This window comes from Candidatus Endoriftia persephonae (assembly GCF_023733635.1).
Taxonomy (GTDB): Bacteria; Pseudomonadota; Gammaproteobacteria; order Chromatiales; family Chromatiaceae; genus Endoriftia; species Endoriftia persephonae.
In genome coordinates this window covers 229899-284782 of record NZ_CP090569.1, presented here as the reverse complement: position 1 = coordinate 284782, position 54884 = coordinate 229899, and the positions used below count along the sequence as shown (strand labels likewise).

Here is a 54884-nt window from a genome sequence, read left to right as displayed (position 1 = left end):
TTTCTGCTTACACCGGAGGAATCGCCCCCCCAGGAGAGCAGTCCGCAACAAGCCCGACTTGCGCCTCTACCTGAGCCGACGCAGAAGAGTCAAACAAAGCGCGCTGATATCGAGCTGTTTTAATCCTGCTACAAAGCGTTCAGCCCCGCTCACCACGCAGCAGCTTGATCACCAGTAACAGCGCAGGCGTCCCATGCATACAGAGATCGAAGATATCGATGGGGCGGGTCAGGCTGCCCGCCGCCAACATCTTGAGCTTTTCCCACAGGTGGGGCTCGGGCACAAAAGGTGCGAAACCGAGCAGCAACGCTGGCAGGACGATCATGTGCAGGGGAATCCGGTCAAGCCAGGCAAACATCACTCTTTCTCCACTTCACATTCCGAGCAGAGCCGGACATAGCGGCCTACGTCAGAGCTACTAAAACAACAGGCGATGATTCGCTCGAAATCGTTCACCCCTCCTCTCATCGCCTCCAGTGCGATTTTGGTCGCTGCCTGTTTCGGGTAACCGTAGACGCCGGTGCTGATGGCCGGAAAGGCAATCGTCCGCACCTCATACTCGCGAGCAAGTTGCAGAGAATTTTGGTAGCAGGCCTGCAGGCGCTCCGGCTCGCCCTGATCTCCGCCACGCCATACCGGGCCGACGGTGTGTATCACCCACCTGGCCGGCAGCTGAAACCCTGGGGTGATGCGTGCCTCGCCGGTAGGACAGCCGCCCAAAGGCCGGCAGGCGGCCAACAACTCGGGACCCGCGGCACGATGTATCGCTCCGTCCACTCCACCACCGCCCAACAGCGAACTATTTGCCGCATTCACGATGGCATCCACTTCAAGCTGGGTGATGTCACCCTGTACAATCTGGATCCGACCCACAACAAGGCTCCCCGATGTCTTTTACCACCCTGAATCTGCTGCTACTGATCCTGCTGCTAATCTGGTTCTGGCGCGACAGCCTGCAGGTGCGGGAGATCGCCACTCGGATCAGCAAGCGTGCCTGCGAATCACACGACGTGCAGTTCCTCGACCAGACCGTGGCCCTGCGTCGACTCCGCCTGCGCTGGCTGCGCAGCGGCCTCAAGTTCCGTCGCCTCTACGAATTCGACTACAGCCTGGAGGGCAGCGGGCGCCTCACCGGCTATATCATCATGCTTGGCAGCCACACCGAACTGCTGCAGATCGAGATACCCGAGACGCCCCATTCCGAACCATTGCATTGACCGCTGATGACCAGCTAAAAGCAATAATCCGCAAACAACGCGACTATTGTGCAAATCCAGTTACGTCACTTCAGCCCGTTGCCAACGGGCTTTTATTTGCGTTCATCTGCGTTTTTTGCGGACTGAACCCCTGCCTTTATCGATATCTATGCTCACTCGGACTTTTTCCATGATAAGCACGCTTCAACGACAGAACTTTGCCGAATCGCCCTCCCCTGAGGAGGTGGTCCACACAAATTGAATTAACGACGGTTCTAAACAGGCGCTATTTGATAACCTTCAAAGCAGGCCGTTTGCCCGGCTTGGGAGGCTCCGGCTTATCATCCGCATTCGCCTTCTGCTCCTGCTCCTGCTCCAGTTCTTCTGGAAACAGCATGCCCTGGCCATTCTCCTTGGCATAGATACCCAGCACCGCAGCCGGCGGCACAAGAATCGCTTGCGGATGACCGGCGAAACGGGCGCTGAAGCTGATCCACTCGTTGCCCAGCTCTAGGCCCACCACCGCATCTGGAGCGATGTTGAGCACGATCCGGCCTTCGCTGACAAACTGCTGTGGCACCTCCACCGCCTCATGATCGGCATCTACCAGCAGATAGGGGGTCAGAGCATTGTCCACCAGCCACTCGTAGAGGGCACGTATCAGATAGGGACGGTTCGAGGTCATCAGTAACTTGTCAGCCCCGCATCTCGCGTTCCGCCTCAGAGAGGCTCTGGGTGAACGACTCACGCGCAAACAGGCGCGAGGCATACTCATGCAGGCCCTTGGCCGAAGCAGGGATATCGACACCAAGCACCGGCAAACGCCACAGTAGTGGAGCGATCAAGCAATCCACCAGAGTGAAATCGTCACTCATGAAGAACGCCTTGGCGGCAAACACCTGAGAGGTGGCGATCAGGCTCTCACGCAGCTCTTTGCGAGCCTTGGCCGCGTCTTTCTTGCCGGCCAGGATCACATCCATCAACCGGTACCAGTCGTAATCGACCCGATACATCAGCAAACGCGAGGTGGAGCGCGAAACCGGATCCACCGGCAGCAGCGGCGGGTGAGGAAAGCGCTCGTCCAGGTACTCCATGATGATACGTGACTCATACAGCCGCAGATCCCGGTCCACCAGCGTCGGCAGGGTGCCGTATGGATTCAGTTCCATCAACTGTTCGGGCATGTTGAGCGGATCAATGTCATTGATCTCAAAGGTGATATTCTTCTCCGCCAGCACCATCCGCACACGGTGACAATAGGGGTTCTGGGGATCCGAGTAGAGGGTCATTACTGAACGTTTGTTCGCAACCGCCGCCATTGATTCCTCTCCAAAATAACCGCGAGAGAAACCGCTTCAGCAATTCCACCCGCCAGCAAAAACTAAACGAAAAAAGGCGCACAGTATACAACAACTGCGCGCCCCTTTTCAGAATTACCGTATCAACGGTTTCAGTGGACGTCCTTCCAGTACTCCTTCTTGAGCATATAAGCGAGCCCGAAGAAGGCCGCAATAAACAGCAGCACCCAGATGCCCATGCTCTTACGCTTCATCTGGATCGGCTCACCGACATAGCTCAGGAAAGCGGTCAGATCACGCGCCACATCGTCATACTCGCCCGGGCTCAGTTTGCCAGGGGCGATCTGCTCGAACTTATCGAAGACATGGGTCTCGTTGCCCGCCGCATCCTGCTCGGTGCGGAACACCGCTTTCTGCGGACCTTGCAGTTCCCACAGCACGTGAGGCATGCCCACATCGGGAAAGACGATGTTGTTGACACCGAAAGGCCGCGACTCATCCACATAGAAGCTACGGAAATAAGTGTAGAGCCAATCCACACCACGCGCCCGGGCGATCACGCTCAGATCAGGCGGAGCGGTGCCGAACCACGCTTCCGCCTGCTCCTGCGGCATCGCGATGGTCATGGTGTTACCGATCTTGTCGGTAGTGAACATCAGGTTCTGCTTGACCTCCTCTTCGGTCAACCCCAGATCCCTCGCCATGCGATTGTAGCGCTGGAACTTGGCCGAGTGGCAACTCAGGCAGTAGTTGACGAAGTATTTCGCACCACGCTGCAGCGAAGCCTCGTCGCTCAGGTCGATATCGGCGTCATCCAAGTGTACGCCACCGCCACTGGCAAACCCCATGAGAGGCGCCGCAGCCAACAGAAATGCAAAAAACAGCTTTTTCATTGGGTCACCCTCTCAGGAACAGGCTTGGTCTTGTCCATCTTGGAGTAGATGGGCATCAGCAGGAAGAAAGCGAAGTAGTAGATGGTGCCGATCTGTGCCATCAGCTTGTACAGGTCGGTGGTCGGCTGAGTCCCAAGGTAGCCAAGCACAATGAAGTCCACCACGAACAGTCCGAGCACCACCTTGTAGAGGCCACCCTTGTAACGGATCGACTTAACCGGGCTGCGGTCGAGCCAGGGCAGGAAGAACATCACCAGGATCGAACCGAACATGGCAACAACACCCGGGAAGGCAGAACCTGCAATCGAAGGTACTGCACGCAGGATTGCGTAGAACGGCGTGAAGTACCAGACCGGCGCGATGTGGGCAGGGGTCTTCAGCGGGTTGGCCGGTTCAAAGTTGGGGTGCTCGAGGAAGTAGCCACCCATCTCCGGCGCGAAGAAGATCACCGCCGCGAACAGGAACAAGAAACCTGCCACACCAGCGATATCCTTCACCGAATAGTAGGGATGGAAGGGGATACCATCAGCCGGTGCTGTATCGCTCCACTTGTTGCCCTTTGGACCCTTCTTGATCTCGATGCCGTCGGGGTTGTTGGAACCCACCTTGTGCAAGGCGACGATGTGAATGAAGACCAACGCAGCCAATACGAACGGCAGCAGGAAGTGCAGTGCGAAGAATCGGTTCAGTGTGGCGTCGGAGATGACATAGTCACCACGGATCCAGACCCCCAGGTCGGGACCGATCACCGGCACCGCCGAGAACAGGTTGACGATAACCTGCGCACCCCAGTAAGACATCTGACCCCAGGGCAGCAGGTAGCCCATGAAGGCGGTGGCCATCATCGCCAGGTAGACAATCACACCGATGACCCACAACAGCTCACGCGGCTTCCGATAGGAACCGTACATCAGCCCGCGAAACATGTGCAGGTAGATGACGATGAAGAACGCCGATGCGCCGGTGGAGTGCATATAGCGGATCAACCAGCCCCACTCCACATCACGCATGATGTATTCGACGGAGGCAAAGGCCAACCCCGCGTCGGGCTTGTAGCTCATCGCCAGCCAGACACCGGTGAGGATCTGGTTCACCAGCATCAGCATCGCCAGGGAGCCCATGAAGTACCAGAAGTTGAAGTTCTTCGGTGCGTAGTATTGCGCCAGGTGCTCGTTCCACACCTTGGTCATCGGAAAACGATCGTCGATCCAGCCGACGAAGTTCTGCATCATGCTCATCAGGAAGCACCTCCATCAGCACCGATCTGAATCCTGGTATCGGAAAGGTATTGGTAAGGGGGAATCTCCAGATTCTTCGGAGCCGGCACGCCCGCGTAGACGCGGCCAGCCAGATCGAAGCGGGAACCGTGGCAGGGGCAGAAGAAGCCACCTTTCCACTCGGCACCCAGATCCGCCGGCGCCACATCGGGGCGGTAGGTCGGGGAACAACCCAGATGGGTACAGATACCGACCGCCACCAGATATTTCTCCTTGATGGAGCGGGCGGGGTTCTTACAGTAGTCGGGTTGCTGGCCGGTATCATCGGAGGCGGGATCCAGCAACGCAGCATCCAGAGTCGGCAGGTCCTTCAGATTCTGTTCCGTGCGATACACGACCCAGACCGGCTTACCGCGCCATTTGACGCGCATCATCTGGCCGGGCTCCAGCTTGCCGATATCGGCCTCTACCGGCGCACCAGCCGCCTTCGCCTTCTCGCTGGGGGACCAGGCCGCCAGAAAAGGATAAACCACGAAGCCGGCGCCAACCGCCCCGACTGCACTTGTCGCGAGCGTAAGTGTACGCCGCTTTCCCAAATCCACGCCATCTGCGCTCATTTTTTACTCCCCGAGTTTCTGGACGAACCACCAATACCTTGTGCCACAAGGCAGCTCGGCAGCCCCGCCGTTCAGGACATTAGAATATGCTGAATAAACCCCAAAAATTGACCGCGCATTCTCCAACATGCACCGCGACAGGTCAAGGCTGGACGCAGGTAAATCCGAGTAACTTCTGTTCTGTATCAACGACATGCCACTCCACCCAGGCCTGCTGCCAGGCGGGCACACCTATCCCCATTCCGCCGCAAGAGGCCAAGAATCAGTATGTTAGGACTCTTTAAAGTACCAACCAACACCCTCAGCAAGAGCTCACGCTGGGCTATCGATATCGATAAAACTCAACTCCAGCGCAAATCGTTCTGCCAGGCGCTCGCCCAACGCCTGCACGCCATAACGCTCAGTGGCATGATGCCCAGCGGCAAAATAGTGGATCCCCCGCTCCCTCGCCAGATGCACTGTCGACTCAGATATCTCACCGGAAATGTAGGCATCCAGACCGAGATCCGCCACCTCCTCGATAAAGCCCTGGGCTGCGCCACTGCACCAACCAATCCTCCCAATCATCCTCTCCGCCGCATCAATATGCAGCGGAGTTCGCCCCAACGCCTGAGCGATCTGCCGCTCCAGCGTCACCCCACTTATCGGCCGGGACAATTCCGCCTGCCACACCAGCCCCCGGCCGGCGGGGGTACTCTGGGCCGACTCCAACCCTAGCACCCGCGCCAACTGGCGGTTGTTGCCCCACTCCGGATGGGCATCCAGCGGCAGATGATAGGCCAGCAGGCTGACATTATTTTTTATCAGACTGGCAATACGCCGCCCTTTGATGCCTCGCAGCGGCGCGGCCTCCCCCTTCCAGAAGAAGCCGTGATGCACCAGCAACGCATCCGCCCTCCATTCCACCGCCGCATCGATCAGCGCCTGGCAGGCGGTTACCCCGACCATCAGGCGCCGGACCTGCTGTGCCGCCTCCACCTGCACGCCGTTGGGACAGTAGTCATCAAATTCATTCGCTCCGAGTTGTGCATTGCAGTATGATTCCAGCTCATTCAGATCGACCATGCGCACGCCCCTGTTCCCGATTAAAGGGCTGCTAGATTACCTCCCCGATGAAGATCCGCAAACTCGCCTCATTTTTAATGACATCGCTCACCGCCGGCCTCGCCGCGGCGATCGTGGTTCTGTTCCTACTGCCTGGACTGCGAGAGCCGAGCCCGCAGGCGCCACACCTCAACCAGCCCAAAGCATCGGCAGAACCACCAGCCAAGCCCCCCATCGCCAGCGGCCCCTTCTCCTATGCGGATGCGGTTGCCACCGCAGCCCCCGCGGTGGTCAACATCTACACCGCCAAGATCACCACCGAGACTCAGTCGCTACGGTTTCGCGACCCCTTGCTACAACACTTCTTTGGCAGACTGCTACCCGATCAGACCCGCAAGCGCCGCGAGACCAGTCTCGGCTCTGGCGTCATCATCACACCGGATGGCTATCTGCTGACCAATCACCACGTGATCGAGGAGGCGGACGAGATCAAAGTGGTGCTGCGCAACGGCCACAACGTGGCAGTGCGCATCATCGGCAGCGACGCGGAATCAGACGTGGCGCTGCTGAAGATCGACGGCGAACCCGACCTACCGGCGATCCCCATCAGCGATCCGGAAAAGCGCCGCATCGGCGACGTGGTGCTCGCCATCGGCAACCCGTTTGGCGTCGGTCAGACCGTCACCATGGGTATAGTCAGCGCCACCGGTCGCCACCACCTGGGGATTAACGCCTTCGAGAACTTCATCCAGACCGACGCCGCCATCAACCCCGGAAACTCCGGCGGCGCACTGGTCAACGCCCGGGGCGAGCTGGTCGGCATCAATACCGCCATCTTTTCCCGCAGCGGCGGCTCTCACGGCATCGGCTTCGCCATCCCGTTTGAGCTGGCGGAAGGCATCATGCGCCAACTAATCGCTACTGGCGAGGTGGTGCGTGGTTGGCTCGGCATCCAGGGCCAGGATGTCACCGAAGAGCTAGCCGAAGCATTTGGACTGCGCTCGGTGGAAGGGGTATTGGTCACCGGCGTACTGGAGGACGGCCCCGGCGATCAGGCCGGACTCACCCCGGGCGATGTCATCACAAGCATCAACGGCATCGCCCCGAAAAACTCCCACGAGCTGCTGCAGCTGATCGCCGGCACAGCGCCAGGTAAACAGCTGCATATCGGCGGCTGGCGCGGCAACACCCCCATTGAGGCCACAGCCATCTCACAGCCGCGTCCCACCACCTCCCCCGCCAGGGAATAAAGCACCTAACCACAGCATCGCCTACAATCCAGGGAGGGCCTCAATCCACAAGGAACATCCGTATGAACGGAACCACCGGATTGGTCGATGAGCTCATCGACTCAGTACAGTGCAGCTGCAACAACCAGCTCGACGACAGCCACGAGAGCAAGCTGCGACAACACTTCACAAGGCTGCTGCAGAAACAGCCAGGCCCCGCCCAACCCAAAAGCTGCCAGATCACCATCCTAATCTCGGACCTGCACAGCTTCAGTTCAATCTCCGCCCAGATGCCCGCGCGGCAGGTGATTGAGATGCTCAACCTCTACTTCTCTCAGATGTGTGAGATCATCTACCGGCATGGCGGCACCATCGATAAGTTCATGGGCGACACAATCATGGTGTTGTTCGGCCTGCAGCAACCCCACCCTGACGACCTGCAACAGGCCATCGCCTGCGCGGTGGAGATGCAGCAGGCGATGGATCGCATCAACCGGGACAACAGGCTGCTGGGCTTTCCGCGTCTCTACATGGGGATCGGCATCAACAGCGGAAAGGTGATGGCAGGCAATCTCGGCTCCGAGCTCTACAGCGAGTACACCGTGATCGGCGACGCCATCAACCTGGCCTCGCGCATCGAAGCCTACAGCCTGCGCGGCCAGATTCTGCTCAGCCAGGCGTCACAGCGCCAGGCCGCCGACTATATTGAGACTGGCGAGGTCAACCGGGTCCACGTCAAGGGCAAACGCGAACCCGTCACCCTCTACGAACTACTCGCCACCAGCCGTCCGAAGCCACTGCAGGTGCCACGGGTAGAAGCACGCCGCACCCCGCGCATCCCCTCAGACTTACCACTGAGCTTCCGCCGCCTGCAAGGCAAGTGGCTGGAGGAGCACAGTCACCAGGGACGGGTGGTAGATCTAAGTTACAACGGCATGCTCGCCAGTACGCCGATACAGCTGGAGAGACTCTCCGAGATCAAGATCAATCTCTCACTGTCGCTGATGAGCCGCGAGACTGGCACCATCTACGCCAAGGTGCTGCGCTCCGAACAACGCGGCAAGGCGTGGCACAGCCGCATGGAGTTCAGCTACATAGATGACGACGGCCAGGCAGCGCTGAAGAACCACATCGACCAGTCGATCAATCAGCGTTGAGGGCGTCGAGCCAGGCGGGAAAGGTGGTGAAAGCAATCCCCTCCCCGCTGGCCCACTCAAGGTACTCTGCCAGCGCCTGCTCAGAGGCGGCGGAAAAATTTTTGGTATGGCCAATCGCCACCAGCGGCAGCGGTACATCTGTCACCCCGTCAAACTGCTTGAGCCACTTGCGGCTGACATCGATCAGCACCCGCGAAGGCATGCTGGAAAAATCGAGCATCACCTGCCCCAGCTTGGAGAGTTTTGCGAGCCGCCCCACCACCCCCGAGACTGTCCCGCCAGGCCCCCGATAGGAGCCCTCGCAGCCAGATGCAAAGCCGGCATCCGGCCGGCCCTTTACCGCCACCAAGGCGCGCATGTGGCGCACCGGATCGATCCGCGCCGTTGCGATCGGCATCTCATAGAGCCCCTTTTTTTCTGGCGTGCAGACGTCACCCCTGGTCATCCAGTAGGGCAACTTCGGGGCCTTGGTAAAGTCGAGCCACTCCCCCTTGGTGGTATTGCGCATCCCCGGAGCGACACTCGAATCGATCAGAAAGTCGAGCTTGCGCAGCGCCCTGACCACCCGCTCAGATGGCTGGATGCACCAACCACCGGCACGGAAGGCGATACAGCGGTAGTCAGGCTGACGCGAGCGCGCCAGATCCTCCAGCCAGGTACGCCCCTCCTTGAGCAGCACGCGAATCTCGCCGTCACTCAGATCGGCGATTCGCCAGCGTGAGAGATCTAGCTGCCACTCACCTTCGGCATCCATCCGCCCCCCCTCCCACTGGGGATGCAGATGCAGCTGCAGATCATGACCCCGCTCCAGCGCTGCCGCCAGCTGCGCCTTGATCGCCGCCACTGAGCAGACGCTGCGCAGCTCCGACTCCATCATCGCAAAGCCTGCGGCATCGACGAACAGAGTGACAGGAGCGTCAAATCCCTCGGCAACCTGCATGATGCGCCGCGCCGGATCCTGCACACAGCGGCGCGGCTCGCCACTTCCGTCGCCAAATACCTCGTAGTCAACGCTGAGTATCAGCTGCGCGGCAGCCATTCCCTCTCCACTCCCAGGTTGGTTGCGGCAGCAATGGCTACCAGCTGAATTCGCAGTTGATGGTACAGCCCGAAGCAGCCTGCAGAGTGCCGACCAAGACATCGATCGGCACCTTCTGACCTAGCCGCTCCGAGTACCAACCCAGATGGGGATTCTCTTCGCCGTGCCGCACTTCCCACTGCAGGGCTTCATCGGCACAGATCTCCAAACGGTGCGGCTCACCTTCGATCTCGGCATAGAAATGGTGCTTCAGCTCACCCGGGTAGAGGCGTACATTCGGATGGAACTGAAACAGCAGCCGCAGCGCTGCCGCCCCCCCTTCGATCCGGTCTGTCACCCGTAGCTTGCGCTGCCGAGCATCGAGAGTGATCTCCCGGTGGTGGCGAATCTGCGGGTCGGCATATCCACTGACGCTACCCGAGATACTCTGTTGCTCACCATCGGCCGATTGCTGCAACTCACCGATCTGCTGTTTCGAACGCTGCAACCAGAGGAAGGCACCACCGATCAGCGACTGGTCGTGGCCATTGACCTCCAGGGCATTGTGGGCAGCGGTACTACGGAAGTAATCACGCCAGTCGGGCTGGGTGTGGTAGCAATAGGTGCCCGGATCGACCAACCACCACTGGCCATCCAGCGCCATGCAGAAGCTCAGCGCATCGGCATGGCCGTGGGCGGCAATCGAGGGATATCCCAGTGGCCCCGCATCAAAGATCAGATGGGCACCGCCACCTCGCAGCACCGCATAGCCGCCCTTCGGGAAGAGTTGCCCAGCCGGCTGATCATCCGCCTCTGGACCCGCATCGATCTGCGCCGAGCGGCCTGCGATCAGGCTGTACCAGAAGACCTTCTGGCTGAGGTACTGCGCCTCACAACCATCCTCCAGCACCGCCTGGATCGCACTGCAGACCTCCCGGTAGGGGTCTGGTGAATCGGCCGGCTCGAAGCGAGCCACCACGCCGTCGTCAGAGTCACCGATCTGCGGCACCACACCACCCGGCGGACGCAGCGCAGAGATGAAACGCTGCATGCCGATGATGCGCTCACGGAAGGTATCGCTAAAGGGCTCAGCGTAGCGTTCCCCCACCAGCCAGTTGAGGTAGAGATACTCCATCACCCACAGATGGTAGTAGTTGGCCTGCTCCTTGTTGACGCCATCCTCGAACACCTGCTTGACCGCCTCGGCCTCCAGTTCGCGCTTCGCCAGCGCCGCCCAGACTTCCCCCTCCGCACCAAGATCAAATACCCTGCAGCCAAGCCACAGACCGGTCAGCTCGCCGATCAGGTGGTTGTTGGCGGATGAGTGGCGAGAGAGATAGTGGCGGATAAAGTGGGCATGCTGATAGATCGCATTGCCCAGCGCCTCGCTGTCGCTGACCCGGCTGAACAGCCCCTGCTCATCGCGCAGACAGAACAGGCTGTGCACCAAGGCCCAAGCCACCAACCGCAATGCCACCTCCAGGGTGCTGCACCAGTGAACCCCCAGACCAAATGGGTTCTGTGCAATCCAGCTGTCGATCTGGCTAGTCACCAGCCGCACATAACGTTCATCGCCGGTGACCGCATAGGCCACCGCCAGCGGCACCAGATGGGGGTGACGCGCCACCTCCCAGAGGGTTTTGCAGTTACCCACCTGGTGGTTGTCACGGTAGTCGATGCCCTTACCGTAGAGCAGCGGCGCAACGATCCCCGACTCGGGATCCCGGTGCCAGTTGAAGCCGTCGAGCAGATTGACCTTGAGGTGGCCGAAGATATCTACATCGCCATCGAGCAGCGGCTCGTAGCCGGCCAGCTGCCCGGCATAGGCGGCACGCCACTGACTGACGATCTGTTCAGACTCCCCCTGAAACAAGCCGCCACGACTACCCACCGACCCCTTCGGCTTCGGCCTCCAACCAGCGCTGAGACGCTGCTTCTCGACCTTGCCCTGCACCACCCGGCCAACCCGGAACAGCAGCTCCGCCGGGCTCATTGCCTTGATCCGGTTGATCTTCCATGCCAGTGAACTCATGCGCTCATCCCATATTCCCGGTGCCAGATCTCCAGGTTGAGCAGGCCCCAGAGCAACTTCTCGTGGTTCTGAGTGCCGTTCACATGCTCGTTGACATAGCGCTCCAGCACCGGCCGGTTGAAATAGGCGGCGGTTTTTGAATCGCTGCTGAGGATATGGTCGCAGAGGTAGTCACGCATCGGCCCCTGGAACCACTCATTGACCGGCACCCGGAAACCAACCTTGGGGCGATTGAGGATGGTCTCGGGCAGGATCTGCTTCATCCCCTCACGCAGCATCCATTTGCTGATGCCATCCTTGATCCGGCAATCGTCGGGCAGCGAGGAGATGTAGGCCGCCAACTGATGGTCCATGAAGGGCATACGCGCCTCCAGGGAGGCCGCCATGGTCATGCGGTCGCCGCGCTCCAGCAGATTATCGGGCAGCCAGCTAGTCTGATCGAAGTAGAGGATCTTGCGCAGGTTGCTGTTGTCCCGATTGACATCGAAGGGCGGGCCGTCGAACTGCTGATAGTCGTCGGGACGAAACGCCGCCAGCGCCTCGCGCTCCTTCCAGGTCAGCGCGCCAAACCAGCGCGGCATGCGCTCGTCCCAGTTGCGCAGCCCTAGGTTGTTGATGGCGGTCTTGGCGCGGCGGTATTTGTAGGGCAGCGCGTTGACCAGGCCGCGGATCGGCGCCTGCAGCAGATCCGGGATATAACGATAATAGTCGGCGTAGCGGTCGAAGCTGTGTTTCGGATAGCCACCGAGAAACTCATCACTACCCTCGCCGGTGAGCACCATCTTCACCGTCTTGCGCGCCTCCAAAGAGAGCAGATAGATCGGGATATCCGACGGCTCAGCCACCGGCGCGTCGCGCAGACGCACCAGCTTCGGCAGCTCCTCCATCAGGTGCGCCTGGGAGACGGTCAGTTCGTGGTGGTCGGTATGGAACTGCTCTGCGATGGTCTTGGCGTAGCCCAGCTCGCTGTACTGGGCCTCAGAGAAACCCACCGAGAAGGTCTTGATCGGTTCGTTGCTGTGGCGCGTCATCAGGCCGACGATGGCGGAGGAATCGATACCACCGGAGAGGAAAGCGCCAAACGGCACGTCCGCCACCATGCGGCTCTCCACCGCATGATCGAGCTGTTCCATAAAGCCGGCCACCGGGTCGGCCACCGGAGCCTGGTCGACACGCGGCTCACGATCCGGCGGGATGTAGTAACGGCGCACAGAAAACTCGCCGTTGCGCCACACCCCGCAGGAACCGGGAGGCAGTTTCTCGACCCCCTCAAACAAGGTGCGCGGCCAAGGCACATAACGAAAGGCGAGATAGTCCCAGACTGCGGCCTGGTCGATCTGCCGCTGCACCCGCGGATGCACCAGGATGCTCTTGATCTCGGAACCAAAGATCAGCTCGTCGCCGCGTTGCCAAAAGTAAAAGGGTTTCTTGCCGAAGCGGTCGCGGGCGACGAAGAGCTGCTGCTTTTCGCTGTCCCAGAGGGCGAAGGCGAACATGCCATGCAACTTCTCGACGCAGGCTTCGCCCCACTCGTCGTAGGCGGCGAGCAATGATTCAGTGTCGGAGTTGCTGTTGAAACTGTAGCCCTTCGACTCCAGCTCGGCGCGCAGCTCACGATAGTTGTAGATCTCACCATTGAACACCACCTGGGTGGTGGCGCGCTGGTTGGCCATCGGCTGATGGCCCCCGCCCAGATCAATGATCGAGAGGCGGCGATGGGCTAGGCCAATCTGCTGGCGCCCGGCGTTGGCCTCGGTAGTATAGAAGCCTTCGTCGTCTGGCCCGCGGTAGACGATCTCGTCTGCCATGCGCTTGAGCAGGGGCTGGGGGCTGTCGACAGGGTTATTCAGGACAAAACCGGCAATACCGCACATAGTCGTTCTAGCTTCTTTTTAGATATTTCCGTATTGGTGCAGGGGGGCTTTGGAGGCGACTGCACCATCCAGTGAACGCCTCGGATTATAACCACAGATCCCCGTAAAATGTCCTAGCACCTCCTTTCAAACAGTGCGTTTGTCGACAGTTCCGTAAAGCCGCAACACTTACCCCTGACAGCAGCATGGGCGAATGCGCCATGCCACTGCGCTCAGCGGACAAACAGGCTCAAAAACGCATCGCCCAGCCGATCTCGACCTCCCACTGGTCCATCCAGAGATCGCCGGTCTGCGGCCCAGTATTGGGGTTAGTGCCAGTGACCTGCTCTTCAGGTGCATACATGAAAGCCGCGTTAAGCTCGTGCCCACCCCCCAGTTTCAGTCCGAAACCACCGGTAAAATGCTCCTTGATCACCGCCGGCGCGAGGATGTTGAACAGCGCCTGACTGTTCTCGAAGGTATCAGTGGCGTAGGAGTAGCCGGCACGCAGGGTCAAATCGTCGCTGTATTGCCACTGCACGCCGAACTTGTAGACATTCTGGTCGTTCCAGCCGAAGCCCAGCCCATCATCGGTGCCCAGCAGGGTGGAGCCAGGTATAAATACCAGATCGGCCGGGTTGCCCACCGCATTCACCTCGGAGTATTGAATGCGCTGGTAGTCGAAGGCGAAGGTCCACTCCGGCGTAAAGCGGTAAGAGAAACCCAAGTCGAAGTTGGGCGGAATATCAAAGTCACCCGCCTCTGCAAACAACCCCTTGTAGCTGTCAAACTTCTGCATCCACAGACGCGTCTGATAGGAGGCGCCGAGCTTCAGCTGCTGATTCACGCGCCACAACCACCCAAACCGCACACCGCCACCAACGCTGACATCGGTACCGTTATTGGTCACTGAATCGGGGTACTTGGAGAACATCCGGAACGGCTCCAGGCCGGTGACAGAGATCGACTGCACCGCCAGGATCGGAGTGATACCGATCGAGTGCTCCTCGCTCAGCAGGCGCGAATAGCTGATGCCGACAAACATCTGCTTGAGGTCCACCCCAACCGGCGCTGAGGCCTGATACTCCAGCACCCCCGGCGGACTGAAGCGGGCGAAGACAGCACTATCATATTCGGTGTTCATACCGCCGTTGGCACCGATCGCCACACCAATCGAGCTCTGCTCATCGAGCATGTAGTTGCTAGCAAAGTGGGGCAACAGAAACAGATCATTGGCACTCTTATATTCACCGGGAGGGATCGAGGCATAGGGCGGGGTCTGCGCGTCATCGTTGGCGGTAAAGCCTCGCGTCGGCGCAAACAGTGACGCCCCCGCCTCGATACGGTTACCCACCCGCACCAGCGAGGCCGGATTGCTGGCGGCACACATGGCGCCAAACGACATCGCCACACAGGCCCCGGCAATCGACTTCGACTTGGGGCCATAACCGTAGGACCAGTAGCCATTGGTAGCCATAGCTGGCAGGGAGAGGAACAGCCCAGAGATCAGGGCCAACAAAAGGATTCTTTTTCTCATCGCACACTCCAAAACCACATACAACAGGAGCCGCTGCGCATCACATCCAACACGGGGGATAGAAGAGACAGATCAGCGAATTAGCCGGCCAGACAGAGGCAAGACACCAACTGGCATCGACCGACACTGCTCGCCGGCGCTAGTATCGGCCAGACGCGCCTAAGGAACGTTGATCTGGATCAGGACAACCCATCCGCAATGAGTTGCCTGGACCGGTCACCCCTGGAGAAGGGCAGTGAAATGCTCAAGAAAGGTTTCACTCTCCTGCGGCGTACCCACCGTCACCCGCAGGCAGTCGCTGAGCAGCGGGTGGGCACCGTGCAGACACTTTACCAGCACACCTCGCTCCTTCAGCCCTTCGAAGAGTTCCAGCGCACGCCCCTCGGGCACCCGCAGCAGGATAAAGTTGGCCTGCGACGCGTAGGGCGCCACGCCGTCGATCGCCCGCAGGACGGAGAAAAGCCTGCCGCGCTCCTCTAGAATCGCGCTGGTTTGGGCATCAAACACCGCCTGGTGGCGCAGCGCAAACTCCGCACTCAGTTGGCTCAGCACACTGATGTTATAGGGCAGGCGGGTCTTGTCGATCTGCTCCAGCCAGGCGGCGGGCCCAACCAGCAAACCGAGACGCAGCCCGGCCAATCCCATCTTGGAGACAGTACGCATCACCAGCAGGTTGTCGAACTCACCGAGGCGTGGCATGAAGCTCTCATCGGTGAAGGGGGCGTAGGCCTCGTCCACCACCACGATACCAGGGGCCACCTCGATCACCCGCTCGATCTCCGCCGCATCGAACAGGTTGCCGGTCGGATTGTTGGGGTAGGCGAGAAACAGCAGTGCCGGCTGATGCCGCTCGATAGCCGCCAGCAGGGCATCGATATCGAGACTGAAATCGTCGCTCCTGAGCGGCACACCGACATACTCCATGCCGCAGAAGGTAGCGATCATCCGGTACATGACAAAACCGGGATCCACTGACATCACCACCCGGCCCGGGCCGGAGACCGCCATCGCCAGCATCTGGATCAGCTCATCAGAGCCGTTGCCGAGGATCAGCTCCGCCCCCGCCGGCACTCCCATCGCGTCACGCAGGCGTGCCTTCAGCGCTGCCGCCTGGGGGTCGGGATAGCGGTTCACATCGACCCCGGCGAGCAGATCCAGCCACTCCCGGCGCAGCTCATCCGGCCAGGTGTAGGGGTTCTCCATGGCATCGAGCTTGATCATCTCGCCCGGATCCGGCACATGGTAGGCGGAGAGCGCCCGGATCTCAGGGCGCACCCATTGGTCGATGAGCTGTTTCATTGGAATATCAGTCCGCAAATTACCGCAAATATTTCGATTCAGTTTTGCATACGAAAAATACGCGAAGCACACAAAAAACCTTGGCGCTATTTGCGTCTTTTACGAACAAAAAATTCACCTCAACTCTCCTGCCGGGGCATTCTACAGTGGGGACAGCTAATCACCGAACGGGTGACCACCTCCGCCATCACGACTTACCACGATACTCGGCAGAACGGGCGTGGGCAGTGAGCCCCTCACCGCGCGCCAGCACCGAAGCGGTCTCCGCCATGCTGGCCGCACCCTGCGGCGAGGCCATGATCAGACTGGAGCGCTTCTGGAAGTCGTAGACCCCCAGCGGAGAGGAGAAGCGCGCGGTGCGCGAGGTCGGCAACACATGGTTGGGACCGGCACAATAGTCGCCCATCGCCTCGGCGGTGTAGCGACCCATGAAGATCGCACCGGCGTGGCGAATCTGTTTTGCCATCGCCTCGGGGTTCTCCAGCGACAGCTCCAGGTGCTCGGGAGCGATGAAGTTGGCCACATCCACCGCCTCCTGCATATCCTTCACCGTGATCAGCGCGCCGCGCACCCTGAGCGCTGTGGCAATGATCTCGCGCCGCTCCATGCTCGGCAGCAGCCTATCGATGCTTGCTTGCACCTGTTCAATGAAGCCGGCGTCGGGGCAGATCAGGATCGACTGGGCATCCTCATCGTGCTCCGCCTGGGAGAAGAGGTCCATGGCGATCCAGTCGGGATCCGTGTTGCCGTCGCAGATAATCAGGATCTCCGAAGGGCCGGCCACCATGTCGATGCCGACCTGACCGAATACTGCGCGCTTGGCGGTAGCCACGTAGATGTTGCCGGGGCCGACCACCTTGTCCACCGGCGGCACGCTCTCGGTGCCGTAAGCGAGCGCGGCCACCGCCTGGGCGCCGCCCACCAGGAAGACTCGATCAACGCCGGAGACATGGGCCGCCGCCAGTACCAACTCGTTGAGTTCACCGCCAGGGGTAGGCACCACCATGATCAACTCGGACACCCCGGCCACCTTGGCGGGAATCGCGTTCATCAACACTGATGAGGGATATGCCGCCTTGCCGCCGGGTACGTAAAGGCCGGCGCGATCCAGCGGCGTCACCTGCTGACCCAGCAGGGTGCCGTCCGGCTCGGTATAGGACCAGGAGTCGGTGATCTGGTGCTCAGCGTAGGCGCGGACGCGATTGGCTGCGATCTCCAGCGCTTGGCGCTGTTCGGCAGGGATGGTGTTCCAGGCCTGCTCGAGTCGGCTCAGCGGCAACTCTAGATCGGCAGCGCTGGCCGCCTGCCAGCCGTCGAAACGGCTGGTAAACTCGACCAACGCGGCGTCACCGCGGCTACGGATCTCAGCGATGATGTTGTTAACCGTATCGTTGACCGCCCGATCAGAGACCGATTCCCAGGCCAGCAGCGCATCCAGCCGTGATTGAAAATCGGCATCGCTGCTGGACAGTTGGCGTATCTCGCTCATCTCTCTAACTCCCGCACAGAACACAGATCAGGATTGATTCTTCTCCACCGCCTCGGCCACCGCCGCCTTCAGGGCCATGATCGTGGCGTGCTTCATCTTCCAGGCGGCCTTGTTGACCACCAATCGCGAGCTGATGTCGGTGATATGCTCCAACGGTACCAGGCCGTTGGCCTTCAGGGTGCTACCGCTCTCCACCAGATCGACGATCAGGTCAGCGAGCCCCACGATCGGCGCCAGCTCCATCGAACCATAGAGCTTGATGATCTCCACCTGCTGACCCTTGGCGGCGAAGTGTTTCTGTGCGCTCTTCACATACTTGGTGGCGATGCGCAGGCGGTTGCCATCAAGGGAGGCACCGGCGTGACCGGCCACCATCAGGCGGCACTTGGCGATCTGCAGATCGAGTGGCTCGTAGAGCCCCTCGCCGCCGTGCTCCAGCAACACATCCTTGCCCGCCACGCCGATGTCAGCGGCGCCGTACTGCACATAGGTGGGTACGTCGGTGGCGCGGATGATCACCAGCTTCACCTGCTCGTGATTGGTATCGAGGATCAGCTTACGGCTGGTCTCCGGGTCGTCGATCGGCTCGATGCCGGCATGGGCCAATAGCGGCAGGCTCTGTTTGAAGATGCGCCCTTTCGAGAGGGCGATGGTGATCGGTGTAGAAAATTTCATGACGATGCGCGTTCGCGGCTCAATCAGTAGTATTCAAAACAGGCTTGCCTGACGCCAGGCTGACAGCCAGATGAGATCAATCAGGCACCCGACGGATCTGCCCGCCGAGGCCGGCCAACTTCTCCTCGATGTTCTGATAACCCCGGTCGATATGGTAGATGCGATCCACCAGGGTCTCCCCTTCGGCCACCAACCCGGCCAGCACAAGGCTGGCGGAGGCACGCAGGTCGGTAGCCATCACCGGCGCGCCAGTCAGATGTTCGCTGCCGGTACAGATCGCCGTGTTGCCCTCGAGGCGGATCTTCGCCCCCATCCGCACCAGCTCCTGCACATGCATGAAACGATTCTCGAAGATCGTCTCGGTGATCGTGCCGACCCCCTCCGCCACCGAGTTGAGGGCGGTGAACTGCGCCTGCATATCGGTCGGAAAGGCGGGATAGGGGGCGGTGTGCACATCCACCGCCTTGGGGCGGCGTCCCTCCATATCGAGGCTAATCCAGTCCTCACCAAACTCCATTTTTGCGCCCGCCTCGATCAGCTTCTGCGACACCGCATCGAGCAGATCGGGGCGAGTGTCACGCACCTTGACCCGGCCGCGAGTGATCGCCGCGGCAACCAAAAAGGTGCCGGTCTCGATCCGGTCTGGCAACACCTCATAGTTGGTGCCGAGCAACCGTCCAACCCCATTGACGGTGATGGTCGAAGTCCCCGCGCCAGAGATGTTGCCACCCATCTTGTTGATACAGTCGGCGAGGTCCACCACTTCTGGTTCACGCGCAGCATTCTCGATAATGCTAGTGCCATCGGCCAGCGCCGCCGCCATCATCAGGTTCTCTGTGCCGGTCACCGAGACCAGATCCATGACGATGCGCGCCCCCCGCAGCCGCTTGGCGCGCGCACGAATGTAGCCGTTCTCGACAGAAATATCTGCGCCCATAGCGCGCAGTCCGTCGATGTGCAGATTGACCGGGCGGGAGCCGATCGCGCAGCCTCCGGGCAGCGATACCTCCGCCTCGCCGAAACGGCTCAACATCGGCCCGAGCACCAGGATCGAGGCACGCATGGTCTTGACCAGCTCATACGGGGCGTGGAATCGGGTGATCGAAGCAGTATCCGCCTCGATGCCCATCTTCTCATCCACCACCAGGGTGGCGCCCATCCCGCCAAGCAGCCCCATGGTGGTGGTAATGTCCTGCAGATGCGGCACATTGCCCACCCGCATCGGACTGTCAGCCAGCAGGGTCGCCGCGAGGATCGGCAGCGCCGCATTTTTCGCCCCGGCAATCCGCACCTCGCCCTGCAGGGGAATTCCACCTTTGATGATCAGTTTATCCATCGTTGGGATCCGCTCAGTCGGCGCCAACCTGCCAGCGCTTGGAAAAACCGGGGATCATAGCGAAAATACGGCAAGAACGGGAGCTTTTTTCGACAGTTGGCAGCCAAAGCGGGGGTATAACCGTATTTTCCCAGCCCGCCCACGCAGCCACATCAATCCCGCCGCAGCCGATCGGAGATAGCGATCGGCGTGTAGAAGCGCATCACCACCAGGTAGGTGGAGACCAGGAAGGTGAACAGGGTTGTTAGCTGGATCAGGTAGGAGGCGCGGTCGCCAATCTGCCCCAGGTCGAGTGCCAGCACCGCGATCAGCAGAGAGAATTCGCTCAGCTGGCCGAGCCGCCAGCCGATCTCACCGCTGCGCTCACGATCCTCGCCGGTGCGCTCGAGCAGGCGACGGAAGGCCCAGGGCTTGACCAGCATCAGAATCGTCGCCAGCAGCAACGCCGGCAGCAGCAGATCGGGTAGCTTCTCCAGATTCACCCCAGCTCCCAGGGAGAAAAAGAAGAGGATCAGGAAGAAATCGCGCAGCGGCCTCAAGCTCTCGGCGATATAGAGGGCGATCGGACTGGTGGCCAGCGCGACGCCAGCACTGAAGGCGCCGATCTCGCGGGAAAGCCCTACCCCACCGGCCAGCTCGGCCATCCCCAGGCACCAGCCGATAGCGAGCAGAAACACATACTCCTTGATCTGGCTGAAGCGCCGAATTAGCGGAACCAAAAGGAAGCGCGCCACCAGCCAAGAGCCGAGGATCAACACCGGCAATGCCAACAGCAGCAGAATGAAGCGCCCTCCCGCTGAAGCAAGATCCACCCCTCGCCCCTCCAGCAGCAGCAACATGACAATCGCCAGCAGATCCTGCAGCAACAGGATACTGATAATAATCTCGCCGGTGCGCTGATGGTGCAGTACCGTGGTCGGCAATAACTTGAGACCGATAATGGTGGAAGAGAAGGTCATCGTACCGCCCACCACCAGTGACTCCACCCAGCTAAAACCAAACAGCCAGGCGACGCTGAAGCCGATCACGAAAAACAGCAGCGAACTGCCGAGGGTCACCAGGGTGGTCTTGCGCAGCAGATTGAGCAGCTCCTGGGGCTTCAGATCGAGCCCCAACAGAAACAGCAAAAAGATGATGCCGATGTCGGCAATCTCTTTCACCACCGCCGGATCATCCACAAAGCCGAAGCCCCAGGGACCAAACAGCGCACCGAGCAGGATATAGGCGATTAGCAGCGCCTGACGAGCGAACAACGCCACCGTTGCCAGCAGCGCCGCGCCGGAGAAGACCAGAAAGATGGTAAAGAGGATCGGATCATCCTGCATCTGGAGCTATTCCTCCTCATCCAACGGCAGCAGCTCCTGCAGATTGCAGACACCGGCGATGGCGCGCATTGAGGCTGGCAGGCCGGTGATCTCCAGACGCCCCCCACCCGCCTGGGCCGCAGCGAGCCACTCCAACAGCAGCGCCACCCCGGCGCTGTCACTGTGCTGCACCGCGGAGAGGTCGAGGGAGAAATCCCCGCCAACCGGAAACAGCACCTGCGACTGCTGCAGCAGGCTGCGCGCACTGGCGAAGCTCATATCGCCCTGCAAAGTGAAGCGAAACGCCCCTTCGTGGCGGATCTCGGCCAGGCTACTCAAGGGCCGCCTCTTCCGCCTTGCTGAACAGAAATTGGCCAACTATCTCCTCCAGCACCAGCGCTGACTGAGTCATTGTGATCTGGCCGGTGTCACGGATCGTCTCCTCGCTGCCCCCCGGATCGAGACCGACATACTGCTCCCCGAGCAAACCCGAAGTGTAGATCTTGGCGATGCTATCCTCTGGAATCTTGTCATACTGCTCTTCGATCCGCAGGGTAACCACCGCCTCGAAGTTCTGCTGGTCGAACCCGATATGCGTCACCCGACCGATACGCACCCCGGCTATCGCCACCGGCGAGCGCACCTTGAGACCGCCAATATTGTCGAAGCGGGCCTGTACCTCATACCCATCACCTCTGCTGACACTGCTCAGGTTGCTTACCTGCATCGCCAGAAAAAACAGTGCCACCAGGCCAAGCGCCATGAACAGCCCAACCCCGACCTCCAGCCTGCGTCTATTCATCTCTCAGTCTCCAAACATCAGCGCGGTGAGCACAAAATCGAGCATCAGCACCGCCAGCGCCGAGTGCACCACAGTACGGGTGGTGGCACGACTCACCCCCTCCGAGGTGGGATGTGCATCGTAACCCTCGAACAGCGCGATCCAGCTGCAGACGATGCCAAATACTACGCTTTTGGTGACACCGTTGAGTACATCCTCGTTCCAGTCGATCTTCGCCTGCATCTGGCTCCAGAAGGCGCCATCATCGATCCCCAGCAGCGCCACCCCGACGAAGTAGCCACCGATCACACCGACCGCACTGAATAGCCCCGCCAGCAGCGGCATCGAGATAAAACCGCCCCAGAAACGCGGCGTCAGGATCCGGTGCACCGGATCCACCGCCATCATTTCCAAACCGGAGAGCTGTTCAGTGGCCTTCATCAGGCCGATCTCGGCGGTCAACGCCGAACCGGCGCGACCAGCGAACAGCAGCGCCGTCACCACCGGCCCCAACTCGCGCACCAGTGAAGCCGCCACCATCACTCCGAGGCTCTCTTCAGCGCCGAACTGGGAGAGCACATAGTGCCCCTGCAGCCCCAAAACCATGCCGACAAACAACCCGGAGACCACCACGATCACCAGGCTGCGCACCCCCACAGAATAAACCTGGACCAGCAGCAGGCGCAGACGACGCACCAGCGCTAGGCTGCCGACCAGGATCTCCAGCAGCAGCAGATGACCGCGACCCAGGCGCTGCAACGACGCAAGCCCATGTCGGCCCAGGTGTGCCAGAAGGTCAAGGATCAAGCACCACCTCCACCCATCAGCAGATCATCAGCCAGCGGCGCGGCCGGGTAGTGGAAACGCACCGGCCCATCCGGCTCGCCGCGCATGAACTGGTGCACCCAGGGAGAGTCGGAGTCGGCCAACTGCTGCGGCGACCCCTGCTCCACCAGCCGGCCATGGGAGATTAGATAGAGCCGATCGGCGATGGCGGCGGTCTCCTCCACGTCGTGGGAGACCAGAATGCTACTCAGCCCCACCGCATCGTTGAGACGGCGGATCAGCTGCGCCAGCACCCCCATCGAGATCGGATCCTGGCCGGTGAAGGGCTCATCGTACATCACCATCATCGGATCAAGGACGATGGCCCGGGCCAGCGCCACCCGCCGCGCCATGCCACCGGAGAGTTCAGCCGGCATCAGCTCACGCGCACCGCGCAGCCCCACCGCCTCTAGCTTCATCAGCACCAGGCGACGAATCATCGATTCGGGCAGGTCGGCATGTTCGCGCACCGGGTAGGCGACGTTTTCAAAGACAGAGAGATCGGTGAGCAGCGCGCCACTCTGGAACAGCATGCCCATACGGGTGCGCAGCCGAAACAACTCGCGCCGGCTGAGCTGATGCACGTTCAGACCGTCCACCTCGATGCTCCCGGCATCCGGCTGCAGCTGACCGGCGATCAGTTTCAGCAGGGTGGTCTTGCCGCTGCCACTGGGCCCCATGATGGCACTCACCTGGCCACGCGGGATATCCAGGTCGACACCATCAAAGATGATCTGCCCGCCGCGACGAAACCGCAGCCCGCGAATACGAATCAGCGGCGACTCCTGCGAGCTCTTGTCTTCGACCATTGGCGAGGCTTCCCTTCTGGCATTTTCACCCATTCTGTCGACACCCCCTATAAGCGTCAAGCCAGCCCCATCAGTTGTGCCAGTTGGCGCAACTGCCGCAGCAGATCCAGATCTGGCGGCTCGCCGAAAAGGAACAGAGGCAGCTCCTGATCACCCGCCACCCGTGTGGAGAGACGTTCAAGCAGCGCACGCTGCTGGCGCGGTTCCAATCGCGCATCAGGTTTAATGCAGAAGGCGGCCGGCTCACCGTCAGCCACTCCCTTGTCGGACCGCAGCAGACGATAGCAGTTCAGGCCCATCGTCTCGATTGACTCAGCATCTATCCCCTGCCGCAATACCAGTCCAGCCAGCTGCCCAGCCCATCCCTCAAGCAACTGCACCTGCTGTGCCTCCAGCGGGCTCTCGATCTCCAGATAGAGCTGGAAGCCATCATCCAAATCATCCAACCACTCCAGCAGTGTCGAGGCTGCGAGATCCGCCCACACTGCCTGTGGCAACAACACTCCGGGAAACTCGTTGGCATAGTAGGTCAGGCGCCAGTCAGCCGGCAGATCCTCCGGGTAAAAACTGCCCTGCCAAGCCGGGTGGTCCCAACCACGGGCGTAGATCTGCACTGTCGGTCGATTATCGGTCATACTGCGGACACCATAGGAGTGTGATCAATGGGCGAGATCCTGACATTCAAAAAGCGCACCCTGAGCGATAAGCACCGTGGCCGGGGGCTCTGTCGCGAGGGCTTTCACAAGTGGCAGACGGTCAAGGAGCGCCAGTTCGACGTTAAACAGGGGCGGCTGGTGACCCAGTTTCGCTGCAGCCGTTGCGGTGCTACCAAGACCAAGGCGCTATGAGGCATCCTGTGGCTTGATCAGCAGCCGCTCCACCCGCTCTCCATCGATCAGGTGGCGCTGCAGGATCTCATCCAGATCGTCCCTATCCACATAGGTGTACCAGACCGCCTCCGGGTAGATCACCAGCACCGGCCCATGTTCGCAACGATCAAGACAACCGGCGATGTTGACCCGCACCCCGCCCGGTCCGGCCAGCTCCAGCTCCAGCTCCTTAACCCGCTGCTTCAGATAGCCGCACTGCCCCGCCGCGTTAAAGCGCCCGCAGCAGGGGTGCCCATCATCGCGCTGATTGGTGCAGAAGAAGAGGTGATGGCGGTAGTAAGACATGGCCTTCTCGCTGTGAAGCCTCGCTGATTTGTCGCTATTATAAGCGCGATGAGCGCGATTCACCCCCCCTTTGCGACAAAACCGCACCGCCTGCCGGGCATTTCCGACCCAGGCTCCAGCCAGTGACACCTGAACAGCTGATCCTCGAGGCGGACCGCTGCGTCAAATGCGGCCTCTGTCTGCCCCACTGCCCCACCTACCGACTGCTGCGCAACGAGGCCGACTCGCCACGCGGGCGGATCGCACTGATCCAGGCGCTGGCCGACGGCAGCCTGCCGGCCGATCCGACCCTGAGCCGACACCTGGAGGGCTGCTTGCACTGCCGACGCTGCGAATCGGCCTGCCCCTCCGGGGTCGCCTATGGTGCGATGATCGATGGTGCCCGGCAGCTTCTGAACAGCAGGCGCAGCAGCTGGCACAGTGCCTTCAAGCAACAACTAATCAAGCGGCTGAGCCAACCACGCAGACTAAAAAAGTGGCTCGGATTTGCCAGACTGGCCAAGCGTTTTGGGCTGCTGCAGTGGCTGGCGCGCCAGCGCTTCGGGGTCAGTTCCCGGCTGGCAGCCATCGCCAACCAGATCCCCACCCCAGGACCAAAGCTCCCCGCCCTGCTGCCCACCCACACCGCCAGCGGCCGCAGCGCCCTGCTCTTCACCGGCTGCGTTTCACAATCGCTCGAACCGCAGCTCATCGAGGCAGCGATCGAACTGCTGCGGCAGTTGGGCTATGCGGTGGAGATCCCCGAAGCACAGCACTGCTGCGGCGCGCTGCACCGTCACAGCGGTGGTCTACAGCAGGCGCAGCAACTGTGCGAGCATAACAGCGCCCTGTTCGAGATAAGCCGGGTCGGGGTGATCGCCACCCTCGCCAGCGCCTGTCACAACGAATTACTCGAGCACTGCCGTACCACTCCACCGATACGTTCGCTTGTCGAGCTGCTGCTGGAACAGCCCTGGCCCGCGGAGCTGACTCTGCGCCCCCTGCCGCAACCGGTGCTGCTGCACCAGCCCTGCAGCAGCCGTGGAGATCACGCCGCCCGGTTATTACAGCGGATCCCCAAGATCCAACTCCTGCCGGTACCACAGAGGCTCGGTTGCTGCGGCGCGGCAGGCAGCCATCTGCTGTTCCAGCCCGGCATCTCCGATGGCCTGGGCGCGGCATTACTGGAGGAGATCCGCGCACTCAAGGCCCCGCTCCTGGTCACTCAGAACAGCGGCTGCGCCCTGCAAATTCGCAACCTGCTGCAACAGGCAGGAGTGGCGATCGAGGTGCTGCACCCGCTCGAGCTGATCCTCCGGCAACTGCAGCAGACCAGGCACTAATACCCGAACCGGTTGAACTCCACTCCTCAGAGAGGCTATCTTAAGCATTATGAATGCACGAAGTTACACCTCGGCCGAGCGTCTGATCCTCGGTTTCGACCAGGCCCTGCGCACCGTGTTTGGCCGCCCCCAAGTCACCGAGCGAGCCAATCCCGCACACGGCCTCGACGAGTCAGAGATGAGCGAGCAGGAGCGCGACGAGACTGCACGCCTGATGCGCATTAACCACACCGGTGAGGTCTGCGCCCAGGCGCTCTATCAGGGCCAGGCGCTGACTGCCAAGCTGCCGGAGGTGCGCGACAGCATGGAGCGCGCCGCTCAGGAGGAGAACGACCATCTGGCTTGGTGTGAAAGACGCCTCGATGAGCTGGATAACCGCAAGAGCGTGCTCAATCCGCTCTGGTTCGCCGGCTCGTTCGCCATCGGCGCCGCCGCCGGGCTGGCCGGCGACAAGTGGAGCCTGGGCTTTGTCGCCGAGACCGAACATCAGGTGGAGGCGCACCTGAACAGCCATCTGCAACAATTGCCCAGCCAGGACGCCAAGAGCCGCGCCATTCTCGAACAGATGAAAGAGGATGAGATCCACCACGCCACACTGGCGCTTGAGGCCGGCGGCACCGAACTGCCAGGCCCGATCAAACTGGCGATGAAGCTCACCTCTAAGCTGATGACCACGTCGGTCTACTATCTGTAATGGCGCCGTAGGCGCACCGCAAGCCGTGCGAACAGGCCATTCACGCTGCAGCAGCGCTGCCTACATTAGTCTCATGCCCTTCTGGATGTTGCGGCCGTAGAAAATCTCCATCATCTCCCGCTTGATCCGCTCGCTGATCTCGCGCTGCTGGCGCGGTGGCATGTCGTCCACCTCCATGCCGAACAGGTAGCCGTCCAGATCGAACTCCTTGAGGATCATCTTGGTGTGGAAGATGTTCTCCTGATAGACGTTGACGTCCATCATCTGGTAGCGATTTTTGGTGTCGCGGGCCAGGTAGTTCTGGATCGAGTTGATCTTGTGATCGATGTAGTGCTTTTTGCCTCCCACATCGCGGGTAAAACCGCGCACCCGGTAGTCCATAATCACGATATCCGACTCAAATGAGTGGATCAGATAGTTGAGCGCCTTCAGTGGCGAGATACGCCCGCAAGTGGAGACGTCGATATCGACGCGGAAGGTACTAATGCTGTTCTCCGGGTGGCTCTCTGGGTAGGTATGCACGGTGATGTGGCTCTTGTCGAGGTGTGCCACCACCGCATCGGGCAGCGGCCCCGGCGCCTCGGTATTGGAGAGCTGCTGCGCCGCCACTGGCTCCTCGGAAATCAGCATGGTGACGCTGGCCCCCTGGGGATCGTAATCCTGATGCGCGATATTCAGGATATTGGCGCCAATGATGTTGGCCACATCGGTCAAGATCTGGGTCAGGCGCTCGGCGTTATAGGCATCATCGATATACTCGATATACTCCTTTACTTGCGAGGGCGTCGCCGCATAGCAGATATCGTAGATATTGAAGCTGAGGGTCTTGGTCAGGTTGTTGAATCCATGCAGCTTAAGACGCTTCATCTGCGGATCCTGCCTCATTGGAAATGGAAAGGCGGGCAAGGCTAGGCCATCTGCCCATCCGCCGTCAATCGGTTATCTGCGGCGCTCCCACTCCGCCACCGGTGGATGGTAAATGATCTGCACCACCATGCCATCGGGATCATAGCAGTAGAAGCTGCGCGCGCCATCCCGATGGGTGCGCGGCTCGGTGCGCATCTGCACACCCTCAGCCTGCAGGAAGGCAAACCACTCATCCACCGCCGCCTTCGTGGCGAGAAAAAAACCAATGTGGTCGAGACGCTGTTGCGACTCATCCCGCTCGCCTGGCGCAGCCTGGTGCAGAGCCAGATTATCCGGCCCAGAGCTGAGATAGACGTTGGCCGGATCGGGACGCCACTCCACCTGCATGCCGAGCAGGCTCACATAGAACCGTTCGCAGGCAGGCAGATCCCGCACATAGAGCGCCACATGACGCATGCCCAGATTGGAACCGGGTCGATTCATCACAACACCTCGCGGGAGGCCTGCTCCCATACCGATTCGCCAAAGCTGCGCTTCACCACCAGCGGCAGGGCGATGGCGCCCTCGGCAAACAATTTGGCATGAAACTGCAGCGGCGACAGCTGCGGCTGTTTTTCCAACACTCGACGGCGCGTCGCCTCCAGCAGGCGCACACCGATCAGTGCCATGAAGGCATCGGTGGGGTGGCGCGATATCTGCGTCAGGCGCGACTCGGCAGTGTTGCCCAGGATCGCCACACTGCGCAGTCGCGACAGCGCGGTCACGCCGTCGATATCGCCCAGATGGTACTCCAGCTCCACCACCGCCTCCTCCGCCAGCGCCAGTCGACGCTGCTGCAGTAGCCGCCGATCTGCTTCAGCAAAGTAGTCCTGCTCTTCCAGCAGGCCGCTCATATAGTGGGCCCAGCCACGTTTGAAGGCGGCGGACGGGTTGATCTGGCGCACTAGGCTATGCGCCTCGATGCCACCCGCCCAGGCAAGAAAGTGGCGCCCGGCCCAGCCGGCATAAAGACAACGCAGGCGAATCTCCGCCAGGCTTTCACCACCCTCAGACCGCTCGGTGCGGCAGGGCAGGTAGATCACGCCACCCGCTTCGGTGCGGCAGTAGCTGTCACAGGCGATACGACTCAAACACCCCTCGGTCAGCCGGATCTCGCAGGGCTGTTCAGGTGGCTGCAGCAACTCCCGCTCCAGCACAAACGCCTTGAGCCGAGCCAGCTCCTCGCGATAGACAACCTGCCGCTGCTCACCGGTCAGCTCAGGCCCCACCAGATGCCGATCCTGCAGATCGTCCACATCGACACCCAGCTCAGCCAGTTGTCGTCGAATCTTCTCCCTCTCCCGTCGCGCCAGCTGCAGTGCCTGCTCACCGCTCAGGGCCAACTGATGGCGGTTGCGCAGGATCAGATCCACCATCTCCGTACCACAGCTCGAACTCCCCTGCGCGGCTGGCACTATCTCATCCTGCAGGAAGTGCTGATAGTCCTCCAGCGCCTCGGCCGCGGTGCAGCTCAACCCCTGCAACTGCCCCTGTTCAGTACAGCATTCCCGCCCCTGCGGCAGCTCCTGTACCAGCCGGTGCAGCCAGGGGATGCCGCGCTCAAGCAGCTCCAGCGCCTCTGCCAGCCACAGACTGGAGACCAGTTCCGGCAGCTCCAAGAGCTGACTGCGCGCATCACGCAGGTAGTTAGGGGTGCGCTTCAGCAGCCCCAGCACAGCCTCGCAAAGCTGCTCGGGTTGGCGCAGCACCAACTCTTGCAGGGTCCGCAGCGGCAGATAGCGGGCCGGATCACGATGCCGCCAGTCCTGCTCCAGCAGCCAGCGGCGTTCAATGATCACCGCACCATAGATCAGCTGCAGGTCGATCTGGCGATCCGCATCAAGCGCCTCCAAGCTGAACTCGGAGAGCCCCAGCAACAGATTGCCGAGCCAACCGGCCAACGCGCCCACATCATCGTCGCCATCCGCAGCCAGTTGCCCCTCATAACCCGCGACACCGGCAAACAGCGCCGCGCTGGGATGGAAGCGAAACCAGACCTGATAGAACTCGGCAACCAGCGCATCAAAATCGGCCGCTTCAGACATCCCTTATCTCATAGTCATGGGTCACCTCCGCCACCTTGCCGAGCATGATCGAGGCGGAGCAGTACTTCTCGGCGCTCAGGGAGATGGCGCGGGCCACATGCTTTTCACTCAGATTCTTGCCGCTGACGATAAAGTGAGCGTGGATCCGGGTGAAGATCTTTGGCTCACTCTCGGCCCGTTCTGCCTCCAACTCAACCACACAACCGGTCACCTGCTGGCGCGACTTCTTCAGCATCGACAACACATCAAACTCGGTGCAGCCACCCATGCCGAGCAGCAGCATCTCCATCGGCCGTATCCCCAGGTTGCGCCCGCCAAACGCCTCCGGACCGTCCATTATCACCGCATGCCCGCTGCCGGACTCACCCATCATCGCGGCATCTTCCACCCACTTCACCCGTGCCTTCATCACAACTCCAAACTGATTGATCAGGAAACCCACAAAAACCCCGCCACAGCCGCACAATAAGGTCGACGAAGCTAAGTTTTATTTATATGCTGTTCAATTGTTTAGGATGAACAGCCACCACTATCAGCAACCCGACACTACGACGGCTTCATCGACAGTGTTGAATGGGTTGCTAGAATTGAACGTTGAGAGCTAAATTATCCCAAACAGCTCATCGGGCCATTCAACGAGAAACCGACTTATGACAATAATCAAGCCGCCACCCCAAGAGCCAGAGTATCTTCAGCGATTCCTCTCGTTTTGTCACCGGCGCCGCTATCCAAAGAATACCGAGATCATCCATATCGGTGATCCCTCCGATGTACTCTACTACCTCACCGAAGGTTCAGTCGCAGTCTACATCGAGGATGATGATGGTCGCGAGATCATCCTCACCTACCTCAATAAAGGGGAGTTCATCGGCGAGATGGGGCTCTTCGTCCCTCAGCCAAAGCGCAGCGTGATGGTCCGCACCCGCACTCCCTGCCAGATCGCAGAGATCAGTTACAAACGCCTTGAACAGCTGTTTGATACCGAACTGCGTGAATACATGAAGGACACCCTCTATGCGATGGGCGCGCAGCTCTCGCAGCGCCTGGAGCAGACCAGCACAAAGGTCGGCCACCTGGCATTTTTCGACGTCACCGGCCGCATCGCCCGCACCCTGCTTGACCTCTGCAAAGAACCCGATGCCATGACCCACCCGGATGGCATGCAGATCCGCATCACCCGCCAGGAGATTGGCCGCATCGTTGGCTGCTCACGCGAGATGGCTGGGCGTGTACTGAAGAACCTGGAAGCCCAGGGGCTGATCTACGTCAAGGGCAAGACCATCGTAGTGTTCGGCACGCGCTGAGTCCCGTCCCACAGAACCCGCCTCCAGGAGGAGAGCCGGCAGGCACTCCCCCTGGAGCCCGGCAGCCCTCTCACCCCCGCCTAGTCAAACAGCTCTGCAAGTTTCGCTCCCGGGTCATCTGCGCGCATAAATGCCTCGCCGACCAGGAAGGCATGCACCCCGTTAGCGCGCATCAACGCCACATCTTCTGCGCTATGAATGCCGCTCTCAGTTACCAGGATGCGGTCGCCGGGGATCTGCTCCAACATCCGCAGGGTGGTCTCCAGACTCACCTCAAAGGTCCGCAAATTGCGGTTGTTGATGCCGATCAGCCGATTCTCCACCTGCAGCGCCCGCTGCAGCTCCACCTCGTCGTGCACCTCGATCAGCACATCCATGCCGATCTGATGCGCCAGATCGTTCAATTCCCGCAGCCGCTGGTCATCCAGGCAGGCGGCGATCAGCAGGATGCAATCGGCGTTGATCGCGCGCGCCTCATAGACCTGGTAGGGGGCAATGATGAAATCCTTGCGGATCACCGGCAGGTTACAAGCGCCACGCGCCTGTTTCAGGTAGTCATCAGCGCCCTGGAAGAAATCGATATCGGTGAGCACCGAAAGGCAGGCGGCTCCCCCGCTCGCATAGCTTTGCGCAATCTGCGCCGGTCTGAAATCGGCCCGCAGTAGCCCCTTGCTGGGCGAGGCCTTCTTTATCTCGGCGATCACCCCCTCGCCACCGGCATCGATCCTGGCCTGGATGGCGGCGGCGAAGCCTCGCGGGGCATCTGCCTCATCCAGCGATTTGATCAGCTGCTGCAGCGACAGCTGTTCGCTCCGCGCACTGATCTCTTCCAACTTGCGGCGGATAATCTTTTTCAGGATATCGGGGGTGTCACTCATACCAGCCAACGCTCGGGGATGCCTCTAAAGGACGCAAAGCATATCACAGGCGATACAATCAACGGCGCTGTCCAGCTAGCCCATACCGCTGAAGGAGCTGAGGCAGACTGCATCTTCACAGCCAACGCGCACAATCGGGCTGCCCTGCAGCCCCGACTCCAGACCCGCTAGCCACTCTGCCACAAACGCCTCCAGCTGACTGCGCAGATCTGGGGTGATTTTGGTTCGGTTGAGGGTGCAGTGCAGACGCACTCCGGAGAGATGCTGATCGACGGTAATCGTCCACTGGGTGGCGTTGGGGCAACCGGGCAAAGAGAAGCGCACCCCGCTCTGGATCACCTCCCAGCGGACACGAAATCGCCCCCAGGGCAGCAGCAGTTCACCGCGCTCGCCCCGACCCGACGCGGCCTCAATCGCGGCACACCAGCTCATCAGGTTCTCGATGCGCACCCGATGTTGGATCAGCTGTGGATTGGCCCGACAGACCGTCTTGGCAAAAAACTCCATCATTCTCTTCCGATAGTTATCTGGCAGCAGCAAGCTACCCTCTTTTTATCGATTGAGAATGCCACTCGAGCCGTGAGATAAAAATAGGGGTTTACCCTTCGACCCTGGCCAACGCAGGCCCGTCCACGACTTAGTCTGAAATAGCAGCCGCGATCAGGCGTTGCTTCTGCGCCCGGCTCAGCTGCTTGATGCGATACTCCTCCCGCAGCGCCGCGGCACGATCCGCACAGGCCTGCTGATAGACTAGCGCCACCGGGCGCCGCACCCGAGTATATCTGGCGCCCAGGCGATTGTCCTGATTGTGCTCCGTCAGGCGCCTCTCTAGATCGGTGGTGATCCCTGTATAGAGGGTGTCATCGGCACAGCACAGGATGTATACAACCCAATCCCCCGCCTGAACGGTCCGCGCAGGCACAGCATCGCCCGTCAATCGAAGCTCTGGCTGAGCACCACCAGGCGGTCGAGCCGATTGCGCGCCTCGCCGCTGGCGATCGCCTGATCGGCCTTCTGCACCCCATCCGTCAGGCTCTCGGCAAGCCCGGCACAGTAGATCGCGGCACCGGCGTTGAGCATCACGATATCCCGAGCCGGGCCAGCGCGATCCTCCAGCACACCGCGGATGATGTCGAGACTGTGGGCCGCATCATCCGCCTTGATGCTGTCGATGGCGGTGCGTTTGATGCTGAAATCTTCCGGCTGGATCGAATAACGGCGGATCTGACCATCCCTCAGCTCGGCCACGTCGGTGGCCTCGCCAATACTGATTTCATCAAGGCCGTCGCGAGAGTGGACTACCATCACATGCTGGCTACCAAGCCGCTGCAGCACCTCGGCCAGGGGCTCCAGCAGCTCCTCACTGAAAACACCGAGCAGCTGGTTGGGCACGCCGGCAGGGTTGGTGAGGGGGCCGAGCACATTGAAGATGGTGCGCACCCCCATTTCCTTGCGCGGGCCGATGGCGTATTTCATGGCACTGTGATGACCGGGCGCAAACATGAAGCCAACACCCACCTCGCGCACGCACTGCTCAACCTGTTGTGGCATCAGATCGAGCCGGATGCCAGCAGCCTCCAACGCATCGGCACTACCCGATTTGGAGGAGACTGAACGATTGCCGTGCTTCGCCACATGGCAACCGGCGGCGGCGGCGACGAACATGCTGGCGGTGGAGACGTTGAAGGTGCCGGAGGCGTCACCGCCGGTGCCGACGATATCGACAGTGTTTTCCAGATCGCCGATGGCGACACCACTGGCCAACTCGCGCATTACCGAGGCCGCGGCAGCGATCTCGGTTACCGTCTCGCCCTTCATGCGCAGACCGATAAGAAAACCGCCGATCTGTGCCGAAGTCGCCCCTCCGGTCATGATGGTGCGCATCACCCCGGTCATCTCGTCGGCGCTCAGCTCCTGACGGCCCAGGACTTTATTGATGGCCTGCCGCATCTCCATTGAAACTCTCCCCTTTCGTTTATCTTGGAATAACGCAAAGATCGCAAAGAAGTGCGAAGGACGCAAAGATATCTCATACACAGGGTTCGGCTCCGAACCAGTAAACCCGCTCATCGCCCCCAGGAATTAATTAACTTTTCCGCCCTCCCTGCCGAAAGTAGGAGGTGGGGAGAGGTGCCGGGGGACTCATTGAATGAAAAACAAGATCCAACCCATCAACAAAGAACGAAAGCTCAAGGAAGAGGACTTTATCGTCTCCAAGACCGACCCAAGCGGCCGCATAACCTACACCAACCGTATTTTTATGCAGATTGCAGGCTACAGCGAAGCGGAATTGCTGGGCCAGCAACAGAACATCATACGTCACCCGGATATGCCAAGGGCCATCTTTCAACTGCTGTGGGATACGCTCAAACAAGGCCGGGAGTTCTTCGGCTACGTCAAAAACATGAGTAGGGATGGCAGCTTCTACTGGGTCTTCGCCAACATCACCCCGACATTGAATCCCTCCGGCAAGTTAGTCGGTTACTATTCGGTAAGACGCCGGCCAAAGGAGGAGTCGGTACGGCTGATCGAACCGATCTACGCAGAGATGCTGGCGGTAGAGCAGCGGGCGGGGGCCAGACAGGCAATCCAGGCATCGACCCAGCTGCTACAGGCAAAACTGACCGACTACGGGAGCGATTATGAGCACTTCGTTCTTGAGATTTAGGGCAGCAACCCTTAGCCGACTCATGCTGGGGGTGCTGGTGGTTTTGGTCATCATCGGCCTGATCCGTCACGGCCTGCAGGCGGAACTCATCGCTGGCTTGATACTAGCCCTGGTGCTGGGAGTTCTGAGCTGGCGCACGGAGCGCGAAGACCAGGAATTAATCGCCAAGATCAAGGCCATGGGCCAGGCGATCATCAAAGGCGACCTGCAGTACCGGATCACCCAGATCCCCGAGAAACATAATCTGGCGGAGACCGCCTGGAACCTGAATGAGGGACGCGATCAGGAGGAGGCTTTTTTCAAAGAGACCAGCACCACCTTTGAGCTGGGCCTCAAGGAGCAGTTCCATCGCAAGTGTTTCCCGGCAGGGCTGCACGGCTCCTACCAGAAAGCCATGGAGCGCATCAACGCCTCAGTCGATGCCATGGCGGAGAATAGGCGCCACCGGGAGGTTGATGTCTTCTTCGGCAAACTCAGCGCATCCAAGACCGATTCACTGCTCAGCAATCTGCAGCTGACCCAGGCAGACCTCGGCGAAATGGCGGAGCACATGGGCACGGTTGAGGATATCTCCCGGCAGGCTGCCAATACCGCGCTGGCCGGTCGTGAATCGATCAGTGAGGTAACCGGCCAACTACGCAGTTTGGTGGAGATGATCGGCGAGATCCAGAGCTCTTCTTCCACCCTCAACGAACACAGTATCGAAGTCATTCAGGCACTCTCTCTGATCACCCAGATAGCCGACCAGACCAATCTGCTGGCGCTGAATGCCGCCATCGAGGCGGCCCGCGCCGGCGAACATGGCCGAGGATTTGCAGTGGTGGCCGATGAGGTCAAGAAGTTGGCGGAGAGCACCAAACAAGCGGCAGGCAGCATCGAGCAGATTATTCACGGCTTCTCCACGGCCACCCAGACCATGTCTGACAATGCAGCCACCATTGCAGAGATGGCCGACCACTCCCAGGAGATGGTTGCCGACTTTGAGACTGGCTTCAATCAGGTGGCTGACGGCGCCCAGGCCAGCTATGAGACCATCGCCTATGCTCAGGGGGTCAGCAACGCCTCACTGATTAAGCTCGACCACATGATCTATCTGCAGAATGCCTATCGCGCCTATGAGATGGGGGAGGGCAGCCCTGAGTGGCAGGCAACCAAGGTGGACCATCACCAGTGCCGCTTTGGTCAATGGTACGAATCGGCACAGGGGTTTAATGTATTCAGGCACCTTCCCTCCTATGAAAGACTCCAGATACCCCATGAGCAGGTGCACAACAGCGTGCATCAGGTGGTGGCCCTGCTGAACAGGGATTGGAAAAACGATGAAGCCGTACGCGAAGAGATCCTGGACCGGTTCAATGTGGTTGAGGCCTCGAGTTCAGTATTGATCGCAGCGATGTCTGAACTGATGGACGAAAAACGACGCCTTGAAACAAACCGCAACGATAGCGATATTAAGCTGGCCTAAACACACCTATATCTCTGCGCTCAAGCGGAACGTCGCAACTCCAGCGCCGTCCGCACAATGTAAATGAGCGGAGGCAACATCATCAATCCCCCAACGACCACCATGACGATGTCATAGTTCTCGAAGCGCATCGACTCTGGTACGAGACTGGTATTGGCCAGCCAGTCAGCCAGCCCTACACCCATCAGAATCGCACCCAGCATATCGAGAAGCAGCAGCTGCGGCGGCAACTTAATCTGCCTTTCTTGATGTTCCATCTCAACGACTCCCTGTTGTTGGTTATTCCAAACCTATCCTATTTTCCGTCGATAAAGTTGCTCAGCATGTCATGGCCGTGGCGAGTCAGGATCGACTCGGGATGGAACTGCACCCCCTGCACGTCGAGTTCCTTATGGCGCACCCCCATGATCTCATCCATCTCGCCGTCACGTTCGGTCCAGGCGGTGATCTCCAGACAGTCTGGCAGACTCGCCTTCTCGATCACCAGCGAATGATAGCGAGTCGCCTCGAAGGGATTCTCCAAACCGCTGAAGACGCCTCTGTCGGCATGGTGAATAGGCGAGGTCTTGCCATGCATCACTTCACGGGCGTGCACGATCTTTCCGCCGAAGGCCTGGCCGATCGACTGGTGACCAAGACAGACACCGAGCAGCGGGATGCGCCCGGCGAAGGCCTTGATCGCCGCCACCGAGATACCAGCCTCGCTGGGGGTGCAGGGGCCTGGGGAGATCACCAAGTGATTCGGCTGCAGCGCCTCGATATCGTCGATGGTGATCTCGTCATTGCGCTTCACCACCACTTCCGCGCCCAGCTCGCCAAAATACTGCACCAGGTTATAGGTGAAGGAGTCGTAATTATCGATCATCAACAACATAATTACGCCTCCTCTTCAGACGGATCACAGGCGTGGCGGTCGATACCGGCCTCCGCCAGGGCCACGGCACGGAAGATGGCCCTCCCCTTGTTCATGGTCTCTTTCCACTCCAGGGCGGGGATGGAGTCGGCTACCACCCCAGCGCCGGCCTGAATGTGTAATGTTTGATCTTTGATCACCGCAGTGCGGATGGCGATGGCGGTATCCATGTTGCCGTTCCAGGAGAGGTAACCCACCGCGCCCGAATAGACACCCCGTTTCACCGGTTCCAGTTCGTCAATGATCTCCATCGCCCGGATCTTCGGCGCCCCACTGACCGTGCCGGCGGGGAAGGTGGCGCGCAGCACATCCATCGCACTCATGCCCTCTTTCAGCTCACCGGTGACGTTAGAGACGATGTGCATAACGTGGGAGTAGCGTTCGATGATGAACTCGTCGGTGAGCCGCACGCTACCCACCTTGGCGACACGACCAGCGTCATTGCGCCCCAGGTCGATCAGCATCAGGTGCTCAGCACGCTCCTTGGGGTCGGCCAGCAGCTCTGCCTCCAGCGCCCGGTCCTCCTTCTCGGTGTAACCGCGACGGCGGGTGCCGGCGATGGGACGCACCGTCACCACGCCATCCTCCAGGCGGGTCAGAATCTCCGGTGAGGAGCCGACGATATGAAACTCACCCAGATTGAGAAAGTACATATAGGGCGAGGGATTGAGTCCGCGCAGGGCACGGTAGAGATCGAGCGGCGGTGCCTGAAACGGGATCGAGAGGCGCTGCGAGATCACCACCTGCATGCAGTCGCCTTCCAGGATGTACTCTTTGATCCGGTCCACCGCCTGCATGAAGCCCTCCTCGGAGAAGCCGGAGACAAAGTCCGACTCATTCACCTGACGGGCGGTTTTGCAGCCCCCCCGGGGTGCGCCGCGCTTCATCGACTGGATCAGCTCGCGGATCCGCGCCTCGGCTCCATCCAGGGTGCCGCCGGCGCTAGGGTCCACATGCACGATGACAAACATGCGCCCGCTGAGATTGTCGAATACCACCAGTTCGTCGGAGACCATCAGCAGGATGTCCGGGGTACCCATCAGGTCCGGGTTGGGACAGTTCGCCAGCTTGGGTTCGATATAGCGGACGATGTCGTAACCGAAATAACCCACCAGGCCGCCGTTGAAGCGGGGCAGCCCTTCCGGTTCGGCCGCTTTGTAGCGCTCCTGAAAGGCCTCGATCCAGGCTAGCGGATCCGTCGCCTCGTCGGCCTCCACGACCTCACCGTCGGTCACCACCTCGACGCTATGATCATTGACCCGGACATGGGTACGACAGGGCAAACCGATGATCGAGTAGCGGCCCCACTTCTCACCGCCGTGGACCGACTCAAAGAGATAGGAGTAGGGGCCGTCTGCCAGCTTGAGATAGACACTCAGGGGAGTATCGAGGTCGGCTAGCACCTCGCAGGCGACAGGGATGCGGTTAAAACCCTGGTCCACCAGGGCATCGAATTCTTGGGGGGTCATGATCCTCTCCACACAACAGACAGACAAACAACGGACGTTTCGGTCGAAATCACCAACGCCATCGTGTGCCGGTCTTCAGGCTCTTTTTGTGGAGAAGGAAGTACATACTCTTGTTCTGACTATGGAATGACTCTCAAAGATAATCGAAAAGGATGGCGCGACTCAAGCTGCAGCCTCCAGCAAACCCTTGACCTCTGCCATCGAGTCAACCACTGCATCCGGATCGTAGTTACGGATATCCTCGCCGTGATTATAGCCATAGCTCATGCAAATAATCTGGAACCCGGCGGCCCGAGCCGCCTTCACATCACTCTTGGAGTCGCCGATCATCATTGCCTCGGCAGGATCGATCCCGAAGTATTTTGCGCCATGCAGCAGCGGCATCGGCTCAGGCTTCTTCTTCGGCAGGGTATCACCGGAGATGATGATCTCGAAATCATCGTGAATGCCCAGATCCTTCAGTAGCGGCAGAGTGAACTGGGCCGCCTTGTTAGTAACACAGCCCAGCTTGTAGCCCTTCGCCTTGAGGTAGTCCAGCCCCTCTCGCACCCCCGGATAGAGCGCCGAACGCTTGGAGGTATTCTCCGCGTAGAGCGCCAGGAAGATCGGATAGGCTTTCTCGAACGCCTCATCCGATGGCTCGCCATCGAGCTGACCGATCAGCGCCCGGCGCACCAGACGTTCGACACCGTTGCCCACCCAGTCGCGCACCCGATCCTCACCCCAAACCGGATAACCCAGCTGCCGCATCATCTCATCGACACACCAGGCCAGGTCGGGAACGCTGTCCACCAAGGTACCGTCCACGTCGATAAGGACCATCTTGGGCTGCTTGAGACTCATAATCTGCTACCTGCTTGGTGACTCAAAAGGAGCAAGGATACAGAAGGGAGGAGAAAAGTTTGCGCACCCTGCCTGTGGAAATCAGAGAAGCTCCTGCCAGACAACAAAAAACGGGGCCAACCAGGCCCCGTTTTCAGCGTCACGTCGGATCAGACTTTGCCCAATTCAGCCATCATCTTGCCGACGATGGTGTTGTAGCGGTTGGCATCGCCCTCTTCGGGAAAACCAAAGATACCGGAGCCGGCGACGAAGGTGTCAGCACCAGCGGCCTTGATCTCAGCGATGTTGTCGACCTTGACTCCGCCGTCTATCTCCAGGCGGATATCCAGACCGGAGTCGTCAATCAGCTTGCGGCAGGCGCGCAGCTTGTCCAGGGTGGCAGGGATGAAGCTCTGGCCGCCGAAGCCCGGGTTGACCGACATCAGCAGGATCATGTCGACCTTGTCGAGTACATAATCCAGGTGCGACAGCGGGGTGGCGGGGTTGAAGACCAGGCCGGACTTGCAGCCTTCGTTGCGGATCAGCTGCAGGGAGCGGTCGATGTGCTCAGAGGCCTCCGGATGGAAGGTGATGTAGGTGGCGCCGGCCTTGGCGAAATCGGGGATGATGCGATCCACCGGCTTGACCATCATGTGCACGTCGATATCGGCGGTGACGCCGTGCTTGCGCAACGCCTCGCAGACCAGCGGACCGATGGTCAGGTTGGGCACGTAATGGTTGTCCATCACGTCGAAGTGGACGATCTCGGCGCCGGAGGCGAGGACGTTATCCACCTCCTCACCCAGCTTGGCGAAGTCCGCCGAAAGGATGGACGGTGCGATCTGATCAGCTTGACGGGCCATGCTTTACTCCCCTTTCAAATTTGATTCACCAGCGCCATGACGACCCTGGAAGCTGGTTGGAAACCGGCGGCCCCAACCCTCGATATAAGTTGACGGGGCACTTTACCCCAAAGCAGGAGAATTTTCAGCCTCCCCACCGGTCAGCATGCAGCAGACGCCGCAACGGCATGACGACGGCGTGATTCTGGTCTAAATTCCTCTACCATGGAGCCGTACAGAAGCATCAACCGATACGCCATCAGCCTACTATTCTGTCTGCTGCCCGGCCTACTCAGCGCCGCCGATCTGACCCGGGAGGGGCGCATTGCCGAGCAGATCTTCGATGCCATTCTGGAGGGCCAGCCGATCTGGCTGAAGGCGGAGGGTAGGCGTTTTCTCGCCATCCACACCCTGAGTCCCGCCAAACAGGTGCAGGGCGGCGTGATCCTGCTGCACGGTATGGGCGCCAACCCTGACTGGGATCAGGTGATCCATCCGCTGCGCACGGCGCTGCCTAAACACGGCTGGGAGACCCTTTCGATCCAGCTGCCGGTGGCCGCCCCTGGCGCAACGCAGGCGAAGTGGCTGCAGCTGATCCCCGAGGCGTTCCCGCGCATCCGCAGTGCCGCGAAATTCTTCAGCGAACAGAATAACCACAATCTGGTGCTGATTGGCCACAGTCTCGGGGCACGCATGGGGCTGGAGTTTCTCGCCGAGGATGCCCCACCCGAGGCGATCCGTGCATTTGTCGCAATCGGCCTACCGACGCCGCAGGAACGGGAGGAGAATCCGGTATACGAGGCGCTGCGTAAGCTCAAGCTGCCGATGCTCGATCTCTACGGCAGTCGCGATCTAGCCAGTGTCACCGACACTGCCAGGCTACGCCGCATTGTCGCCAAGCGAGCAGAGTTACAGGCCTATCGGCAAGACCGCATCGAGGGTGCCGACCACTTCTTCAGCAATCTCGAGCAGACGCTGATCAACCGCACCCGCGCCTGGATCCGCAGGCATTCTGCCGGTGAGGAGCGGCAACTAAAATAAGCTACTCCTCCGGCTCCATCAGATCTTTGATACGGCTGACATAGTGGCGTGTCTCCCGCGGCGTAAAAGGCGCCACCTGCTCCCACTGTTTGATATCGCCATGCCTCGACTTCGCTCGCTTGAAGGCCTTTGAGACCTTGCCATAGCCTGCATTGTAGCTGGCCAGGGCAAACGGCAGCCGCTGCTCGGTGGGCAGCGCCCCCTTCTTCCAGCGGCGATAGAGCATGCGATCGTAGAAGATGCCCGCCGCGATATTCCAGCGCGGCTCGTCGATCTGGGTGAAGTGGGGGTTCTTCTTCTTGATCTCCTCGTAGGTGCTGGGCAGGATCTGCATGATCCCCTTGGCACCGACCCGACTCAGCGCATCCGCTTTGAGGCCGGACTCGGCAATTCCCTGCGCCTTGAACCAGCGCCAGTCCACATGGGGGCCGAAGTAGTGCTTGGTATATTTGCGGAAATAGCGGTCGTACTGTTTGGTCCAGCGCTCATGGCTGACATGCTTCGCCACCCCGGCCAGCGCCAGTCCGGGGATGATCACCAACAGCACGAACAACCTGAGGGTTCGTGCGGACATGGTTAATTCAACCCAAGCCCTATCACCAAACCCAGTGCAGTACCAATGCCGACAAAGATACCCATGATCATGATGCCGACCGCAATGTTGCCCTTTTGCAACTCGTCCGGAATGCTGAAGTTGACGATGTGGCTGAAGACCTTGCAACCAAACCACATGAAAAAGATCGTCAGGGCGCCACCAAAAATGGCATAGACGAAGTTGAGCAGAATCGGATCAAGACTATCGGTCATGCTTTCCCCCAGCACGTTTTTATTGGATTTGCGGCAAGCCAGATGTGCACTGGGCTTCTTTTGTCCCTAGGCACAGAGTCTTAAGCATAGGCATCCGGCAGCGCTGGCTCAAGTTTTGCTCAAATTTCGACCCTAGCGCATCCCTCGCGACGCCTTGACCTGCTCATAGGCCTTGCGGATCTCATCGGTCTTCTGTGCCGCCATCTTCATCATCTCCTCCGGCAGGCCTTTGGCCACCAGTTTGTCCGGGTGATGCTGGCTCATCAGACGGCGGTAGGCCCGCTTCACCTCCTTATCCGAAGCTGCCTGCGCAACCCCAAGGATCGCATAAGCATCCTCCAGCGAGACCCCCGTTGCACGCGGTGCCTGCCCCGCTCCAGCATAGTGGCGCTCCGCCCGCACCATCTGCTCCAAGCGGCGAAAGGTGAACTCAGGGATACTGAGGCGCTCACAGATGTGCAGCAGCAGCGTCTCTTCAGCCGGGTCCATCTGGCCGTCTGCGTAGGCGGCCTGCAGCTGGATCTCGACGAACATCTGGATCAGGGTCTGACGCCGGTGGCACTCAACGCGAAACTGCTCCAGCACCTCGTCCAGGGGAAAGCCGGTTGACTTGCCTTCGTTGAAGAGACGCACCGCCGTCTTGCGCATCTCCGGCGAGAGCGACATCTGATCCATGATCGCCTCTGCTAACCGGATCTCATCGGGTGAGACACGTCCATCCGCCTTGGCCAACCGCCCCATCACCGAGAAGGTGGTGGTAAAGAAGGCCATCTGGGTGCGCTCCTGGTCGCCCGGATCCCACTCGCCAGCATCCTCCGGCAACCCCTCCAGACCTTTGTCGAACTTGTGTCCCAGAGCGGCACCCAGCACCGCCCCCAGCGGTCCGCCCAACATGAATCCAAAGGCCCCGCCGACCAACTTACCCCACCAACTCAATTGCGCATCCTCACATCACAGGGATTGAACCAGAACTGCAGTCATTCTAGGGCTAAAATTGGCAAACGCCTATCTCGTAGCTGAAGATCACTTGCCTTTCAGATACTGCTCATCGCTGAAGGAGTAGACCCAGGCGGGACAGAAAGAGACCAAGATGGTCACGATCCAACCATTCACCAGGGCCTCCGGAAAAAACATCAGTGGGAAGAAAGGCATGATGGTCACCTGCAGTTTGGCATAGGCATAGACGCCAGCCGTCACCAGCAACCAGACCGCCAGATAACCGCTGATATAGGCCACCAGCCAGGCAGTCAAAAAACCGCTACCAAGCACGTAGATAAAGAAGTTTTTGGGTAGCCAGGAGCGCACCAGCACCAGCAGCACCTGGGTCAGGGTGATCGGCAGCAGGCCGGTTGTGAGACCGCTCAGAAGGAGACCCTGCCAGCCATAGCCAACATTCCAGCTGACGACCAGCAGCACGACGCTTGCCGCGAGCAGGGCGAACGACCAACCAAACATCAGGGTGACAGTGGTAACGCCCAGCAGATGAAAGGTCACCCCCGGCAGAACCTGACCGCGCATATGCCAGAGCGCAATCAGCGCCACGATGGCACCGAGAAACACATGCAGTTGCGATGGCGCGAACAAGCGCCGCCAGGGGGCCATGCGCAGCGCGGCAAGCAACGCCATGCCATAGAACGCCCCCAACCACCACAACATCTCTGCGGGAAACAGCGCCCCATCAAGCTCCATATCACCCCCCGTGGCGACAACCTGTCATCATAGCGGCCAAGACCTCTGACTTTAGACCAGAAATACAGCCAGCAGCGGCAGCTTCACCTATAATCTGCTGCGGTCCGCAGCAGGAGCACCTCTATGGAATACAGACAACTGGGACGCACTGGGATTCACGTCAGCGCGCTCTGCCTCGGCACCATGACCTTTGGCGAGCAGAACAGTGAAGCTGAAGCCCACGCACAGCTCGATCGCGCGCTCACGGCTGGCATCAACCTGATCGATACCGCCGAGATGTACCCAGTTCCGCCCCGCCCCGAGACTCAGGGGCGAACTGAGAGCTACATCGGCAGCTGGCTTGCTAAGCGAGGACAGCGCGACCGGGTGATCCTCGCCAGCAAGGTCGCCGGCCCAGCAGACTGGCTCCCCTACCTGCGTGATGGCGCGCCACGTCTCAACCAGCACCATATCGAAGCCGCGCTCGACGCCAGTTTGCGCCGTCTACAGACTGATTACATTGACATTTATCAGCTTCACTGGCCTGAGCGCAGCACTAACTATTTTGGTCAACTCGGCTATCAACACCAACCAGACGACCACAGCATCCCCATCGAAGAGACACTCGGCGTGCTCGATAAGCTGGTCCAGGCGGGCAAGATCCGCCATATCGGCGTCTCCAACGAGACCCCTTGGGGCCTGATGCGCTATCTGCAGCTGGCAGAGACAAACGACCTACCCCGGGCGGTGAGCATTCAGAACCCCTACAATCTGCTCAACCGCAGCTTCGAGGTGGGGCTGGCAGAGATCGCCCAGCGCGAGGCCTGCGGTCTGCTCGCCTATTCTCCGCTCGCGTTTGGTGTGCTTTCCGGCAAATATCTCGATGGCGTCCGCCCAACTGGTGCACGCCTCACTCTATTTGAGCGCTTCACCCGCTACTCTAACCCCGAGGCGGAACACGCCACCCAGGCCTATGTGGCGCTGGCCAGGGAACACGCTGTCGATCCAGCACAGATGGCGCTAGCCTGGGTCACCTCCCGCCCCTTTGTCACCTCCAACATTATTGGCGCTACCACCCTGCAGCAGCTCGAAATCGATCTGGCGAGTCTGCAGCTGAAGCTCAGCCCCGAGCTGGAAGCCGGCATCGAGGCGATCCATACCAGACAGCCCAACCCCAGCCCCTGACGAGAAACATCAATGCAACACGAAACGCCCTCCACGACATCCGAATCTCTGGTGATCGAATATATCGGCTTCTGGAAACGCACCGCGGCATCGATCATCGACTCGATTCTGATCACGCTAGTCACCGCACCGATCCTGATACAGATCTACGGTGTCGACTATTTCCACTCTGCACACTCCAGCCACGACCTCTGGGAGCTACTGCTCAACTATCTCTTTCCAGCCATTGCAGTCCTGGTATTCTGGCACTTCCGCTCCGCCACCCCCGGTAAAATGCTGTTCAACGCCCGCGTCGTTGATGCCAAAAGCTTCGGCAAACCCTCCACCGGGCAGCTCATCGGGCGATATCTGGGTTACTACCTGTCAATACTTGGGCTCGGCCTGGGTTTTTTCTGGATCATGTGGGACAAACGCAAACAGGGATGGCACGACAAGCTCGCCGGCACCCTAGTGATCAGGGAATATGAGTAATCAAAGCAGCAGGAATAACTGATCTTCGACAATGGCCGGGCGGTTTCCAGGTGTCATAATCAAATCACAACCCATGGTGACTGGAGAGCTGCAATGAACACCACCATGATCAAAATTGGCGACTGGTTCAGAACCAACGAAATGGAAAACCTCGAGGTGGTTGCGTTCGACCCGGAAGAAGGGCTGGTCGAGGTCCAGTTTTACGATGGCACGGTCGAAGAGTACGACCTGGAAGCTTGGGAAGCCCTGGACGCCAAGCAGATTGCACCACCCGAAGACTGGTCCGGCTCATACGATCTCAGCCGCGACGATTATGGCGTCGACCTGGACAAGCCGGCGGGTAACAATCATATAAACCCCTTGGATCATCTGGATGAACAGGACTAGCCGCTGTGATATGAAGGGTCTATGCATTGTTTTGTGAAGTCACTCACCCCAGCAGGACCATCACTCATGGTATTGGTTAGCAGAACTAAAGAACTGGCACCAAACGCCGCTAATTTAGGTGAAGGCAGAATCCAGACCCCTTCAGGAGGTGCAAGATGAAAACTGTATTCGATATGTCCACCGGCCAGGTGGTCGAAAGGTATTCAGCCAAAGATGAATGCAGCGAGCACCGCACGACCGCGAATGAACTCATCGCGCCTTCTGCAGCGCAGCCCCAACTGGGGCTTCAGGAGGTCATCGCCGAACAACACGAAGAGAAGCGCATCCCGCCTGAGCTGGTCTTAGCGGACCTAAACGCTTTCCTTGACGAAATGAGCTGAGGCGGCGCGCTTCCCTTCACCCTCCACGACCGGGCTAAGTGCCCGGTTTTTTCATTCTTGGCCAGCTGAACATCTGGTAAGCGCTGACATCAATCCAGCGCCACCCAAACCTCATCCGCCTCAACCCACGCCTGTAGCGGCTGCAGTGACGCTCCTCCGCAGGGTCCACGCACACAGTAACCATCCTCCAAACGGAACAGGGCTCCATGAGTCGCACACTGGACAAAACCGCCACTCAGATCGAGAAACTGATCGGGAAGCCATTCCAGATTGACGCCGGTGTGGGGACAACGATTGAGATAGGCGAATACGGACGCACCACGCCGCACCAGAAACAACTCGACCTGCCGGCCATTCCGATCGACTGAAAAGCCTCGACTTCCTGGATCCTGTAGCATATCGAGGGGGCAGAGCTTGCGTGGCTCAGCCATGGCTATCGAGCACCCCGCGCAGGCCATCGAATCCAACCCGCCCGCACTTCTCTCCCGCTAAGCGCAGCGCCTGCTGCAGCACAGATTCAGCCGACAGGCCCCGCATCTGGCCATCAATGACCGCAGCATTGAAAACATCTCCTGCACCCAGGGTATCCACCACCCGAGGCGGGTGATGGGCGGGCGAGTGCAGTATCTTGCCCGCTGCTAGCTGCATGTAGCCACCGCCACTACCCCAGGCACAGAAGAAAGTGGCCTTAGCATTGAGCGGGCGCATCTCGGCAAACAACGCTTCTGCCCCGACATAACCGCTGACCCTGGCAAAGGCACGCGAGAATATCAGAAGATCAGGCAAACCCAGCAGTCGATCCATACCCTCACGCGGCTTCTCGATCTCCAGCGAGCAGGGAAGAGCTGGATTCGACCGCTTGAGTCGTCTCATCATCTGTTCCACCTCAGCACAGTTACGCCCCTCGAAGTGAACCCAGTTGTAGCCATCCAGATCGATCCCGGCAAAGTCTGCGGCAGAAAATTCCTCGAGATCCCGGTAATGCACGATTGTGCGGCTGCCAGTTACAGCAGAGAGCGTGACATAGGAGGTCGGCACCTTGCCGCCGCTCTGCCGGGTGATGTGAGAACAGTCGACAGCGTAGCGCGCCAGATCCTCCAGGATGTGGCGACTATCCGGCTCGTCGGCGATGCTGCCAGCCCAGTCGCAACGGTGACCAAGCTGACTCAACACCACCAGCATATTGGCAGCATTACCGCCACGGGCGATGCGCTGCGACAAGGCCCGCATCTCGTCGTCCTCATTTGGATAGTGGTCGACCGTGTTGATGATATCGAGGGTTGCCACCCCCACCCCAAGCACCCGCACGCAGCGTTCCTCTTTTGACTAACGTATCGCCCTGCCCAATCTGACTGGCTAAGAAGCCTCTGAACAAATCATTCAGTCTGATTTTTTACCGAACAGACGCCCAAATGAGATTTTTCGGCGACTCGTTTCACTCTTCTCCACCGAGTCATCCTTGCCACCACCGAACTGTTCGGCCATATCCACTTCGATAGTGCTGGGTGCCTGAGAGAATGCATCAGTGCTGACATCAATAGAATCCATCTCGATGCTCTCTATACCGCTGTGCTTTTGCAGTAACTCGCAACGATGCTTGAGACGATCCACCTCTTTGTCCCGATCCTCAACCGCATCCTCCAGTTTGCGACACTGCCGCTGGGAGATACGCAGCGACTGTTCACGCTCACGCAGTGCCTTCTGCAGCGAATCAACATCCTGCAAGGCCCCCTGCAGCGCAGCTACATCATTGACGTCACGTCCACCGCTCGTCGCAACCTCATCGAGCTTTCGGCGCATGGTCTCCAGATCTTCAGTCGCCCGCTCCCTCACCATGATAAGCTCACTGCGCAACGCATCCAGCGCATCGCCCTCACCCATTGCCTGCACGCTTTCAATCTGTGAGACATAGGTCTCCATCACCGAACGAAGCTCCTCGACCTGGCTTTTATAACGTTGCGCTTTCTTGTACGCCTCGTCCCTTTCTACTCGGTGTTTTTCAACCTTTTTGCGAGCTTCTGCCAGCTGATCCAGCACCTCTTCAGCCAACATGGAGTCGCCCACCTGCTCACGATAGATGTTGATCTGGTCGTGCAGCTTGTCATTCTCATCCATCAGATCGCCGAGATGATCGCGCAGCTCTTCCAGCTGGGAGCTAATGCCGTCATGCTCCTGCTTAAGCAGATCGCGCTCTTTGGAGATAGCGTCGAGGTCCTCTTCCAACATCTCCACTGCGGCCTCCTGCACCTGCCGTTCGCGCAACAGAAAATCGGCCTTTTGTGCCTTTTCCTCCGCCGCTCTGCGACGCGCTTCCTCCTTCTCCAGCGAGGTACGCAGCGCATGCACCTCCTCTTCATTGTCTCCATCCAGCTGACTCTCCATCTCCAATTGGACTTCACGCAGACCGTCAATAGTGCGGTTCAGATCTTCGATCTCACTCCGTGCTTCCAACAAGACCTCAAGTTGCCCCTGATCACCTGAACTATCGGTTTCACCGTCAATCCGACTCTGGGATTCCACCTCCAGCAAGGTTGACTCGAGCTCCTCAATCCTCAGCTGGCTCGCCGCCATATCCTGAGTGTGCTGTTCCCGCTCTGCGTCAAGCTCACGTTGCGTGCTAGCCAGCTGACCTTGCAACTGCCTCAGATCCTGCTCAAGATCAGCCAAACGTGACTGGTACTGCTCGGCGTGTTCCTGCTGCTCACGCTTCGCATCCTGCAGGGAGACATCGGCACCCGACTTCTGTGCCTCGACCTGAGTCAGGCTTTGGCTCAGCTCGGATACGTGCTGCTTTTTCCGGTCCAGCTCAGATTCAAGCTCCAAATTCCGTTCATCCGCCTCACGCAGGCGCAACTCGGCCTGCGCCACTTGCTCCCGGGCGCGGGCTTTCTCGGTCTGCGCTGCCTCCAAGGCCTCCTGCAGCTCTGAAATCCGTGCCTCAAACTCACCTTCTGCCTGCTTTTCATTATCCATCAGACGTCGCAACTCCATCTCCGCCTTGTCAGCCCTGGCGGCTGCATCTTCTAGTCCACTCTGGAGCGAAATAAGCTTGGTTTTATCCTGCTCTGCTCTCTCCTCTAGCGCCGACTGTGACGCCTCATGCTGACGAGCCTGGGCGTTTGCCTCAGCGATCGCTTCCGACAGATCACGAATCTTTGCCTCAGCCTGCGCCAGCGATTCCCGCAACTCTGCAATCAATGCCTCATCACGCTGGAGACGCTGTTGCCCGGCGTCTCGAGTCTCGGCGATCTCTTGCTGCAGCTGTTGCAGTTGCTGTTTGCTCTCAGCAACTGCTTCCTGAAGCGTTTCAGCCCTTTGTTCAGCTGCCTGCAGTTGCTGCTGCGCAACCGCTTTTTCATCCGCCATCTGCTCCAGTGCAGTTTGTAGCTGAATACTCTCTGCTTCAAATTTCTCTGCAGCAGACCGCTCCCGTAGCGCGTCTTGTGCTTTTTCACTGGCCTGACGCGACAGGCGCTCCTGTTCGGCTTCAGCCTCCTCCAAGCTCTGCCGCCAGGCCTGTTCGGCGGCAGCCATCTCCAGCTGCTGGGATCTTAACTGCGCCTCAAGTTCCTGCTTGGCGGCTTGCAGTCTATCGGTCTCTCTCTGTAGCTCCTCAAGTTGCTCTTCAGAGGCATTCAGCATCACGTCCTGCTGTTTGATCTGACTGGAGAGCTCATCCCGCTCACGTCGCTGCACCTGCAACTCCCGCCCGATATTAAACAGCTCGGTCTGTTGATTGGTGGCGATGCGCTTCGACTCATTCAGCTCTTCACGCAACGAACTGATCGCTACCTTATGCTCGGCCTCTGGGTCGCGGCGGTTTTCAGCTCATCTTCAAGCGCTCTCTTAGCATCGTCAAACTCGCGCAAAGCAGTTGCCAACTCTGCACTCTTCTGCCGCTCAAGAGTAAACTGCGACTCCAGTTCAGCATATTTCTGTTGCAGTGTCTGGCGTGCCTCCGCCTCATCCCGGAACTGGCGATCCAGTGCAGCACGCTCTTCACCAACCTTGCCCGCCTCCACCTGCAGGCGGGCAATCTCATCTTCACGCGCCTTGAGCGTTTCACGACTCCGCTCCAGCTCAGCTTCAAGCTCGGTCCGTTCGTGGGCCGCCTTTTCAGCCTGTCTGGCGGCCTCTCCCTTGACGATTTCAAGCTGATTCTGCAGCGCTCCAAGCGTTACCTGGCGCGCATCCTCCTGCTCGTCGTTGGCCTGCCGCACCGCCTCCAGCTCACGTTCCTTTTCGGCATTTTTTCTGGCAAGACGCTCACGCGCATCCTCCAGCTGCTTCCGTTCTGCTTCAAGCGACTTGTTCTGCCGTTCTGCCTCAGCCAACGCCAGAGTCTGCTCTTCAGCCTTCTGCTCTGCAGCCGCCAACTGCTGCTGCAGAGCCTGAAACTGTTTCTCGAACCCCGACCGCGACTGTCCACTCTCTGCACGCTCCTTGCGCAGGCGATCGAGCTCTTCGAGGGCCTCATCTCTCGACTGTTCGGTCAGCCGCAAATCGTCATAGATTGCGGCAATCTTCTGATGCAGCGCCTCAGTGTGCCTTTTCAGCGCGAGCTCCCATCCCTCCCCTTCGCGCTTCTCCTGCAACTCTTTATGCGCCTGCGCCAACTGCTGCTTGATCTCGTTGACCTCCACAAGCAACCCGTCACGCATGGCTGCCGCCTTTTTCTCCTCTGCAGCCAGCCGATGGCGCGCAGCCGCCACAGTCTGCCGGAGAAGCTTGATCTCCGTGGCGCGGCGGCTCTCCATCTCCGTGTATTCGTTCCTCAGATCCTCCAGCTCTATTTCGAGATCATCCGCTCGCTGACTGAGCGCTGCAATCGAGGCCACCTCGGATTCCGCATCCACGCTTTCACTGTCGCCGGAAACCTCTTGGATGCGCTCTTCCCGATTGAAATCGATGACATTGCCGCCCTCTTCTTCAAGCGCAGATTTTGATGTCAGGCCAGCAAGCTCGGCCACCTCGTCCCATTGCTGGCTGAGGGCATAGACTTCAAAACTGCGCTCCATCAGAAGATAGGCTGCGCTCGCCGCCTGACCCGGTTGATCGGAGCAGGTGATATAAATCCGATCGCTGGCGAGGGATGAGGCCTGAAAACGCAATGAAAAATAGGGCAGGTTGATCGCTCCCGGAAGATGCTTCTCCTCATAGACCTCCGGGGTACGCAGATCGAGCCAGAGCGCCCCCTCGTCGATATAGGCCTGCGCCTGCTTGTACTTTACACTTTTCGTTAGCGGCCGTTTGACCAGGTCAACAAAATCCTCCTTGCTGAGCCGCATCAACACGCCATCGGTGACCATGGCGACACTGCTACCGCGGGGGCTGTCTGAAATCAGCGCCTCTTCGCCGAAACTTGCACCATCCTTGAGACGCGCCAGCTCGACCTCAGGGCCTCCCGCTTCATTCCGGCGCGTGACACTGCAGACACCCTGGCTGATCAAATAGAAGTAGTCCCCCTCATCTCCCTGGCGAATGATCACCTGACCCGCAGCAACATTGACCGGCTCCATGCGCATCATCACGCTCTGCAGGTTGGCAGGCGGGATCTGCTGAAACACCGGAGACTGCAGCAGCAGCGTCATCCAGTCGCTAGTGTGGCGTTCCTCGACATCCGCTACCTCGTAGGTAGCGTTATGACTCTTCGCCAACAGCTCGCTGAGCATGCGGCTGTCGATGCGGACGAAGCTCACTGTGCTCTTGGCACGCACCGAGTTCTTGCGCGGCAACTGATGGGCGAGCGCAAAACGCGCTGTCTGGGTGCCGCTGGCCACCGTATCGACCTCACGCTTGCCTGATAGCAGCGCGACTGTACCGGAGAGCAGATAGACGTTTTGGTGGTCGGTATCGCCCTCACGGAATAAATATTCGCCCTTGACCGCCTTCTCTACCACAATCCGGCTCAACAGCTCACCGAGCTGTTCATCCGAAAGGGTATTGAGAGGCACCAGGTTTTTCAGTAGGGCATCATCGTTTTGACTGTCAGGAACCGGCATTCAGCTCGCCTCTGGGAAACTGTAGATCTATCAGAATAGACCCTCTCTATATCTCTCAATCTAGCGGCATATCAGAAAAAAACTGAATCCATCCAAAGTTTCTTGTCCACCCCCAGCGTCTATGATTTGCTGTGCATATTACCCTTCCTGGGTCTGCCGATTTTTGCACAGCACCACGTTTCAAGGGGCAATAGATCCCAAAAATGCCGCAATAGTGAATAGATGCACACAAATGGGAGCTGTCGCTGCAGGCCACTCCACCACGGCCGAGGCCGCTCGGCTCATCCTCCAGGAGGGTGGCAACGCCTTTGATGCAGCGATTTCAGCAATGCTGACAGCCTGCGTCGCCGAACCCATTCTAGCATCGCTCGGCGGCGGCGGATTCCTCACCGCACATCCTGTCGGCGCTGACCCGCTCGTCTACGATTTTTTTGTCCAGACCCCGCGCCGCAAACGAGACGCATCAGAGATCGATCTCTACCCGATCGTTGCGGATTTTGGCGATGCTAACCAAAGCTTTCATATCGGTATGGGCTCGATCGCCACCCCCGGTTTTGTCGGGGGGGTGTTTGCGATCCATCGGGAGCTGGCCAGCCTACCACTGCAGCGACTCTTTGAGCCGGCAATCGAGCTGGCCCGCAGCGGCGTCCCACTCAATCCGTTTCAACACCTTATCGCACAGATTGTTGCCCCAATCCTTCGTTCCACCGATACTGCTTCGCGACTCTGGCACGCCAGCGAGGAAGCGGGTGCTCTGCCTGAAGTGGGTGCGCTGCACCACAACCCGCAGCTGGCCGATCTGCTGGAAGCGCTGCAACGCGAGGGTGAGGCGCTTTTCTACCGTGGTGAACCGGCACAGCTGCTGGTGCGCGCCTGCCGGGAGAGCGGCGGACACCTCCTGGCTGAAGACCTCGAGCAGTTCGAGGTGATACGACGCTCACCACTGCGCTGCCACTACCAAGGCGCGCAGATCCTGACCAATCCGCTCCCCTCGCTGGGCGGAAGCCTGATCCATTTCACCCTGCAGTTGCTTGAACCCTGCACACTGGGGCGTTTTCCTGCGGCCTCTGCTGAGCCGCTCCGCTTTCTGGCGCGTAGCATGCGGCAGACCCAGCTGATGCGCCAGCATCCTGAAGCCGGCAACGATCTGTCACACGCCGCCAGCCTGCTACAGGCGTTTCAGAATCGAGTGGCCGAGGGCGGCATCTCCAGCCGCGGCACCACCCAGATCAGTATCGCTGACCGGGACGGAAACCTCGCCAGCCTCACTCTCTCCAACGGTGAGGGCAGCGGCTACATCATCCCCAACACCGGCGTCATGTTGAACAATATGCTAGGTGAAGAGGATCTCAACCCACTCGGCTTCAACCAGTGGCTCGAGAACCAGCGTATCGCTTCGATGATGGCCCCCACCCTGCTGATGCTGGCAGATGGCCGCCGCATTGTCACTGGCTCCGGCGGCTCAAACCGCATCCGCAGTGCGATCCTACAGGTTATCAGCAACCTGATCGATTTCGAGATGCCCCTCGCGGAGGCGGTGGCGGCTCCCCGCGTCCACCTCGAGGGGGGTCTACTGAGCATCGAACCCGGCCTGCCAGCCGAAACGATAAGCGCGCTCGAGGAGGAGTTCCCGCAACAAGAGCTGTGGAAGCAGAAGAGCCTGTTTTTTGGCGGCACGCACAGCGTTGCGCTCAGCAGCAGCGGCGAGGTCAGCGGTGCCGGCGATGAACGTCGTGGCGGTGTGTGGCTCTCGGCCTGAACCTTGCCTCACCCCATTCGCCAACTTTCACAACAAGTTACCGACCAATCGCCATTTTTCTCCACCCAATTCCTACACCACATATAACATTCAGCTATATTCAGGCGAAGACGGGCCCCTCCCCTGCCACCACCCGTCATAACGCCAGGCAATCATCAACACGCCTGCCCCGCTCACCACCACTATTTTGGAGTCGCAGATGGCTGTAAAGAAAAAAACCGCCAAGAAGAGCGCAAAAAAGAGCATCAAAAAACGGGTCGCGAAAAAGAAGGTCGTTGCCGCACCACGCCAGAAGTCGATCACCGCGAAACAGACCAAGACCCAAATCATCGCGATGATCGCCGAGGATACCGACCTCACCCGCAAACAGGTGGCGGTGGTATTCGGTTCGCTAAGTTCACTGATTACCCGGCATATGCAGCGTCGAGGATCCGGCGAATTCACCATTCCCGATACCGGCGTCAAGATCCGCCGTGTACGCAAGCCCCGCACCAAGGCACGCATGGGGCGAAATCCCGCCACCGGTGAAGCGATCAAGATTGCCGCCAAACCCGCTTGCACAGTGGTCAAGGTCAGCGCCCTCAAGGCCCTCAAAGACCGCGTCGACTGACAACAGCTGCAGCAGGCCAGGCAAGTGGCCGGCCTGCTGCACGGGCGCCCGCCGAGCTTAGCCGGGAGGGCGCAGGATCAGCTTATCGCCCTGCTGCTGTAACTCCAAATGTTTTAGAAAGCTCATCCCGAGCAGCACCTCATCGCCCGCCATACCAGGCAGGACCGACGCCTCAACACCGGACATACTGAGCGGCCCCAGCTCCACCCGGTTGAGGCGTGTCAGCCAGCTCCTTACGGTGCCATTGGCGGTGACACTCAATGACGAGGCGCCGCGCGGCAAGCCAATGCGCTCAGCCAGCCGCTCGGAGAGGGCCACATTGGTCGCCCCAGTGTCGAGCAGAAACAGCACTGGCACGCCGTTGATCCGACCCGGTGCCAGATAGTGACCGCGACTGTTGCGCTGCAGCACCACCTCAGCCCCGCCCTGCTCTCCCTCAACCACCAGCAATTCGTGGTTGGG

Annotated in this window: 62 protein-coding genes (2 of these 62 cut by a window edge); 17 read left to right on the top strand and 45 right to left on the bottom strand. The window is 59.7% G+C overall.

Features of this window, described 5'->3' with window-relative positions:
- Positions 1–123 carry the 3' end of a HAMP domain-containing methyl-accepting chemotaxis protein gene (locus L0Y14_RS01325; RefSeq protein WP_005961868.1) on the top strand. It extends 2031 nt beyond the left edge of the window, so 123 of the gene's 2154 nt are visible here — the last part of the coding sequence; its start codon lies beyond the left edge, outside the window; it ends in the stop codon at positions 121–123.
- A gap of 16 nt (positions 124–139) precedes the next feature.
- Here L0Y14_RS01325 and L0Y14_RS01320 read toward each other — a convergent pair whose 3' ends face one another.
- Together L0Y14_RS01320 and L0Y14_RS01315 are read right to left on the bottom strand one after the other, a co-directional pair.
- The gene (locus tag L0Y14_RS01320) at positions 140–358 is read right to left on the bottom strand and encodes a hypothetical protein (protein ID WP_006474325.1); all 219 of its coding nucleotides are present in this window, start codon (positions 356–358) and stop codon (positions 140–142) included.
- Positions 358–873 carry an O-acetyl-ADP-ribose deacetylase gene (locus tag L0Y14_RS01315; protein ID WP_005961864.1) on the bottom strand — a complete coding sequence of 172 codons (516 nt, stop codon included), beginning with the start codon at positions 871–873 and terminating at the stop codon, positions 358–360. The genes L0Y14_RS01320 and L0Y14_RS01315 overlap by 1 nt, the downstream gene beginning before the upstream one ends.
- 14 nt (positions 874–887) lie before the next feature.
- Between L0Y14_RS01315 and L0Y14_RS01310 the strand changes: the two genes are divergently transcribed.
- Positions 888–1217 carry a DUF3301 domain-containing protein gene (locus tag L0Y14_RS01310; RefSeq protein WP_005961862.1) on the top strand — a complete coding sequence of 110 codons (330 nt, stop codon included), beginning with the start codon at positions 888–890 and terminating at the stop codon, positions 1215–1217.
- A gap of 265 nt (positions 1218–1482) precedes the next feature.
- Here the strand turns inward: L0Y14_RS01310 and L0Y14_RS01305 are convergent, their stop codons facing one another.
- From L0Y14_RS01305 to L0Y14_RS01280, 6 genes are all read right to left on the bottom strand, one after another.
- On the bottom strand, positions 1483–1881 hold the full coding sequence (locus L0Y14_RS01305; RefSeq protein WP_006474326.1) for a ClpXP protease specificity-enhancing factor: 399 nt from the start codon (positions 1879–1881) through the stop codon (positions 1483–1485).
- A 10-nt stretch (positions 1882–1891) separates the two neighbouring features.
- A complete protein-coding gene (locus L0Y14_RS01300) occupies positions 1892–2515 on the bottom strand; it encodes a glutathione S-transferase N-terminal domain-containing protein (protein ID WP_005961928.1) in 624 nt (207 codons plus the stop codon).
- Positions 2516–2646: 131 nt separating this feature from the next.
- Complete coding sequence (locus L0Y14_RS01295; protein WP_005961930.1) at positions 2647–3387, bottom strand: cytochrome c1; 741 nt, start codon at positions 3385–3387, stop codon at positions 2647–2649.
- Positions 3384–4625, bottom strand: a complete 1242-nt coding sequence (locus L0Y14_RS01290) for a cytochrome b (protein WP_005961932.1) — start codon at positions 4623–4625, stop codon at positions 3384–3386. Before L0Y14_RS01290 ends, L0Y14_RS01295 begins: the two co-directional genes overlap by 4 nt.
- On the bottom strand, positions 4625–5221 hold the full coding sequence (gene petA / locus L0Y14_RS01285; RefSeq protein ID WP_005961934.1) for a ubiquinol-cytochrome c reductase iron-sulfur subunit: 597 nt from the start codon (positions 5219–5221) through the stop codon (positions 4625–4627). The genes L0Y14_RS01290 and petA overlap by 1 nt, the downstream gene beginning before the upstream one ends.
- A 312-nt stretch (positions 5222–5533) precedes the next feature.
- A complete protein-coding gene (locus L0Y14_RS01280) occupies positions 5534–6286 on the bottom strand; it encodes a Nif3-like dinuclear metal center hexameric protein (RefSeq protein ID WP_240991613.1) in 753 nt (250 codons plus the stop codon).
- 53 nt (positions 6287–6339) lie between these two features.
- Between L0Y14_RS01280 and L0Y14_RS01275 the strand changes: the two genes are divergently transcribed.
- Positions 6340–7515, top strand: coding sequence for a trypsin-like peptidase domain-containing protein (locus tag L0Y14_RS01275; RefSeq protein WP_420887025.1), 1176 nt, complete (start codon positions 6340–6342; stop codon positions 7513–7515).
- A gap of 62 nt (positions 7516–7577) precedes the next feature.
- Positions 7578–8651: an adenylate/guanylate cyclase domain-containing protein gene (locus L0Y14_RS01270; RefSeq protein ID WP_005961940.1), complete on the top strand. Its 1074-nt coding sequence runs from the start codon at positions 7578–7580 to the stop codon at positions 8649–8651.
- On the opposite strand, the gene L0Y14_RS01265 is transcribed toward L0Y14_RS01270, so the two are convergent.
- From L0Y14_RS01265 to L0Y14_RS01200, 14 genes are all read right to left on the bottom strand, one after another.
- Complete coding sequence (locus tag L0Y14_RS01265; RefSeq protein ID WP_006474328.1) at positions 8638–9690, bottom strand: polysaccharide deacetylase family protein; 1053 nt, start codon at positions 9688–9690, stop codon at positions 8638–8640. The two genes, L0Y14_RS01270 and L0Y14_RS01265, sit on opposite strands and share 14 nt — an antisense overlap.
- A gap of 37 nt (positions 9691–9727) precedes the next feature.
- On the bottom strand, positions 9728–11701 hold the full coding sequence (locus tag L0Y14_RS01260) for a heparinase II/III family protein (RefSeq protein ID WP_005961944.1): 1974 nt from the start codon (positions 11699–11701) through the stop codon (positions 9728–9730).
- Complete coding sequence (gene asnB, locus L0Y14_RS01255) at positions 11698–13575, bottom strand: asparagine synthase (glutamine-hydrolyzing) (RefSeq protein WP_006474329.1); 1878 nt, start codon at positions 13573–13575, stop codon at positions 11698–11700. The genes L0Y14_RS01260 and asnB overlap by 4 nt, the downstream gene beginning before the upstream one ends.
- A 229-nt stretch (positions 13576–13804) precedes the next feature.
- Positions 13805–15091, bottom strand: a complete 1287-nt coding sequence (locus L0Y14_RS01250; RefSeq protein ID WP_006474330.1) for an OmpP1/FadL family transporter — start codon at positions 15089–15091, stop codon at positions 13805–13807.
- A gap of 216 nt (positions 15092–15307) precedes the next feature.
- Positions 15308–16390 (bottom strand): histidinol-phosphate transaminase, encoded by a 1083-nt coding sequence (gene hisC / locus L0Y14_RS01245; RefSeq protein WP_006474331.1) that lies wholly within the window; start codon positions 16388–16390, stop codon positions 15308–15310.
- Between the two features lie 187 nt (positions 16391–16577).
- Positions 16578–17879 carry a histidinol dehydrogenase gene (gene hisD / locus L0Y14_RS01240; RefSeq protein ID WP_006474332.1) on the bottom strand — a complete coding sequence of 434 codons (1302 nt, stop codon included), beginning with the start codon at positions 17877–17879 and terminating at the stop codon, positions 16578–16580.
- Positions 17880–17906: 27 nt separating this feature from the next.
- On the bottom strand, positions 17907–18554 hold the full coding sequence (gene hisG, locus L0Y14_RS01235) for an ATP phosphoribosyltransferase (RefSeq protein ID WP_005961957.1): 648 nt from the start codon (positions 18552–18554) through the stop codon (positions 17907–17909).
- A gap of 76 nt (positions 18555–18630) precedes the next feature.
- Entirely contained in the window at positions 18631–19890 is a 1260-nt protein-coding gene (murA, locus tag L0Y14_RS01230) for a UDP-N-acetylglucosamine 1-carboxyvinyltransferase (protein ID WP_039960098.1), read from the bottom strand.
- Between the two features lie 152 nt (positions 19891–20042).
- On the bottom strand, positions 20043–21215 hold the full coding sequence (locus L0Y14_RS01225; RefSeq protein WP_005961962.1) for a cation:proton antiporter domain-containing protein: 1173 nt from the start codon (positions 21213–21215) through the stop codon (positions 20043–20045).
- A gap of 6 nt (positions 21216–21221) precedes the next feature.
- Positions 21222–21533, bottom strand: a complete 312-nt coding sequence (locus L0Y14_RS01220; RefSeq protein ID WP_005961964.1) for an STAS domain-containing protein — start codon at positions 21531–21533, stop codon at positions 21222–21224.
- A complete protein-coding gene (mlaD, locus tag L0Y14_RS01215) occupies positions 21526–21996 on the bottom strand; it encodes an outer membrane lipid asymmetry maintenance protein MlaD (protein WP_005961966.1) in 471 nt (156 codons plus the stop codon). The genes L0Y14_RS01220 and mlaD overlap by 8 nt, the downstream gene beginning before the upstream one ends.
- Positions 21997–21999: 3 nt before the next feature.
- Positions 22000–22782, bottom strand: coding sequence for a lipid asymmetry maintenance ABC transporter permease subunit MlaE (mlaE, locus tag L0Y14_RS01210; protein ID WP_005961968.1), 783 nt, complete (start codon positions 22780–22782; stop codon positions 22000–22002).
- Positions 22779–23609 carry an ABC transporter ATP-binding protein gene (locus L0Y14_RS01205; RefSeq protein WP_006474335.1) on the bottom strand — a complete coding sequence of 277 codons (831 nt, stop codon included), beginning with the start codon at positions 23607–23609 and terminating at the stop codon, positions 22779–22781. The genes mlaE and L0Y14_RS01205 overlap by 4 nt, the downstream gene beginning before the upstream one ends.
- 56 nt (positions 23610–23665) lie before the next feature.
- Positions 23666–24244, bottom strand: coding sequence for a hypothetical protein (locus L0Y14_RS01200; protein WP_005961972.1), 579 nt, complete (start codon positions 24242–24244; stop codon positions 23666–23668).
- Between the two features lie 27 nt (positions 24245–24271).
- Between L0Y14_RS01200 and L0Y14_RS01195 the strand changes: the two genes are divergently transcribed.
- Entirely contained in the window at positions 24272–24457 is a 186-nt protein-coding gene (locus tag L0Y14_RS01195; protein WP_005961974.1) for a hypothetical protein, read from the top strand.
- Here L0Y14_RS01195 and L0Y14_RS01190 read toward each other — a convergent pair.
- Positions 24452–24784: a (2Fe-2S) ferredoxin domain-containing protein gene (locus tag L0Y14_RS01190; RefSeq protein WP_006474336.1), complete on the bottom strand. Its 333-nt coding sequence runs from the start codon at positions 24782–24784 to the stop codon at positions 24452–24454. The genes L0Y14_RS01195 and L0Y14_RS01190 overlap by 6 nt on opposite strands.
- Before the next feature lie 122 nt (positions 24785–24906).
- On the opposite strand from L0Y14_RS01190, the gene L0Y14_RS01185 reads away from it, so the two are divergent.
- Both L0Y14_RS01185 and coq7 read left to right on the top strand, forming a co-directional pair.
- Complete coding sequence (locus L0Y14_RS01185) at positions 24907–26106, top strand: (Fe-S)-binding protein (protein ID WP_005961978.1); 1200 nt, start codon at positions 24907–24909, stop codon at positions 26104–26106.
- Between the two features lie 49 nt (positions 26107–26155).
- On the top strand, positions 26156–26800 hold the full coding sequence (coq7, locus tag L0Y14_RS01180) for a 2-polyprenyl-3-methyl-6-methoxy-1,4-benzoquinone monooxygenase (RefSeq protein WP_005961980.1): 645 nt from the start codon (positions 26156–26158) through the stop codon (positions 26798–26800).
- A 60-nt stretch (positions 26801–26860) separates the two neighbouring features.
- Here coq7 and speD read toward each other — a convergent pair whose 3' ends face one another.
- From speD to L0Y14_RS01160, 4 genes are all read right to left on the bottom strand, one after another.
- Complete coding sequence (speD, locus tag L0Y14_RS01175) at positions 26861–27667, bottom strand: adenosylmethionine decarboxylase (protein WP_006474337.1); 807 nt, start codon at positions 27665–27667, stop codon at positions 26861–26863.
- A 72-nt stretch (positions 27668–27739) separates the two neighbouring features.
- Positions 27740–28150 (bottom strand): VOC family protein, encoded by a 411-nt coding sequence (locus L0Y14_RS01170; protein WP_039960102.1) that lies wholly within the window; start codon positions 28148–28150, stop codon positions 27740–27742.
- A complete protein-coding gene (locus L0Y14_RS01165; protein ID WP_006474339.1) occupies positions 28150–29751 on the bottom strand; it encodes a DUF885 family protein in 1602 nt (533 codons plus the stop codon). Before L0Y14_RS01165 ends, L0Y14_RS01170 begins: the two co-directional genes overlap by 1 nt.
- Complete coding sequence (locus L0Y14_RS01160; RefSeq protein WP_010084724.1) at positions 29744–30160, bottom strand: OsmC family protein; 417 nt, start codon at positions 30158–30160, stop codon at positions 29744–29746. Before L0Y14_RS01160 ends, L0Y14_RS01165 begins: the two co-directional genes overlap by 8 nt.
- A 241-nt stretch (positions 30161–30401) precedes the next feature.
- Here L0Y14_RS01160 and crp point away from each other — a divergent pair, with 241 nt between their 5' ends.
- Positions 30402–31055, top strand: coding sequence for a cAMP-activated global transcriptional regulator CRP (gene crp, locus L0Y14_RS01155; RefSeq protein ID WP_005959123.1), 654 nt, complete (start codon positions 30402–30404; stop codon positions 31053–31055).
- A gap of 80 nt (positions 31056–31135) precedes the next feature.
- Here the strand turns inward: crp and trpC are convergent, their stop codons facing one another.
- The 4 genes from trpC to trpD all read right to left on the bottom strand — a co-directional run bounded on the left by trpC (position 31136) and on the right by trpD (position 33889).
- Positions 31136–31933, bottom strand: coding sequence for an indole-3-glycerol phosphate synthase TrpC (gene trpC / locus L0Y14_RS01150; protein WP_240991614.1), 798 nt, complete (start codon positions 31931–31933; stop codon positions 31136–31138).
- Between the two features lie 75 nt (positions 31934–32008).
- Positions 32009–32443, bottom strand: coding sequence for a hypothetical protein (locus L0Y14_RS01145; RefSeq protein ID WP_006474341.1), 435 nt, complete (start codon positions 32441–32443; stop codon positions 32009–32011).
- Positions 32444–32570: 127 nt separating this feature from the next.
- The gene (locus L0Y14_RS01140; protein ID WP_040819227.1) at positions 32571–32855 is read right to left on the bottom strand and encodes a GIY-YIG nuclease family protein; all 285 of its coding nucleotides are present in this window, start codon (positions 32853–32855) and stop codon (positions 32571–32573) included.
- An 11-nt stretch (positions 32856–32866) separates the two neighbouring features.
- Complete coding sequence (gene trpD / locus L0Y14_RS01135; protein ID WP_006474343.1) at positions 32867–33889, bottom strand: anthranilate phosphoribosyltransferase; 1023 nt, start codon at positions 33887–33889, stop codon at positions 32867–32869.
- A 193-nt stretch (positions 33890–34082) separates the two neighbouring features.
- Here trpD and L0Y14_RS01130 point away from each other — a divergent pair, with 193 nt between their 5' ends.
- Together L0Y14_RS01130 and L0Y14_RS16390 are read left to right on the top strand one after the other, a co-directional pair.
- Positions 34083–34601: a PAS domain-containing protein gene (locus L0Y14_RS01130; RefSeq protein WP_006474344.1), complete on the top strand. Its 519-nt coding sequence runs from the start codon at positions 34083–34085 to the stop codon at positions 34599–34601.
- On the top strand, positions 34576–36066 hold the full coding sequence (locus tag L0Y14_RS16390) for a methyl-accepting chemotaxis protein (RefSeq protein WP_005959129.1): 1491 nt from the start codon (positions 34576–34578) through the stop codon (positions 36064–36066). Before L0Y14_RS01130 ends, L0Y14_RS16390 begins: the two co-directional genes overlap by 26 nt.
- A gap of 20 nt (positions 36067–36086) precedes the next feature.
- Here L0Y14_RS16390 and L0Y14_RS01120 read toward each other — a convergent pair whose 3' ends face one another.
- The 5 genes from L0Y14_RS01120 to rpe form a co-directional block, all read right to left on the bottom strand.
- The gene (locus tag L0Y14_RS01120; protein ID WP_005959130.1) at positions 36087–36323 is read right to left on the bottom strand and encodes a DUF1418 family protein; all 237 of its coding nucleotides are present in this window, start codon (positions 36321–36323) and stop codon (positions 36087–36089) included.
- 38 nt (positions 36324–36361) lie between these two features.
- Positions 36362–36940, bottom strand: coding sequence for an anthranilate synthase component II (locus tag L0Y14_RS01115; RefSeq protein ID WP_005959131.1), 579 nt, complete (start codon positions 36938–36940; stop codon positions 36362–36364).
- A gap of 2 nt (positions 36941–36942) precedes the next feature.
- Positions 36943–38448, bottom strand: a complete 1506-nt coding sequence (gene trpE / locus L0Y14_RS01110; RefSeq protein ID WP_006474347.1) for an anthranilate synthase component I — start codon at positions 38446–38448, stop codon at positions 36943–36945.
- Between the two features lie 162 nt (positions 38449–38610).
- Positions 38611–39291, bottom strand: a complete 681-nt coding sequence (locus L0Y14_RS01105; protein ID WP_006474348.1) for a phosphoglycolate phosphatase — start codon at positions 39289–39291, stop codon at positions 38611–38613.
- 149 nt (positions 39292–39440) lie between these two features.
- Positions 39441–40133 (bottom strand): ribulose-phosphate 3-epimerase, encoded by a 693-nt coding sequence (rpe, locus tag L0Y14_RS01100; RefSeq protein ID WP_005959134.1) that lies wholly within the window; start codon positions 40131–40133, stop codon positions 39441–39443.
- Positions 40134–40337: 204 nt separating this feature from the next.
- Here rpe and L0Y14_RS01095 point away from each other — a divergent pair, with 204 nt between their 5' ends.
- Positions 40338–41153 (top strand): alpha/beta fold hydrolase, encoded by an 816-nt coding sequence (locus tag L0Y14_RS01095; RefSeq protein WP_006474349.1) that lies wholly within the window; start codon positions 40338–40340, stop codon positions 41151–41153.
- 1 nt (position 41154) lies between these two features.
- On the opposite strand, the gene L0Y14_RS01090 is transcribed toward L0Y14_RS01095, so the two are convergent.
- The 4 genes from L0Y14_RS01090 to L0Y14_RS01075 all read right to left on the bottom strand — a co-directional run bounded on the left by L0Y14_RS01090 (position 41155) and on the right by L0Y14_RS01075 (position 43649).
- Complete coding sequence (locus L0Y14_RS01090) at positions 41155–41727, bottom strand: transglycosylase SLT domain-containing protein (protein WP_005959136.1); 573 nt, start codon at positions 41725–41727, stop codon at positions 41155–41157.
- 2 nt (positions 41728–41729) lie between these two features.
- Positions 41730–41960: a DUF350 domain-containing protein gene (locus L0Y14_RS01085; RefSeq protein ID WP_232432879.1), complete on the bottom strand. Its 231-nt coding sequence runs from the start codon at positions 41958–41960 to the stop codon at positions 41730–41732.
- A gap of 132 nt (positions 41961–42092) precedes the next feature.
- A complete protein-coding gene (gene djlA, locus L0Y14_RS01080; protein ID WP_005959138.1) occupies positions 42093–42896 on the bottom strand; it encodes a co-chaperone DjlA in 804 nt (267 codons plus the stop codon).
- A gap of 87 nt (positions 42897–42983) precedes the next feature.
- Positions 42984–43649 (bottom strand): energy-coupling factor ABC transporter permease, encoded by a 666-nt coding sequence (locus tag L0Y14_RS01075; protein ID WP_005959139.1) that lies wholly within the window; start codon positions 43647–43649, stop codon positions 42984–42986.
- 123 nt (positions 43650–43772) lie between these two features.
- Between L0Y14_RS01075 and L0Y14_RS01070 the strand changes: the two genes are divergently transcribed.
- The 4 genes from L0Y14_RS01070 (at position 43773) to L0Y14_RS01055 (ending at position 46051) form a co-directional block, all read left to right on the top strand.
- The gene (locus tag L0Y14_RS01070) at positions 43773–44813 is read left to right on the top strand and encodes an NADP(H)-dependent aldo-keto reductase (protein ID WP_006474354.1); all 1041 of its coding nucleotides are present in this window, start codon (positions 43773–43775) and stop codon (positions 44811–44813) included.
- A 12-nt stretch (positions 44814–44825) separates the two neighbouring features.
- Positions 44826–45284, top strand: coding sequence for an RDD family protein (locus L0Y14_RS01065; RefSeq protein ID WP_006474356.1), 459 nt, complete (start codon positions 44826–44828; stop codon positions 45282–45284).
- A gap of 93 nt (positions 45285–45377) precedes the next feature.
- Positions 45378–45671, top strand: a complete 294-nt coding sequence (locus L0Y14_RS01060) for a DUF6763 family protein (RefSeq protein ID WP_005959142.1) — start codon at positions 45378–45380, stop codon at positions 45669–45671.
- Between the two features lie 155 nt (positions 45672–45826).
- Positions 45827–46051, top strand: a complete 225-nt coding sequence (locus tag L0Y14_RS01055; RefSeq protein WP_040819147.1) for a hypothetical protein — start codon at positions 45827–45829, stop codon at positions 46049–46051.
- 89 nt (positions 46052–46140) lie between these two features.
- On the opposite strand, the gene L0Y14_RS01050 is transcribed toward L0Y14_RS01055, so the two are convergent.
- From L0Y14_RS01050 to L0Y14_RS01035, 4 genes are all read right to left on the bottom strand, one after another.
- On the bottom strand, positions 46141–46482 hold the full coding sequence (locus tag L0Y14_RS01050; protein WP_006474357.1) for a Rieske (2Fe-2S) protein: 342 nt from the start codon (positions 46480–46482) through the stop codon (positions 46141–46143).
- Entirely contained in the window at positions 46475–47359 is an 885-nt protein-coding gene (locus tag L0Y14_RS01045) for a PfkB family carbohydrate kinase (protein ID WP_005959145.1), read from the bottom strand. The genes L0Y14_RS01050 and L0Y14_RS01045 overlap by 8 nt, the downstream gene beginning before the upstream one ends.
- Before the next feature lie 72 nt (positions 47360–47431).
- Complete coding sequence (locus L0Y14_RS01040; RefSeq protein ID WP_006474358.1) at positions 47432–49828, bottom strand: coiled-coil domain-containing protein; 2397 nt, start codon at positions 49826–49828, stop codon at positions 47432–47434.
- Positions 49829–49839: 11 nt separating this feature from the next.
- Positions 49840–52053, bottom strand: a complete 2214-nt coding sequence (locus tag L0Y14_RS01035) for a cyclic nucleotide-binding domain-containing protein (protein WP_251859237.1) — start codon at positions 52051–52053, stop codon at positions 49840–49842.
- Between the two features lie 232 nt (positions 52054–52285).
- Here L0Y14_RS01035 and L0Y14_RS01030 point away from each other — a divergent pair, with 232 nt between their 5' ends.
- Together L0Y14_RS01030 and L0Y14_RS01025 are read left to right on the top strand one after the other, a co-directional pair.
- Positions 52286–53812, top strand: a complete 1527-nt coding sequence (locus tag L0Y14_RS01030; protein WP_040819150.1) for a gamma-glutamyltransferase family protein — start codon at positions 52286–52288, stop codon at positions 53810–53812.
- Positions 53813–54011: 199 nt separating this feature from the next.
- Positions 54012–54422, top strand: a complete 411-nt coding sequence (locus L0Y14_RS01025; RefSeq protein WP_006474362.1) for an HU family DNA-binding protein — start codon at positions 54012–54014, stop codon at positions 54420–54422.
- A 57-nt stretch (positions 54423–54479) separates the two neighbouring features.
- Here the strand turns inward: L0Y14_RS01025 and L0Y14_RS01020 are convergent, their stop codons facing one another.
- On the bottom strand, positions 54480–54884 hold the 3' portion of the coding sequence (locus tag L0Y14_RS01020) for a retropepsin-like aspartic protease family protein (protein ID WP_005959151.1). Its footprint extends 138 nt past the window's final position; 405 of the gene's 543 nt are visible here — the last part of the coding sequence; its start codon lies off the right edge, out of view — the gene reads right to left on this strand; its stop codon occupies positions 54480–54482.

What these genes read in the sequence shown, in the direction of transcription:
- L0Y14_RS01320 (WP_006474325.1), bottom strand. Translation starts at nt 358, where the DNA reads ATGTTTGCCTGGCTTGACCGGATTCCCCTGCACATGATCGTCCTGCCA.
- L0Y14_RS01310 (WP_005961862.1), top strand. Translation starts at nt 888, where the DNA reads ATGTCTTTTACCACCCTGAATCTGCTGCTACTGATCCTGCTGCTAATC.
- L0Y14_RS01305 (WP_006474326.1), bottom strand. Translation starts at nt 1,881, where the DNA reads ATGACCTCGAACCGTCCCTATCTGATACGTGCCCTCTACGAGTGGCTG.
- L0Y14_RS01300 (WP_005961928.1), bottom strand. Translation starts at nt 2,515, where the DNA reads ATGGCGGCGGTTGCGAACAAACGTTCAGTAATGACCCTCTACTCGGAT.
- L0Y14_RS01295 (WP_005961930.1), bottom strand. Translation starts at nt 3,387, where the DNA reads ATGAAAAAGCTGTTTTTTGCATTTCTGTTGGCTGCGGCGCCTCTCATG.
- L0Y14_RS01290 (WP_005961932.1), bottom strand. Translation starts at nt 4,625, where the DNA reads ATGAGCATGATGCAGAACTTCGTCGGCTGGATCGACGATCGTTTTCCG.
- petA (WP_005961934.1), bottom strand. Translation starts at nt 5,221, where the DNA reads ATGAGCGCAGATGGCGTGGATTTGGGAAAGCGGCGTACACTTACGCTC.
- L0Y14_RS01280 (WP_240991613.1), bottom strand. Translation starts at nt 6,286, where the DNA reads ATGGTCGATCTGAATGAGCTGGAATCATACTGCAATGCACAACTCGGA.
- L0Y14_RS01270 (WP_005961940.1), top strand. Translation starts at nt 7,578, where the DNA reads ATGAACGGAACCACCGGATTGGTCGATGAGCTCATCGACTCAGTACAG.
- L0Y14_RS01265 (WP_006474328.1), bottom strand. Translation starts at nt 9,690, where the DNA reads ATGGCTGCCGCGCAGCTGATACTCAGCGTTGACTACGAGGTATTTGGC.
- L0Y14_RS01260 (WP_005961944.1), bottom strand. Translation starts at nt 11,701, where the DNA reads ATGAGTTCACTGGCATGGAAGATCAACCGGATCAAGGCAATGAGCCCG.
- asnB (WP_006474329.1), bottom strand. Translation starts at nt 13,575, where the DNA reads ATGTGCGGTATTGCCGGTTTTGTCCTGAATAACCCTGTCGACAGCCCC.
- L0Y14_RS01250 (WP_006474330.1), bottom strand. Translation starts at nt 15,091, where the DNA reads ATGAGAAAAAGAATCCTTTTGTTGGCCCTGATCTCTGGGCTGTTCCTC.
- hisC (WP_006474331.1), bottom strand. Translation starts at nt 16,390, where the DNA reads ATGAAACAGCTCATCGACCAATGGGTGCGCCCTGAGATCCGGGCGCTC.
- hisD (WP_006474332.1), bottom strand. Translation starts at nt 17,879, where the DNA reads ATGAGCGAGATACGCCAACTGTCCAGCAGCGATGCCGATTTTCAATCA.
- hisG (WP_005961957.1), bottom strand. Translation starts at nt 18,554, where the DNA reads ATGAAATTTTCTACACCGATCACCATCGCCCTCTCGAAAGGGCGCATC.
- murA (WP_039960098.1), bottom strand. Translation starts at nt 19,890, where the DNA reads ATGGATAAACTGATCATCAAAGGTGGAATTCCCCTGCAGGGCGAGGTG.
- L0Y14_RS01225 (WP_005961962.1), bottom strand. Translation starts at nt 21,215, where the DNA reads ATGCAGGATGATCCGATCCTCTTTACCATCTTTCTGGTCTTCTCCGGC.
- mlaD (WP_005961966.1), bottom strand. Translation starts at nt 21,996, where the DNA reads ATGAATAGACGCAGGCTGGAGGTCGGGGTTGGGCTGTTCATGGCGCTT.
- L0Y14_RS01205 (WP_006474335.1), bottom strand. Translation starts at nt 23,609, where the DNA reads ATGGTCGAAGACAAGAGCTCGCAGGAGTCGCCGCTGATTCGTATTCGC.
- L0Y14_RS01200 (WP_005961972.1), bottom strand. Translation starts at nt 24,244, where the DNA reads ATGACCGATAATCGACCGACAGTGCAGATCTACGCCCGTGGTTGGGAC.
- L0Y14_RS01195 (WP_005961974.1), top strand. Translation starts at nt 24,272, where the DNA reads ATGGGCGAGATCCTGACATTCAAAAAGCGCACCCTGAGCGATAAGCAC.
- L0Y14_RS01190 (WP_006474336.1), bottom strand. Translation starts at nt 24,784, where the DNA reads ATGTCTTACTACCGCCATCACCTCTTCTTCTGCACCAATCAGCGCGAT.
- coq7 (WP_005961980.1), top strand. Translation starts at nt 26,156, where the DNA reads ATGAATGCACGAAGTTACACCTCGGCCGAGCGTCTGATCCTCGGTTTC.
- speD (WP_006474337.1), bottom strand. Translation starts at nt 27,667, where the DNA reads ATGAAGCGTCTTAAGCTGCATGGATTCAACAACCTGACCAAGACCCTC.
- L0Y14_RS01170 (WP_039960102.1), bottom strand. Translation starts at nt 28,150, where the DNA reads ATGAATCGACCCGGTTCCAATCTGGGCATGCGTCATGTGGCGCTCTAT.
- L0Y14_RS01165 (WP_006474339.1), bottom strand. Translation starts at nt 29,751, where the DNA reads ATGTCTGAAGCGGCCGATTTTGATGCGCTGGTTGCCGAGTTCTATCAG.
- L0Y14_RS01160 (WP_010084724.1), bottom strand. Translation starts at nt 30,160, where the DNA reads ATGAAGGCACGGGTGAAGTGGGTGGAAGATGCCGCGATGATGGGTGAG.
- crp (WP_005959123.1), top strand. Translation starts at nt 30,402, where the DNA reads ATGACAATAATCAAGCCGCCACCCCAAGAGCCAGAGTATCTTCAGCGA.
- trpC (WP_240991614.1), bottom strand. Translation starts at nt 31,933, where the DNA reads ATGAGTGACACCCCCGATATCCTGAAAAAGATTATCCGCCGCAAGTTG.
- L0Y14_RS01145 (WP_006474341.1), bottom strand. Translation starts at nt 32,443, where the DNA reads ATGATGGAGTTTTTTGCCAAGACGGTCTGTCGGGCCAATCCACAGCTG.
- trpD (WP_006474343.1), bottom strand. Translation starts at nt 33,889, where the DNA reads ATGGAGATGCGGCAGGCCATCAATAAAGTCCTGGGCCGTCAGGAGCTG.
- L0Y14_RS01130 (WP_006474344.1), top strand. Translation starts at nt 34,083, where the DNA reads ATGAAAAACAAGATCCAACCCATCAACAAAGAACGAAAGCTCAAGGAA.
- L0Y14_RS16390 (WP_005959129.1), top strand. Translation starts at nt 34,576, where the DNA reads ATGAGCACTTCGTTCTTGAGATTTAGGGCAGCAACCCTTAGCCGACTC.
- L0Y14_RS01120 (WP_005959130.1), bottom strand. Translation starts at nt 36,323, where the DNA reads ATGGAACATCAAGAAAGGCAGATTAAGTTGCCGCCGCAGCTGCTGCTT.
- L0Y14_RS01115 (WP_005959131.1), bottom strand. Translation starts at nt 36,940, where the DNA reads ATGTTGTTGATGATCGATAATTACGACTCCTTCACCTATAACCTGGTG.
- trpE (WP_006474347.1), bottom strand. Translation starts at nt 38,448, where the DNA reads ATGACCCCCCAAGAATTCGATGCCCTGGTGGACCAGGGTTTTAACCGC.
- L0Y14_RS01105 (WP_006474348.1), bottom strand. Translation starts at nt 39,291, where the DNA reads ATGAGTCTCAAGCAGCCCAAGATGGTCCTTATCGACGTGGACGGTACC.
- rpe (WP_005959134.1), bottom strand. Translation starts at nt 40,133, where the DNA reads ATGGCCCGTCAAGCTGATCAGATCGCACCGTCCATCCTTTCGGCGGAC.
- L0Y14_RS01095 (WP_006474349.1), top strand. Translation starts at nt 40,338, where the DNA reads ATGGAGCCGTACAGAAGCATCAACCGATACGCCATCAGCCTACTATTC.
- L0Y14_RS01090 (WP_005959136.1), bottom strand. Translation starts at nt 41,727, where the DNA reads ATGTCCGCACGAACCCTCAGGTTGTTCGTGCTGTTGGTGATCATCCCC.
- L0Y14_RS01085 (WP_232432879.1), bottom strand. Translation starts at nt 41,960, where the DNA reads ATGACCGATAGTCTTGATCCGATTCTGCTCAACTTCGTCTATGCCATT.
- L0Y14_RS01075 (WP_005959139.1), bottom strand. Translation starts at nt 43,649, where the DNA reads ATGGAGCTTGATGGGGCGCTGTTTCCCGCAGAGATGTTGTGGTGGTTG.
- L0Y14_RS01070 (WP_006474354.1), top strand. Translation starts at nt 43,773, where the DNA reads ATGGAATACAGACAACTGGGACGCACTGGGATTCACGTCAGCGCGCTC.
- L0Y14_RS01065 (WP_006474356.1), top strand. Translation starts at nt 44,826, where the DNA reads ATGCAACACGAAACGCCCTCCACGACATCCGAATCTCTGGTGATCGAA.
- L0Y14_RS01060 (WP_005959142.1), top strand. Translation starts at nt 45,378, where the DNA reads ATGAACACCACCATGATCAAAATTGGCGACTGGTTCAGAACCAACGAA.
- L0Y14_RS01055 (WP_040819147.1), top strand. Translation starts at nt 45,827, where the DNA reads ATGAAAACTGTATTCGATATGTCCACCGGCCAGGTGGTCGAAAGGTAT.
- L0Y14_RS01050 (WP_006474357.1), bottom strand. Translation starts at nt 46,482, where the DNA reads ATGGCTGAGCCACGCAAGCTCTGCCCCCTCGATATGCTACAGGATCCA.
- L0Y14_RS01035 (WP_251859237.1), bottom strand. Translation starts at nt 52,053, where the DNA reads ATGCCGGTTCCTGACAGTCAAAACGATGATGCCCTACTGAAAAACCTG.
- L0Y14_RS01030 (WP_040819150.1), top strand. Translation starts at nt 52,286, where the DNA reads ATGGGAGCTGTCGCTGCAGGCCACTCCACCACGGCCGAGGCCGCTCGG.
- L0Y14_RS01025 (WP_006474362.1), top strand. Translation starts at nt 54,012, where the DNA reads ATGGCTGTAAAGAAAAAAACCGCCAAGAAGAGCGCAAAAAAGAGCATC.